The sequence below is a fragment of the Burkholderia sp. GbtcB21 genome, from assembly GCF_019091065.1.
Classification (GTDB): Bacteria; Pseudomonadota; Gammaproteobacteria; order Burkholderiales; family Burkholderiaceae; genus Burkholderia; species Burkholderia pyrrocinia_C.
Window position 1 is genome coordinate 1 of record NZ_JAGXKA010000023.1, and the last position, 56,902, is coordinate 56,902.

Genomic DNA, 56,902 nt, shown 5'->3' on the forward strand with positions numbered 1-56,902 from the left:
GAACGACGGGTCATACTTCGTCATGAAAAAACCCCCCAAGGGTTGGAGTGATGTCCAACTCTTGGGGGTCAATTCAGTTCGACATGCGGCCCGTTTTGCATCCGGCGGCCGGATGGTTCGACCGCTACGCGCGCTGCGTAGCGCCGGCGGTCACTTCTTGTAGTCGTAGTCCACCGTCAGCGGCGCATGATCGCTGAACTTGATGTCCTTGAAGATCGACGTGCTCTTCGCGGTGCCGGCCACGCCCGGCGTCGCGATCTGGTAGTCGATCCGCCACCCGACGTTCTTCGCGTACGCCTGGCCGCGGTTGCTCCACCACGTGTACTGCTCGGCGCGCTGGTCGAGCGTGCGGAACACGTCGACATAACCGACGTCGTCGAACAGCTTCGTGAGCCACTCGCGCTCTTCCGGCAGGCAGCCCGAGTTCTTCTGGTTGCTCTTCCAGTTCTTGATGTCGATTTCCTTGTGGACGATGTTCACGTCGCCGCACAGGATCACTTCGCGCTTCTTCTTGAGCTGCGCGAGGTGCGGCATGAATTCGTCCATGAAGCGGTACTTCGCCTGCTGGCGCTCTTCGCCGCTCGAGCCGGACGGCACGTACACCGATACGACCGACAGCTTGCCGTAGCGCGCCTCGACGTAGCGCCCCTCGGAATCGAATTCGCTGCTGCCGAAGCCGATGATCACGTCGTCGGGCTCGTGGCGGCTGTACACGCCCGCGCCGCTGTAGCCCTTCTTCTCGGCGTGGTGGAAATAACTCCTGAAGCCGTGCGGCTCGACGAATTCGGCCGGCAGGTCGTCGGCCGATACCTTGATTTCCTGCACGCACACGCAATCGGCGTTCTGCTCGCCGAGCCAGTCGAAGAAGCCCTTCTTCGCGGCGGAGCGGATGCCGTTCAGGTTGGCGGTAATCACTCGCATCATGTCGGGTTCCGTTCAGTTCGATGTTTTACAGGGTGGCAGCTTAACGGATCTTCACGCCTTCGAGCTCGGGCTTCGGCGGCGGGAATTCCAGCTTCATGTCGGTCATCGTGCGCAGCAGCAGCTCGGCGATCATCACGTTGCGGTGCGTCTTCGAGTCCGCCGGGATCACGTACCACGGCGCATGCTCGGCCGACGTCGCGGCGAGCGCGTCGCGGTACGCTGACTGGTACGCGTCCCAGTGCTTGCGCGCGTCGAGATCGGAGATGTCGAACTTCCAGTGCTTGGTCGGATCGTCGATGCGCGCCTGCAGCCGCGCGCGCTGCTCGTCCTTCGAGATGTGCAGGAAGCACTTGACGATCGTCGTGCCGTTCTCGACCAGCATCGTCTCGAAATCGCGGATCTGCCGGTAGCGGCGCTCGCATTCCTTGCTGTCGATCGTATCGAGCACGCGCGGCACCAGCACGTCTTCATAGTGGCTGCGATTGAAGATCGCGAGCTCGCCCGCGGCCGGCACCTGCGCGTGTACGCGCCACAGGAAATCGTGCACGGCTTCGATCGGCGTCGGCGCCTTGAACGACACGACGCGCAGGCCGAGCGGATCGACCTCGCGGAACACCGCGCGCACGGTGCCGTCCTTGCCGCTGGTATCCATCCCCTGCAGCACGAGCAGCACGCGCTTCTTCTGCTGCGTGTGCAGGCGCTCCTGCTGCGTGTCGAGTTCGATCGACACGGCCGACAGCCGTTCGCGGTCGGCATCCTTCGAACCGGACGAGAACGGCTTCGCGGCCGGGTCGAACGCATCGAGCTTGAATGCGGCGGCTTCCTTCTCGCGCGTGCTGTACGGCACGCGGAAATCGTCGAGCGACGGTTGTTTCGCCATGCGTTCCTCCGTTGGGCGGTGTGGTGCATACGATAACGCACCCACCAAACGCGACGGGCCGCCCGGAACAAGTTCGGGGCGGCCCGTCGTCAAGCGCGGTTCAGGCGCGCGATCATGTTCAGCCGAGCTTTTTCTTCAGCAGTTCGTTGACCTGCTGCGGATTGGCCTTGCCCTTCGTCGCCTTCATCGCCTGGCCGATCAGCGCGTTGAACGCCTTTTCCTTGCCCGCGCGGAATTCCTCGACCGACTTCGCATTCGCCGCGAGCACCTCGTCGATGATCGCTTCCAGCGCGCCGGTGTCGGAGATCTGCTTCAGCCCCTTCGCGTCGATGATGCGGTCGGCCGCGCCTTCGTCGTCCGCCTTCTCGTCCCAGATCGTCGAGAAGATTTCCTTCGCGATCTTGTTCGAGATCGTGCCGTCGGCGATACGCTGCAGCACGAGTGCAAGCTGGGCCGCCGACACCGGAATCGCGTCGATCTCGATGCCGTCGCGGTTCAGCTGCGACGACACGTCGCCCATCAGCCAGTTCGCGGCGATCTTCGCGTTCGCGGCGCCGGCCTTCGCGACCACGGCCTCGAAATACGCGGCCATCGCCTTGCTCGACGTCAGCACGCCCGCGTCGTACGCGGACACGCCGTACTGCTCGACGAAGCGCTGCTGTATCGCGGCCGGCAACTCGGGCATCCCGGACTGCACGCGCTCGATCCAGTCCTGGCCGATCACGAGCGGCATCAGGTCGGGATCGGGGAAGTAGCGGTAATCGTGCGCGTCTTCCTTGCTGCGCATCGACGCCGTTTTGCGCTTGTCCGGATCGTAGAGGCGCGTTTCCTGCACGACTTCGCCGCCATCCTCGATCAGTTCGATCTGACGCTGCACTTCGTAGTTGATCGCCTCTTCGAGGAAGCGGAACGAGTTCAGGTTCTTGATCTCGGCGCGCGTGCCGAATTCCTTCTGGCCGACCGGCCGCACCGACACGTTCGCATCGCAGCGGAACGACCCTTCCTGCATGTTGCCGTCGCAGATGCCGAGCCACACGACCAGCGCGTGCAGCGACTTCGCATAGGCCACGGCCTCGGCCGCGCTACGCATTTCCGGCTCGGTGACGATCTCGAGGAGCGGCGTGCCCGCGCGATTCAGGTCAATCCCCGTCATCCCCGCGTAGTCCTCGTGCAGCGACTTGCCCGCATCTTCCTCGAGGTGTGCGCGGGTGAGGTTGATCGTCTTCTCGTACGCGGCCTTGCCAGCCTTGTCGTTGGCCGGCACCTGGATCGTGATCTGGCCGCCCTGCACGACCGGAATCTCGTACTGGCTGATCTGATAACCCTTCGGCAGATCGGGGTAGAAATAATTCTTGCGCGCGAAGATGCTGCGCGGCGCGATGGTCGAGCCGATCGCGAGGCCGAAGCGGATCGCGCGTTCGACCGCGCCGCGGTTCAGTACCGGCAGCACGCCCGGCAGCGCCAGGTCGACCGGGCATGCCTGCGTGTTCGGCTCGGCGCCGAACTGCGTCGGCGCGCCCGAGAAAATCTTCGAGACGGTCGACAGTTGCGCGTGCGTCTCGAGGCCGATAACGACTTCCCATTGGGTCATGCTTGCACTCCTGCCGGAACTTGCTTGTGCCAGTCGGTCGCGCGCTGGAACGCGTCGGCAACCTGCAGCATCCGGGCTTCGTTGAAATAGTTGCCGATGATCTGCAGGCCGACCGGGCGCTTCGCATTCGCGCCCGCGCCGAAGCCGCACGGCACGCTCATGCCGGGCAGGCCGGCGAGGCTCACCGACAGCGTATAGATATCCGCGAGATACATCTGCACCGGATCGTCGCCCTTCGCGCCGAGATCCCATGCGACCGTCGGCGATGCCGGGCCCATGATCACGTCGCAGGACTTGAACGCTTCCTGGAAATCCTGCGCGATGATGCGGCGGATCTTCTGCGCCTGCAGGTAGTACGCGTCGTAGTAGCCGTGCGACAGCACGTACGCGCCGACCAGAATCCGGCGCTTCACCTCGGGGCCGAAGCCTTCGGCGCGCGACTTCTTGTACATGTCGAGCAGGTCGCCGTACTGCGCGGCGCGATGGCCGAAGCGCACGCCGTCGAAACGCGACAGGTTCGACGACGCCTCGGCCGGCGCGATCACGTAGTACACGGGGATCGACAGTTCCGTCTTCGGCAGCGACACCGGCACGAGCGTCGCGCCGAGCGCTTCGTAAGCTTTAAGCGCCGCGTCGATCGTCGCGCGCACGTCGTCGGCGAGGCCGTCGCCGAAATACTCGTTCGGCAAGCCGATGCGCAGGCCCGCGAGCGGCTTGCCCGCATCGTTGCCGGCCGCCCACGGCTGGCCGAGGTGGCGCGTGAAATCCTCGTCGTCGCGCTCGAGGCTCGTCGAGTCGCGCTCGTCGAAACCGGCCATCGCATTGAGCAGCAGCGCGCAGTCGGACGCGCTCTGCGCCATCGGGCCGCCCTGGTCGAGCGACGACGCGAACGCGATCATCCCGTAGCGCGACACGCGGCCGTAGGTCGGCTTGATGCCCGTCACGCCCGCGAACGACGCGGGCTGGCGGATCGAGCCGCCGGTGTCGGTGCCGGTAGCGGCCGGCGCGAGGCGCGCGGCGACGGCGGCCGAGCTGCCGCCCGAGCTGCCGCCCGGCACCGCGTTGGTGTCCCACGGGTTCTTCACCGCGCCGAACGCGGAGTTCTCGTTCGACGAGCCCATCGCGAACTCGTCCATGTTGGTCTTGCCGAGCGTGACCATGCCGGCCGCCTGCAGGCGGGCGACGACGGTCGCGTCGAACGGGCTCTCGTAGTTCGCGAGCATCTTCGAGCCGGCGGTCGAGCGCCAGCCGCGCGTGACGAAGACATCCTTGTGCGCGATCGGCAGGCCGGTCAGCGCGCCGCCCGCGCCGCGCGCGAGCTCGGCGTCGGCGGCTTTCGCCTGCGCGAGGGTCAGATCGGCGTCGACGTGGACGAACGCGTTCAGGTCGCGCGCGGCGTCGATCCGTTTCAGGTAGAGCTGCGCGAGCTCGACGGCCGAGCATTCCTTGGCGGCGAGCGCGGCGCGCAGTTCGGTCAGGCTTTTTGCGTGCATTGAGTGGTTTTCCTGGGAATTCTGGGTGGCGCGCGGTGCTGGCCGGCGCGCTTGTCGTCGAATGCTTACTCGATCACCTTCGGCACGAGATAGAGGCCGTCCTGGACGGCCGGCGCCGGACGCTGGTTGTCGTCGCGATTGACGACTTCCGTCACGGCGTCGTCGCGCAGGCGCTGCGCGACTTCCTGGATCTGTTCGATCGGGTGGGCGAGCGGCGCGATGCCGGCGGTGTCGACCGCCTGCATCTGCTCGACGAGGCCGAAGAATTCATTGAGCTGGCCGAGCATGTGCTCGGCGTCGGCGTCGGCCATTTCGAGTCGCGCCAGGTGCGCGATGCGTTTCACATCGGTCAGGGTCAGGGCCATGCGATCACCGGAAAAACAAGGCTGCGCAGCGCATCGAAAGCAGCGCCGCGGCGGGGGGTTGGAGGGTGCGATCCCACCCTCAAAAATCGGGACCGAAGCGGCAAAAATACCGCCCGTTTCGATTCAAATACCGTGAAATTATAAGGTATCATTACGCGTTCGACCCAAACCCGGCAGCCTTTTCCCGCACCGTTTCGCCCCGCTTCGGCAAGCCGTGCGTGCTTCGTGCGATCCCCGGTAGACATCACTCGCAGCTTCGTGCGCCGCGGCGGCCGCTTCCGCCACGCTTCCCGAGGCTGTTATTTTTTCCGCTGCCGCCCCCCAGCGCTCGCTATACAGGGCCGGCCCAGAGCGAAACAGGATTCTGAATGTTCGGTTTTTTGCGCAGCTACTTCTCCAACGATCTCGCGATCGATCTCGGCACCGCAAACACCCTGATCTACATGCGCGGCAAGGGCATCGTGCTCGATGAACCGTCCGTCGTGTCGATTCGCCAGGAAGGCGGCCCCAACGGCAAGAAGACGATCCAGGCGGTCGGCAAGGAAGCCAAGCAGATGCTCGGCAAGGTGCCGGGCAACATCGAGGCGATCCGCCCGATGAAGGACGGCGTGATCGCCGACTTCACCGTCACCGAGCAGATGATCAAGCAGTTCATCAAGACGGCGCACGAGTCGCGCATGTTCTCGCCGTCGCCGCGCATCATCATCTGCGTGCCGTGCGGCTCGACCCAGGTCGAGCGCCGCGCGATCAAGGAAGCCGCGCACGGCGCCGGCGCATCGCAGGTCTACCTGATCGAGGAGCCGATGGCGGCCGCGATCGGCGCGGGCCTGCCGGTGTCGGAAGCCACCGGCTCGATGGTCGTCGACATCGGCGGCGGCACGACGGAAGTCGGCGTGATCTCGCTCGGCGGCATCGTGTACAAGGGCTCGGTGCGCGTCGGCGGCGACAAGTTCGACGAGGCGATCGTCAACTACATCCGCCGCAACTACGGGATGCTGATCGGCGAACAAACGGCCGAGGCGATCAAGAAGGAAATCGGCTCCGCGTTCCCGGGCTCCGAAGTCAAGGAAATGGAAGTGAAGGGCCGCAACCTGTCGGAAGGCATTCCGCGCAGCTTCACGATCTCCAGCAACGAAATCCTCGAAGCGCTGACCGATCCGCTGAACCAGATCGTGTCGTCGGTGAAGATCGCGCTCGAACAGACGCCGCCGGAACTCGGCGCCGACATCGCCGAACGCGGGATGATGCTGACGGGCGGCGGCGCGCTGCTGCGCGACCTCGACCGCCTGCTCGCGGAAGAAACCGGCCTGCCGGTGCTCGTCGCCGAAGATCCGCTCACCTGCGTCGTGCGCGGTTCGGGCATGGCGCTCGAGCGCATGGACAAGCTGGGCAGCATCTTCTCGTACGAGTGATCGTCTAGGGGGCTGTTTTCCCATGAAACGTACGTGCGAATGCCCGAAATCGGTCGTCCCCCAAGGGGACTTCCTTGCGGGGCGCAAGCAAGAAGTGAGGAGCGCCGTTTGGCCGCGCCAAACAAGCGACGAACGACGCCGCCATGCGGCCGATTTCGGGCATTCCCGTGGAATGAATTTTAAATTTGGGGTTGCCCCGAAACGGGCCGCTCGCTGCGTCATGCTCCTTGCGAATACGTTCAGTATTCGCGGCGTCGCGATCCTTGCGAGCGGCCCGTTTCGGGGCAACGCACGCACGTTTCATGGAAAAACAGCCCCCCAGTTTCGTTGATATGACGCACCTGCGGCGTGGCCGGATCGCTCGTTTAGAACGAACCGCCGCGCCGTTTGCGCGTCTGAGCATCATTTAACCGATCACACGCGCCCGGCGCCGACCATGGAATACAGTCCGCCGCCCCTCTTCAAGCAAGGTCCGCCCGCGCTCGCGCGGCTCATCTTCTTCGTTGCCCTCGCCATCGCGCTCCTCGTGTCGGACGCGCGCTTCAGCACGCTCGAAATCCTGCGCGGCGTGCTCGGCACCGTGCTCTATCCGCTGCAGCGCGCGGCGCTCGTGCCCCGCGACCTGTTCATGGGCGCGGCCGACATCGCCGTCACCGGCGCATCGCTGCGCCACGAGAACGACGACCTCCGCAAGCGCAACCTGCAACTGTCGACGCAGGCCAACCAGGCCGCCGTGCTCGCGCAGGAAAACATGCACCTGCGCGCGGTGCTCGAACTGCGCCAGCACATCGCGACGCAATCGACGCCGGTCGAGATCCAGTACGACACGAGCGATCCGTTCACGCAGAAGATCGTGGTCGGGCAAGGTTCGCAGCAGGGCATCCAGAACGGCGCGCCCGTGGTCAGCGAGGACGGCGTGGTCGGCCAGATTACGCGCGTGTTCCCGCTGCAGTCCGAAGTCACGCTGGTCACCGACCGCGATCTCGCGATTCCGGTGCAGGTGCTGCGCACCGGCCTGCGCAGCGTGATCTACGGCACGCCGAAGGGCGATTCGCTCGACCTGCGCTTCGTGCCGACGAGCGCGGATCTCGTGGTCGGCGACGAACTCGTCACGAGCGGCCTCGACGGCGTCTATCCGCCCGGCCTGCCGGTCGCGAAGGTCGCGCGCGTCGACAAGCTCGCCGACACCGCATTCGCGCGCGTGACCTGCGCGCCGGTCGCGGCCGTGCGCGGCGCGCGCCAGATGCTCGTGCTGCATTACCAGAACGACATCCCGCCGCGCCCGGTCGAGCTCGAACCGGCCGCCGACAAGAACGCGAAGGGCGGCAAGAAGGGCGCGAAAGCCGCCGCGAAGGGCGAGAAAACCGACAAGGCCGACGCGAACGCAAAGCCGGCCGCCGCCGCCCAGCCCGGCGCGAAGCCCGCGCCGGCCGCGCCCGCCGCTCCGGCCAAGCCCGCCGCCGCACCCGCGAAGCCCGCGGCCGGGCAACCAGGAGCCCAGCGATGAACCGCCCGCAATACATCCTGCAGCCGGTCAATCCGTACTTCATCGTCTTCAGCCTCGCCGCCGCGTTCCTGCTGAACCTGATGCCGTGGGGCCGCCTGCCCGGCGTGCCCGACTTCGTCGCGCTCGTGCTGCTGTTCTGGAACATCCACCAGCCGCGCAAGGTCGGGATGGGCGTCGCGTTCGCGCTCGGCATCCTGATGGACGTGCATGACGCGGGGCTGCTCGGCGAGCACGCGCTCGCCTATACGCTGCTGTCGTACGGCGCGATCACGATCCACCGCCGCGTACTGTGGATGCCGATCGGCGTGCAGGTGCTGTATGTCACGCCGCTGCTCGTCGTCGCGCAGCTCGTGCCGTTCGTGATCCGTCTCTTGATGGGCGCCGCGTTCCCCGGCTGGCGCTACCTGGTCGACGGCTTCGTCGAGGCCGCGCTGTGGCCGATCGCGAGCCACCTGCTGCTGATGCCGCAACGCCGTCCGGTCGATCCGGACGATACGCGCCCCATCTGAGCCGGACGACCTTTGAATACCCGCCGCCCCCAATCCCGCCGCGCGCCGCGCTCCGGGGCGGCACCTCGCCCGCCCGCGCGCGGGTCGGATAGACGCTCAACCGCATGACCGAATTCAACGACACCCAACAGCAGCTCTCGAAGTTCCGCCTGCGCGTCGCGGCGGCGGGCGTGTTCGTGTTCGTCTGCTTCGGGCTGCTCGCGAGCCGCTTCTTCTACCTGCAACTGATGCAGCACGGCAAATACGCGCTGCAGGCCGAGGAAAACCGCATCTCGGTCGCGCCGATCGTGCCGAACCGCGGGATCATCACCGACCGCAACGGCGTGATCCTCGCGAAGAACTATTCGGCGTACACGCTCGAGATCACGCCATCGAAGCTCGACGACACGCTCGACAACACGATCGACAAGCTGTCCGAGATCATCCCGATCGACGCACGCGACCGCCGCCGCTTCAAGAAGCTGCAGGAAGACTCGAAGAACTTCGAGAGCCTGCCGATCCGCACGCGGCTCACCGACGCGGAAGTCGCGCGCTTCACCGCGCAGCGCTTCCGCTTCCCCGGCGTCGACGTGCGCGCGCGGCTGTTCCGCCAATATCCGCTCGGCACGACGGCCGCACACGTGATCGGCTACATCGGCCGAATCTCGAAGCGCGACCAGGATCGGATCGACGCGATCAGCGACGACAACGACAGCGACCAGGAAAACTACGATCCGCGACGCGACGCGAACAACTACAAGGGCACCGACTACATCGGCAAGATTGGCGTCGAGCAGAGCTACGAGACCGAGCTGCACGGGTTGACCGGCTTCGAGGAAGTCGAGGTGACGGCCGGCGGCCGGCCCGTGCGCACGCTGTCGCGCACGCAGGCGACGCCCGGCAACAACCTCGTGCTGTCGCTCGACATCGGGTTGCAGCAGGTTGCCGAGCAGGCGTTCGCCGGCAAGCGCGGCGCGCTCGTCGCGATCGAGCCGAAGACGGGCGACGTGCTCGCGTTCGTGTCGTCGCCGAGCTTCGACCCGAATTCGTTCGTCGACGGCATCGACCAGCAGACCTGGGACGAGCTGAACAACTCGACCGACAAGCCGCTGCTGAACCGTCCGCTGCACGGCACCTATCCGCCCGGCTCGACGTACAAGCCGTTCATGGCGCTCGCGGGCCTGACGCTCGGCAAGCGCTCGCCGGGCTGGGGGTTCCAGGATCCCGGCTACTTCACGTTCGGCGGCCACACGTTCCGCAACGACGTGCGCTCGGGCCAGGGCTGGGTCGACATGAACAAGGCGATCATGGTGTCGAACGACACCTACTTCTACATGCTCGCGCGCGACCTCGGCGTGAACGCGATCGCGAACTTCATGAAGCCGTTCGGCTTCGGCCAGATCACCGGGATCGACATCCAGGGCGAAGCGCGCGGGATCCTGCCGTCGACCGACTGGAAGAAGAAGGCGTTCAAGAAGGCCGCGCAGCAGAAGTGGTTCGACGGCGAGACGATCAGCCTCGGGATCGGCCAGGGCTACAACTCGTTCACGATCCTGCAGCTCGCGCACGCAACCGCGACGCTCGCGAACAACGGCATCGTGATGAAGCCCCACCTCGTGAAGGAAGTCGAGGATCCGATCTCGCGCGGGCGCCGCCTGACCGTGCCGAAGGAAAGTGAAACGATCCCGCTCAAGCAGGCCGACATCGACGTCGTGAAGCGCGGGATGGAGAACGTGATCGAGAACCCGTCCGGCACCGCGTACAAGGTGTTCCGCGGCGCGCCGTATCTCGCCGCCGGCAAGACCGGTACCGCTCAGGTGTTCTCGCTGCAGGGCTCCAACTACAAGGGCCACCTGCTCGCCGAGCATCTGCGCGACCACGCGCTGTTCATCGCGTACGCGCCGGTCGACCATCCGCAGATCGCGTTGGCGCTGGTCGTCGAGAACGGCGGCTGGGGCGCGCAGGCCGCGGGCCCGATCGCGCGCCGCGTGCTCGACTTCTTCCTCGTCGAGCGCCAGAACCCGCAGAACGAAGCCGCGGCCGTGGCTGCCGCGGCGTCGGCGACCGAACCCGTGAATGCACCGGTGATCGGCGACGCGAACAAGCCCGCCGCCGTCGCCGCCGGCTTCAAGGCGCTGCCGCAGCCCGTCGTGCCGACCGCGGCCAGCGCGGCGGATGCGGCATCGGCCGCATCGGCGCCCGATGCGTCGGGTGCGGCCGGTGCAAACGCTGCGCAGCCGGCGAGCGCCGCGGCGCCGATGGCCGCGAGCCTGCCGCCGATCCGGCGCCCGCACCGGCCGCGCCGGCCCGCCAGCGACGCGCAGCCGCTCGTCGCCGCGCCGCGGGACGACAACCACCGTGCGACGGCCCCCGCGAAAGCGGCGGACGCCGGCACCGCTCATTAACGGAGAAAGGCATGCAATTCGACAAGCGCGCCTGGCTCGACAAGATCAAGCAGATGTTCGCGGGCTTCGACCGCCCGCTCGCCCTCATCGTGTTCCTGCTGCTGTGCGTCGGCATCGTCACGCTGTACAGCGCGGCGATCGACATGCCGGGCCGCGTCGAGGACCAGTTGCGCAACATCCTGCTGACGTTCGTGCTGATGTGGGTGATCGCCAACATCCCGCCGACCACGCTGATGCGCTTCGCGGTCCCGCTCTATACGTTCGGGGTCGCGCTGCTGATCGCGGTCGCGCTGTTCGGGATGACGAAGAAGGGCGCGAAGCGCTGGCTGAACGTCGGCGTCGTGATCCAGCCGTCGGAGATCCTCAAGATCGCGACGCCGCTGATGCTCGCGTGGTACTACCAGCGCCGCGAAGGCGGGCTGCGCTGGTACGACTTCCTCGCCGCGTTCGGGATCCTGATGGTGCCGGTCGGACTGATCGCGAAGCAGCCCGACCTCGGCACGGGCCTGCTCGTGTTCGCGGCCGGCTTCTTCGTGATCTACCTCGCCGGCCTGTCGTTCAAGCTGATTGTGCCGGTGCTCGTCGCGGGCGTGATCGCGGTCGGGTCGATCGCCGTGTTCGAGGACCGCATCTGCCAGCCCGAAGTGCAGTGGCCGCTGATGCACGACTACCAGAAGCACCGCGTGTGCACGCTGCTCGACCCGACCTCCGACCCGCTCGGCAAGGGCTTCCACACGATCCAGGCCGTGATCGCGATCGGCTCGGGCGGCGTGCTCGGCAAGGGCTACCTGAAAGGCACGCAGGCGCACCTCGAATTCATTCCGGAGAAGCACACCGACTTCATCTTCGCGGTGTTCTCGGAGGAATGGGGGCTGGTCGGCGGGATCGTGCTGCTGACGCTGTACATGACGCTGATCGCGCGCGGGCTCTATATCGCCGCGCAGGGCGCGACGCTGTTCGGCCGCCTGCTCGCGGGCTCGCTCACGCTCGCGTTCTTCGTCTATGCGTTCGTCAACATCGGGATGGTGAGCGGCGTGCTGCCGGTCGTCGGCGTGCCGTTGCCGTTCATGAGCTACGGCGGCACCGCGCTCGCGACGCTCGGCATCGCGATCGGGATGATCATGAGCGTCGGGCGACAGCGGCGGCTGATGAAGAGCTGACCGCGCGGCACGGCCGCGGCCAAGAAAAACGGCGCCCCGGCGCCGTTTTTTATCGTGCGTGTCGAACGCGGCAACGCGGCGCGGCGCCCGCTCACTGCGGTGCCGCGCGCGGGCTCCCCGGCTCGGCACCGACGCCCGACGCCGGCCCCTGCGCCTTCAGCCGCGCGCTCAACTCCTTGAATTTCAATCCGGCCGTCTCGTCGCCCTGCGCGGCCGCCGCCGCGTAATAGGCCCGCGCGATGTTCAGGTTCTGCGCAACGCCGTCGCCGCCGCGCTCGTAGAACGACGCGGTCACGTACTGCGCGGTCGGCTCGCCCGCATCGGCGGCCTGCTTGTACCACGCGAACGCCTGCCGGTTGTCGCGTGGTGTGCCGCGCCCGTCGAGGAACTGGTTCGCGAGCGACAGCTCGGCCTGCACGTGCCCCTGCTTCGCCGCCCGCAGGAACCAGCGATGCGCTTCGGCCGGATTGCGCGCGACGAACTCGCCGTCGTCGAACATCCGGCCGTACACGTACTGCGCATGCGACATGTTCGCGTCGGCCGCGCGCTTCAGCCAGCGCAGCCCTTCGTCGACGTTCGCCGTCACGCCTTCGCCCGTCAGCAGCATCATCGCGTAGTTGAATTGCGCGAGACGGTCGCCGCGCTCGGCTGCGTCGTGGAACTGCACCAGCGCCGCGCGATAGTCGCCGGCGTTGTAGTCGGCGACCGCCGATTGCGTCTCGCGCGACGGATCGGGCTTCGCTTGCGGCGCGCCCTGCGCGGCCGCCGCGACACACACGGCCCACAGGCCGAGCATCGCGCCGAACCGCCCGCGCGCACCGGCCGCACCCTGCGCGCGCCCGCAAGACGCGCCGTCGCCGCCGTTCATGACCGTACCTCCTGCAGCGCTTGCCGCGTCGCACGCAGCAGCCAGCTCACGTCGGCCGACAGCGTGATCATCCGGTAGCCGGCCTCGCGGTACTGCCGCGCGCCCGCCGTGTCGCCCGCGAAGATGCCGACCGCGACGCCGGCCTGCTTGCCGGCCGCGAGCACGCGCGCCATCGCGGTTTCGACGTCCGGGTGGCGGATGTCGCCGAGATGCCCGAGGCTCGCCGCGAGATCGGCCGGGCCGATGAACAGGCAGTCAACGCCGGGCGTCGCCGCGATCCGCTCGACTTCGTCGACGCCGCGCGCCGATTCGATCTGCACGATCACCGCGACCTGCGCATTCGCCGTCAGCACGTAATCGCGGCGCATGCCGAACGCCGCCGCGCGCACCATGCCCGCGACGCCGCGCAGCCCGTCAGGCGATTCCGGCGACGGGAAGCGCGTGAGCCGCACCGCGTGCGCAGCGTCGTCTGGCGTCTCGATGCACGGAAACATCAGCGTGCGTGCGCCGGCGTCAAGCGCGCGCTTCACGAGCCACGGCTCGCGCGCCGGCACGCGCACGACAGGCTCGCTCGGCAGGTGCGCGGCGGCGATCGCGCGCAACTGCGACACGACGTCGCGACTATCGTTCGGCGCGTGCTCCATGTCGATGCAGAGCCAGTCGTAGCCGGCGTGCGCGAGCGCTTCCGCGGCCGAGTCGCTGCCGAGCGACAGCCACAGGCCATACAACGGCTCGTCGCCGTCGCGCAGGCGTTGTTTGAGGGAATTGGTGAGCGTGCTCATCGATACGGCCTCCTGGACGGAACGGCAATCGAACGGGACAAGCATCAGGCGAAGCGGGGCGCAACACGCCGGGCGGCGCAGCGCGGCGGCGGCGCCAGACCGCGCCCTTCAACGTCAGTCGGCCGTGGGCGGCCGATCTGACAGCGCGGGCCGCGCGACCGCGCACGGGTGCGTTTTACGGTGCCACGCAACGATCATAGCGCGGCGTTACGCGGAATGTGGGAACGGACGGGGAGCAGCGCCGGCGCGGGACGAGGCCGCGGGGCGCGGTGACGGGCAGCCCGCGCCGGCCGGCGGGGCTGCCGGGAAGGCAGGATCAGCGGCCGGGCTGGCGCTCGACGTCGGCCCAGCAGTTCGGCGTTTCGTACAGACGCACGCGCTCGAGGCGCAGGTTCACGCCGTAGTGCGCGTCGTACACGTTCGCGAGCAGGTCGAACGCGATCGCCGCGAGGTTCTCGACGGTCGGGATCCGGTCGATCACGACGGTCTTGTGGTCGGCCATCTGTTCGAGGAACGAGCGCACGACGTCGTCGCGCGCATAGACCAGGAATGCGTGGTCCCACTTGCTGACGAGGTGCTCCATCGCGAGCGCCTTCACGTCGGCGAAATCCATCACCATGCCACGGTCGGGAGCGCCCTCGGTATCGACGAGATCGCCGCGCAACGTGATTTCGAGCACGTAGCGATGGCCGTGCAGGTTCCTGCACTGGCTGCGGTGATCGGGAATGCGGTGGCCCGCGTCGAATTCGAGTTTTCGGGTAATCAGCACGATGTCAAAGGCCGTGGCTCAGGGAATGTTCAGATATTTGTGGGTCTGCATCGACAGGCGCCACTGCGGATGACGCTTGCACCAGTCGATCGCGAGCTTCGTATTGAGGTCGCGCGACGGGCCGTCCATCGGCTGGACGAGGAAATACTCGAAGTCGAGCTTCGCATAGTCGGCCAGCCGCTGGTTGTCCTGCGGGATCACGACCTTCAGTTCGTTGCCCTTCGTGACCACGAGCGGCGCGTCGGCCTTCGGGCTCACACAGATCCAGTCGATCGATTCGAGCACCGGCAGCGAGCCGTTGGTCTCGATCGCGATCTCGAAGCCGGCCGCGTGCAGCGCGTCGACGAGCGGCTGGTCGATCTGCAGCATCGGCTCGCCGCCCGTGCAGACGACGAAGCGGTGCGCTTCGCCGTCCGGCCACAGGCCGGCGATCGTCGCGACGAGCGCTTCGGCGTCCTTGAACTTGCCGCCGTTCTCGCCGTCGGTGCCGACGAAGTCCGTATCGCAGAAGCGGCACACGGCCTCCTCGCGATCCTCTTCGCGGCCCGACCACAGGTTGCAGCCGGCGAACCGGCAGAACACGGCCGGCCGGCCCGCGTTCGCGCCCTCGCCCTGCAACGTGTAGAAAATTTCCTTGACCGCGTAAGTCATCGTCCGTCGTCCGGCTCGCGCCGCTCGTTGTCGATCAGAATCCGTTATTCATCAAGCGCTGCCGGCGCAGCCGCGTCACAGCGGCGCTTCGGTCACCCGCTCGCCCTTCAGGTAGGCCTCGTAGCCGCGCTTGCGCAGCTTGCAGGCCGGGCACTCGCCGCAGCCGAAGCCCCAGTCGTGCAGTTCCGCGCGCTCGCCCACGTAGCACGTGTGCGTCTCGACGCGGATCAGTTCGACGAGCGCTTCGCCGCCGAGCTGCTCGGCGAGCTGCCACGTCTGCGCCTTGTCGAGCCACATCAGCGGCGTCTCGAGCACGATGCGCGTGTCCATCCCGAGATTCAGCGCGACCTGCAGCGCCTTCATCGTGTCGTCGCGGCAGTCGGGGTAGCCCGAAAAATCGGTCTCGCACATCCCGCCGACCAGCACGCGCAGCCCGCGGCGATACGCGATCGCCGCGGCGATCGTCATGAACAGCAGGTTGCGGCCCGGCACGAACGTGTTCGGCAGGCCGCTCGCCGTCGTCTCGATCTCGATCGTGCGCGTCATCGCGGTATCGCTGATCGCGCCGAGCACCGACAGGTCGATCATGTGATCGTCGCCGAGCCGGTCCGTCCACGCGGAAAAGTCGCGCTTCAGCGCTTCGCGTACGCCTTCGCGGCATTCGAGCTCGACACGATGACGCTGGCCGTAATCGAAGCCGAGGGTCTCGACCGTCTGGTAGCGTTCGAGGGCCCACGCCACGCACGTGGCCGAGTCCTGCCCGCCGGAAAACAACACGAGCGCGCCGTCTTTAGCGTCTGTCCGAATCACCGTGATACTCCGTGAATGTATAGGCTCGCGTCGCGCTGCGCCGCGGGGCCGGCTGCCGCCGGGCGGCCCGACGCGTACCGGCCTGCGCCGGCTCGACCAGTATAGGCAGCGCGGTCGGCCGCGAACGCGGCGGAGCGCTTATACCGCCCATCGCGCGACATCGTTGCCGCGCATCACGGCGGCGCGTTGCTGGCGGCCTGCCGTGCGCATGAAGCGATGCGCTAAGTCATTGAGCGGGCACGGATTTTATCATGCCCCCGCGAATGCTGCCGCACACGCCGCCTATGACACGCAATACCCACCACAAACGAAAAACCCCAAGAACCTTCCGATTCTTGGGGTTGGAACTGCTGGTGGCCTGGGACGGAATCGAACCATCGACACGCGGATTTTCAATCCGCTGCTCTACCAACTGAGCTACCGGGCCAACGAAGAATGAAAGTATATCGAGCTTTTCCCACCTGCTCAAGCGTTTTCGCAAAAAAATTTTATACCGCGCCTTCGGACGGCTTCTTGCCGAGCTCGACGCCCAGCTGCTTGAGCTTGCGATACAGGTGCGTGCGCTCGAGGCCCGTCTTCTCCGCGACGCGCGTCATGCTGCCGTTCTCGCGCGCGAGGTGATATTCGAAGTACGCACGCTCGAACGCATCGCGCGCTTCGCGCAACGGGATGTCGAACGGGATCGCGGCCGTCTGCCCCGCGAGGCCGAGTGCCGCCGCCATGTCGTCGCCGAGCGTCGGCAGCGCAGCCGCGGACGCAACCGCCGCGGGCCCCGCTGCCTGTCCGGCGCCGCCTTTCGCCGCCGCGTTCGCGGACACCGGCGCCGCGCCGCGTGCGAGACCGTGCTCGACGGACTTCAGCAGCTTCTGCAGCGCGATCGGCTTCTCGAGGAAATCGAGCGCGCCGATCTTCGTCGCCTCGACGGCCGTGTCGATCGTCGCGTGCCCGGACATCATGATCACGGGCATCGTCAGCAGCCCCTGCGCCGCCCATTCCTTGAGCAACGTGACGCCGTCGGTATCGGGCATCCAGATATCGAGCAGCACGAGATCGGGCGCCTGATTCAGCCGGTATTCCCGCGCTGCCTGCGCGTTCTCCGCTGCCTCGACGACATGTCCTTCATCGCTGAGGATCTCCGAGAGCAATTCCCGGATGCCCATTTCATCATCTACCACCAGGATGGTTGCCATTTACGCTGCCCTTGTCTGCTCACTTGCTTTTGTCTTAGCGGGGGTCGTCCCGTCCTGCGCGCCCGGTTCGGCGCCTGGCGCATCGCTCGCCATCTGCAGGAACAGGATCGACACCTGCGCACCCTCGACGGTCTCGCCGTGCATGCGATTGCGCAGATCGATCCGCGCACCGTGCTCGTCGACGATCTTCTTGACCGTGGCCAGCCCGAGCCCCGTGCCCTTCGCCTTCGTCGTCACGTAAGGCTCGAACGCGCGGGTCAGGATGCGTGCCGGAAAACCGGGCCCGTTGTCGGACACGGTAAGACGTACCGCGACGCGCGTTTTACCCTCTGCGTCGGGATCGCCATATTCTACTGTCTTGGTTTCGATCAACACACGCGGATGCGCGGCTTCCGCGACCGAATCCTGCGCATTCTGCAGCAGGTTGTGGATCACCTGGCGCAATTGCGTCGCGTCGCCGCGAATCACCGGCAGCGACGGCGCGAGCTCGGCGACGATCGGGCTCTTGCCTTCGCCGACGCCGTACAGCCCGAGCACCTCGCTCGCCAGTTCGTTCAACTGCAGGTTCGCAAGCACCGCCGGCGGCGTGCGCGCGTATTCGCGGAAATCGTCGACCATCCGCTTCATCGCGGCCACCTGGTTGACGATCATCGTCGCGCCGCGCTTGAGCACATCCGCGTCGGACGGCGCGAGCTTGTCGGACAGCTTCATCTGCAGCCGCTCGGCCGACAGCTGGATCGGCGTCAGCGGATTCTTGATCTCATGCGCGAGCCGCCGCGCGACCTCGCCCCACGCAACCGAGCGCTGCGCGGAAATCACGTCGGAAATGTCGTCGAATACCACGACGTAACCGGACGTCTGCGGATCTTCGGCCTGCCCCTCGACCGTCGACACGAGGCGCGCGCCGCGCACGAGCAGTGTCAGCGGTTCGGTTTCGCCCGGCATCTCGATCGCGAACTGCTGCTGCCAGTGGCCGCGATCGCCGCTGCCGCCGTCGGATGCCGCCTCGCGATCGGCGAACGCCTTGCGCACCATCGCGCCGAATCCCGCCGCAACGCCGATCCGGTCGAGCGTCGTGCCGATCAGCGCGTTGAACGGCTGCCGGAAGATCCGCTCGGCGCCGCGGTTGGCCGTCGTCAGCCGGAACTGGCGGTCGAGCACGAACACGCCGGCCGTCAGGTTCGCGAGGATGCTCTCGAGATAGGTCTTCGAATGCTCGAGCGCGATGCGGTTCTTCTCGACCGCGAGACGCGCCTCGGACAACTGGCGCGTCATCGCGTTGAACGACTGCGTGAGGAAGCCGAGCTCGTCGCGCGTCTTGATCTCGCGCTTCGGCGTGTAGTCGCCTTCCGTGATCTCCTTGGTGCCCTGCGCGAGCAGGAACAGCGGCCGCGCGAGCTGCTGGCCGAGCGCGAGCGCGAGCATCATCGCGATGAAGGTCGCGAGGAACAGCGCGAGCGTCAGCGTGCCGATGTACATCTTGCGCAGGCCCGTGCGGCCGAGCGCCTTTTCCTGATACTCGCGATACGCGCGCTGCACGGCGTCCGCGTTGTGCGCGAGCGTCGGCGGCACCGGCTGTGTGAGCTGCAGGAAGCGTTCGGCCGGCTGCAGCAGCGACGTCGTCGCATCGGGAATCGGCCGCACGACGCGCAGCCGCAGCGCGCCCTTCGCGCCATGCGCGCGCGGGTCGCCGTCGACTTCGCCTTCGATCGCCGCGTACGCGCCGTGTTCGCGCGCCTGGCTCAGCATCAGCGGCGTCGGCAGGTCGTCCGGAATCAGCGCCGCGAAATTGCCCGATGCCTGCGCGACGATGTGCAGGTCGGGCGCCGCGCCCGAACCGCCGCGGCTCGGCTCGACGATCGTCGCGTCCTGCACGCCGAACTGGTCGCGCAACCGCAGCAGCGTGAGCGTCGTGCCGTTCGTGTTCGCGTCGACGCTCGCGAGCTGGTCGGACATCAGCCGCGCCTTCGTCTGCAGATCGGACAGCGACGCATCGAGCATCCCGCGGCCGAGGTTCAGGCCGGCCGTCAGCGCCGTCTCGACGTTCACGTCGAACCACGACTCGATGCTGCGCGACACGAACTGGTACGACACGATGTAGATGATCCCGCCCGGCACCACGCCAACGAGCGCGAAGAACACCGCGAGCTTCGCGAGCAGCCGCGTGCCGAACTTGCCCTTCCTCAGGCGCACGACGATCATCCCGATCAGCCCGAGCACCACGAGCAGGAACACCAGCGCGACGACGATGTTGGTCGCGTACAGCCACGAATAGTAGCGATCGAAGAATTCGGTATTCGCGCTCGCGGCCGCGAGCAGCACGAGCAGCAGCAGCGCGGTGAACGCGACGGTCGAGACGATCACGCGAACGAGGAGGCTCTTCCCGCTGGCCGCGCGGCGCACTTTATTTAGCACGTTCGGTCACCGTGAAGTTGAAGCGCTTCCAGTCCGACCCGAGCGTCCAGTCGCGATTGTTCACGGCGTCGACCTGGAACGGCTTCGGCATCAGCGCCGTATCGAGCTGCATCCGCACCGACGCCATGTAGGTTTCCCCCAGGCGCACCTGGTTGCGGTCGATCACGTGCCACGACGTGATGTGCCTGACCACCGCGAGCGCGTCCTTCAACGACGGGAAGCCGAGCTGCAGGCCGCCCGTCGACACGCGGTATTCGCGCGTGAGCGGCTGGAACGACAGGCGGATCGTCTGCGTCACCGACACCGGCTGCTCGTCGAACCAGTACCAGCGCGCGCGGCTCAGCTCGAAGTCGGTCGTGAAGTAAAGCGGGATGCCCTTGTTGACGGCATCCTCGAGGTTCGGATTCAGCTCGAAATCGAAGCGGGCATCGAGGCTCCAGCCGCTTCCGTCGGCCTGGAGCGACGCGCGCTGCACGGCGATCGACTGCGCATGCGCCGGCCGGACGACGGCCAGGCACAGCGTCAACGCGACCATCAGGACGGCCGCGAGCCGAAGTGGAAAAAGGTGTTTGATCGTCACCGTTTCTGAAACCGCGCGTAGAAAAATCCGTCGTGATCGGTGTTCTGGTCGAGTGCGCCGGCGGCAGCCCCTCCCTGCACTCCGCCCGGCAGCAGCTGGCCGGGGGCGTCCAATCGTACCGCATCTTCACAGACCGCTTCAAACCAGCGGGCCTGCAACTCGCCTTCCTCGGGGAAGATCGAGCAGGTCACGTAAAGCAGTTCGCCGCCCGGCTTCACGAGCGGCCACAGCGCCGACAGGATGCGGCGCTGTTCCGCGACGAGCGCCGGGATGTCGGCCTCGCGGCGCAGCCAGCGGATGTCGGGATGCCGCCGCACGATGCCCGATGCCGAGCACGGCACGTCGGCCAGGATGCGGTCGAACGGGCGCCCGTCGTACCACGCGCCGGGCGCACCCGCATCGCCGACGCGCACGTCCGCTGCGAGCGACAGGCGCACGAGGTTCTCGCCGATGCGCGCCGCGCGCGTCGCGTCGCTTTCGAGCGCGACGACTTCCGCGTTGGCCAGCTCGAGAATATGGCCGGTCTTGCCGCCGGGTGCCGCGCATGCATCGAGTACGCGCATGCCGTCGCGCGCGCCGAGCCATTCGGCCGCGAGCTGCGCGCCGGCATCCTGCACCGATACCACGCCGTCGGCGAATCCCGGAATGCGCTCGACCGGCAGCGCCGATGCGAGCCGCACCGCATGCCGGCCGATCGCGGTCGCGTCGATCCCGCTCGCGCGCAGCGTGTCGAGATACGCGTCGACGCTCGCGCGACGCGCATTCACGCGCAGCGTCAGCGGCCCCTGGCGCTCGCCGGCCGCGAGGATCGCCTGCCATGCGTCGGGCCATGCGCGCTTCACTGCATCGACCCACCATGCGCGGTAATTCCAGCGCGCAACGGCGTCGTCCTGCATCGCCGCGACGAGCACGTCGCGCTCGCGCAGGAAGCGACGCAGCACCGCGTTGACCAACCCCTTCGCGAATGCGTATTCGCGGCGTGCGCCGATCACGGTCACGGCCTGGTCAACCACCGTGAACGCCGAATATGCGGCATCGTCCGCCGGATCGAGCAGCAGCGCGAGCGCGCCGGCGAGCACCGCGTTCACGTGCGCGGGCGGCGCCTTGCTGACGAGCCGGCCGATCAGCCAGTCCACGCTGCCGAGGCGACGCATCGTCCGGTACGCGACGTCCTGCGTCGCGCCGCGCGCGAGCGCCTGTGCACCGGACGCCATCTGCGCGAATACCGCCGACAGCGCTGCCGGCAGCGCTGTGCCGCGCCGTACCGCATCGACCGCCTGCGCGGCCGCGTCGAGTGCGAAGCCGAGCGAATCGGGCGCAAGATGCGGCGCGGACAGGCGCGCCGGGCGGCCGGAAGAAGACGGGGCGGAAGAACGGGTTCGTGTCATCGGAGCGGAATCGGCAAACAAACGCAGCAAACAAATGCGGCAAACGGCGGGATTGCTGCGGCCGCGCGGCCCTGCGATCCCAAACCGCGCATTGTAGCGTGCGACCATGCGGCCCCTTTGGCCCCTTTACGGCGCGCACAAATGAAACACCCCGCAGCGCGAAGCGTGCGGGGTGGCGGGGCGGACGCCGCGCGGCAACGGCCGCGCGATGCGCTGCGGTTTAATCGAAGCGGCCGGTACGCGCCATCTCCATCAGGCGCGCGATGCGTTCCTCGGTGGCCGGGTGCGTCGAGAACAGGTTCTGCAGGCCGCCGGCGCGGAGCGGGTTCATGATCATCATCTGCGCGGTGGCCGGATGCGCTTCGGCCGCCTGGAACGGGATGCCGGCCGCATAGCGATGGATCTTGTCGAGCGCGGTCGCGAGCGACTGCGGATCGCCGGAAATCTGCGCGCCGCCGCGGTCGGCCTCGAACTCGCGTGCCCGCGAAATCGCCATCTGGATCAGCGCGCCGGCGATCGGCGCGAGCAGCGCGACCGCAATGCCCGCGATCGGGTTGGCCGGCCGGCCGTTCTCGTCGCGCCCGCCGAAGAACATCGCGAAGTTCGCAAGCGCCGAGATCGCGCCCGCCATCGTCGCAGTGATCGTCGAGATCAGGATGTCGCGGTGCTTCACGTGCGCGAGCTCGTGCGCCATCACGCCGCGCATCTCGCGCTCCGACAGCACGCGCAGGATGCCCGTCGTCGCGGCGACCGCCGCATGCTCGGGGTTGCGGCCCGTCGCGAACGCGTTCGGCGCATCCTCGTTGATCAGGTAGACGCGCGGCATCGGCAGGTTCGCGCGCGTGGCCAGCTCGCGCACCATCCGGTAGAACTGCGGCGCCGTGCTCTCGTCGACTTCCTGCGCGTTGTACATGCGCAGCACCATCTTGTCGGAGAACCAGTACGAGAAGAAATTCATGCCGAGCGCGAACAGCAGCGCGATCGTCATGCCACGCGAGCCGCCGATCATTCCGCCGATCACGATGAACAGGGCCGTGATCGCGGCCATCAGCATCGCCGTTTTGACCCAATTGAACATACCCACTCCTTATCCGTCAGGGGACCCGCCGCGCATCACAGGGCGCGACGGAAAATTGTAAGCGATTTGTTAGATAAGGTCTTGCCGGAAAAATTCAATCTCAGCGTTGCGACGCTGCAAGACGCAGGCCGAGGCCGACGAAAGCGCTTCCGACCGTGCGGTCGAGCCACTTCCTGACGCCCGGCTTGCCGGAAAAGCGCTGCGTGACGCTGCCCGCGACCCATGCGACCAGGCTGGTCCAGACCGTGCTCATCGCGACGAACACCGCGCCGAGGGTCAGGAACGCCAATGCCTTGTGCGGGCTGTCGGCCGACACGAACTGCGGGAAGAACGACACGAAGAACAGCACGACCTTCGGGTTCAGCACGTTGGTCCAGAAGCCCTGCATGAACAGCTGGCGCAGCGGCTTTGCTGCCGTGGCGGCCTCGGCGCCCGACGGCGCGGCGGCCTGCTTCGCGACGATCATGCGCACGCCGAGGTAGATCAGGTACGCGGCGCCGACCAGCTTGATCACCGTGAACGCGGCAGCCGACGCCGCGAGCAGCGCCGTGAGGCCGAATGCGCACGCGAGCGCGTGAACGCAGCAGCCGGCCGAAATGCCGAGCGCCGACATCAGCCCCGCGCCGCGGCCCTGCGCGACGCTGCGGCCGACGATGTAGGCCGTGTCGGGACCGGGCGTGACGTTCAGCAGGAAAACTGCCAGCACGAAGAAGCCGAAATGGGTGATGCCGAACATGAAAACCTCGAAACCGGAGAGCGCAGGGAAATTCTACGCGCGCCTGCCGCGCTGCGCGACTCGACCGTTCGGCCGATTGCGCAGGGCCGGCAGGTCGTGTCGAATGGCGGTCAGGTCACGTTACGCAAGGTCGGTCAGCGCGAAACGCTGGCCCGCGGCGAGCGGCGAGCCGGCGAGGAATTCGCGCGCGGGCAGCCGCTTGCCGCCCGGCTTCTGCAACTGCGTGACGCGCAGCGCGCCACTGCCGCACGCGACGACCACGCCTTCCGGCGCGGCCTCGACGATCGTGCCGGGCGCTGCGTCGCCACGCGCCGCCACCGGCTCGGCCGCCCACAGCTTGATTGCCGCGCCGTCGAGCGTCGCGACGCCGCCGGGAAACGGATCGAACGCACGCACCTGGCGCGCGAGCACGTCGGCAGGCTTGCGCCAGTCGAGCGCCGCTTCGTGCTTGCCGATCTTTTCCGCATAGGTCACGCCGTCGGCCGGCTGCGGGGTCGCCGGCAGCGTACCGTCGCGCTCGAGCCGCACGAGCGCGTCGACGATCAGCCGCGCGCCGTCGGCGGCCAGCCGGTCGTGCAGCGTCGCGGTCGTGTCGTCGGGCGCGATCGCGATGCGCGCCTCTTCGATCATCGCGCCGGTGTCGAGGCCGACGTCCATCTGCATCAGCGTGACGCCCGTCTCGGCGTCGCCGGCCTCGATCGCGCGGTGAATCGGCGCGGCGCCGCGCCAGCGCGGCAGCAGCGACGCATGGATGTTGATGCAGCCGCTGCGCGGAATGTCGAGCACCTCCTGCGGCAGCAGCAGGCCGTACGCGGCGACCACCATCACGTCGTGCGGCGTCGTGCGCAGCAGCTCGATCGCGTCGGCCGCCTCCGCGGGGTACTTGCCCGCACGGCGCAGCGACGGCGGCTGCGCGACGGGCATGCCATGCTCGACGGCGTAGCGCTTCACGGCGCTCGCCTGCAGTTTCATCCCGCGGCCGGCCGGGCGATCGGGCTGGGTGAGCACGAGCGGCACCGGAAAACCTGCCTCGTGGATCGCGGCGAGCGCAGCCGCGGCAAATTCCGGCGTACCGGCAAAAATCACGCGCAACGTATGGGTCATGACAGCGTTCGGGGTCGGGCAGGATGAACGCGCGTCACATCGCGCGTTCGAGTTTCTTCATCTTCGTCTTGATGCGCGTCTGCTTGAGCGGCGACAGGTATTCGACGAACACGCGCCCCATCAGGTGATCCATCTCGTGCTGGACGCACACGGCGAGCAGGCCCTCGCAGTCGAGCTCGAAGGCCTCGCCCTGCTCGTTGAGCGCGCGCACGCGCACGTGGTCGGGACGCTCGACTTCGTCGTAGATGCCGGGCACCGACAGGCAGCCCTCTTCATAGATCTGCTTCACGTCGCTCGACCAGACGATCTCGGGGTTGATGAACGCGCGCAACTCGTTCTTTTCCTCGGAAACGTCGATCACGATCACGCGCTCGTGCACGTCGACCTGCGTGGCTGCAAGGCCGATGCCGGGCGCCGCGTACATGGTCTCGGCCATGTCGGCGACGAGCTTGCGGATCCGGTCGTCGACCTTGTCGACGGGCTTGGCGACCTTGTGCAGCCGCTTGTCGGGGTAATGAAGAATGTTGAGCAAAGCCATGGTGTTCGGTATTCGGTGGCGCGGCGTGCCGCATCGGCCATCCGGCCGGCTGGCGCCGCCGCCGCGATGCAATGAAGATGAGGCGGATGCGCGGCGTATCAATGCCGCGGATCGCGCCTCCTGCAATTGGCCGGGCGCCTGCGCGCACGGCCCTGTCGAGTATTTCGGATGATGAAAATTTTATCATGGCGCCACGCGGTCCGCTGGCCGTCGCGTTCGAGGGCAGCCTCATGTCGCCTCAAGCGCTGACCACCTCCGCGTTGCGCGCGTGGCTGCAGCTCGGGCACGCGCCCGGCCTCGCACCCGCCGTACTGCAGGCGCTGCTCGACGCGTTCGGCTCGCCGGCGGCGCTGCTGCGCGCGTCCGACCAGGCCATTGCCGCCGTGAGCAGCCCCGCCGCCGCGCAGGCCGTGCGCGCAAGTGAACGCGACGATCTCGATGCGCGCACCGACGCCGCGCTGGCTTGGCTCGATGCGCCGGGCAACGCGCTCGTCACGCTCAACGATCCGGCCTACCCGCCGCGGCTGCGCGACCTGCACGACCCGCCGCCGCTGCTATATGTAAAGGGCCGGCTCGACCTGCTGCACGCACGCAGCGTCGCCGTGGTCGGCAGCCGCCACGCGACGCCGCAGGGGCTCGCCGACGCGACGCGCTTCGCACGCGAGTTGTCCGACGCGGGGCTCCCGATCGTGTCGGGCCTCGCGCTCGGGATCGACGGCGCCGCGCATCGCGGCGGGCTCGACGGCCGGTCGGGCACGGTCGCGGTGATCGCGACGGGCGCCGATCTCGTCTATCCGGCGCGGCACCGCGCACTCGCCCACGAGATCGCCGCGCACGGTGCGATCCTGTCGGAATGGCCGCTCGGCACACCGGCACGCGCAGCGCATTTCCCGCAGCGCAACCGGCTGATCGCGGCGCTCGCGATCGGCGCGCTCGTCGTCGAAGCCGCCCCGCGCTCCGGCTCGCTGATCACCGCGCGGCTCGCGAACGAACTGGGGCGCGATGTGTTCGCGATGCCGGGCTCGATCCACGCCCCGCTCGCGCAGGGCTGCCACGCGCTGATCCGCGACGGCGCGAAGCTCACGGCGGCGCCGCTCGACATTCTCGAGGAATACGGGCTGGGCGAACCGACGACCGATGCGGCGTGCCCCGGAATTCGGCACGCGAATCCCGACGAGGTTCGCGAAACCGAAGCCTCCGGCCAGCGCGCCTGCGCCGGCATCATGGAAGCGCCCCGTTCCGTTCCGGCCGCCGCGCCAGCCCGAATCGAAGCATCACCGCCTCCGTCGCCCTGCACCCCGTCCGAGCAGGCCGTGCTCGCCGCACTGGGATACGGCCCCGTCACATACGAATGGCTCGCCGAGCACAGCGGCCTGTCCGACGACGCGCTGCACCGCGCGCTGCTCGCGCTCGAACTGGCCGGTCGCGTCGCGAGCCTCCCCGGCGGACGCTTCGCGCGGCTTGACGCGGCCCCCACCCCGCCTGCGCGCGGCGTGCTACATTTCCCCGAATAGGGGCGGCCGCGCCGCCGACGATATTCAAGGAAATCCATGCCCGCGCTGAATCTCGACACCGATGCGGATCGGATCGCCGAGCGCCTCGCCGATCCCGGCACGTTGCTCGTCGCCTGCCTGTGCGCCCAGTGGTGCGGCACGTGCCGCGACTACCGGACGGCCTTCGACCAGCTCGCCGACGCGCATCCCGACGCCTGCTTCGCCTGGATCGACATCGAAACGCATGCCGACCGCCTCGACGATCTCGACGTCGAGAACTTCCCGACGATCCTGATCGAGGATGCCAACACCGCACGCTTCTTCGGCACGGTGCTGCCGCACGCGGCGATCGTCGAACGAATGCTGTCCGACCTGAGCGCGGTACCCGGTGCGCCGCACGCACCGAAATTGCGCAACGTCCTGAACGTCGAAGCCTGAATTCGCGCGCCCGCCCGGCGGTTTTTCGCGCGTTTGCGCGCCCCGCCGCGCCGGGCGCTTGCCGCCGTTGCAGCCCCCCTCTATGATGGGCCGCTTTTTACACGCCGAGCCGCCGTCGCTTCGGCGTGTGCTATAAAGCGGTCGTTAAAGGGACCCACAACCGGCGACCCCGGTCTACCATCACACACCTGTCATGTCCAAAGCACTGATCATTGCGGAAAAGCCTTCTGTCGCGAACGACATCGCACGCGCTTTGGGCGGCTTTACCAAGCATGACGAATACTACGAGAGCGACGAATTCGTCCTTTCGTCCGCTGTCGGCCACTTGCTCGAAATCGCCGCTCCGGAAGAGTACGAGGTCAAGCGCGGGAAATGGAGCTTCGCGCATCTGCCCGTCATCCCCCCGCATTTCGACCTGAACCCGATCGCAAAAAGCGAGTCGCGCCTCAAGGTGCTCACCAAACTGATGAAGCGCAAGGACGTCGACCGCCTGATCAACGCATGTGACGCGGGGCGCGAGGGCGAACTGATTTTTCGCCTGATCGCGCAGCACGCGAAGGCGAAGCAGCCGGTCCAGCGCCTGTGGCTGCAATCGATGACGCCGCAGGCGATCCGCGACGGTTTCGCGAACCTGCGCAGCGACACGGACATGCAGCCGCTCGCCGACGCCGCACGCTGCCGCTCGGAAGCCGACTGGCTCGTCGGGATCAACGGCACCCGCGCGATGACCGCGTTCAACAGCAAGGGCGGCGGCTTCTTCCTGACGACAGTCGGCCGCGTTCAGACGCCAACGCTGTCGATCGTCGTCGAACGCGAAGAGAAAATCCGCCGCTTCATCCCGCGCGACTACTGGGAAGTGAAGGCCGCATTCGCGTGCGCGGGCGGTTTCTACGAAGGCAAGTGGTACGACCCGAAATTCAAGCGCGACGAATTCGACCCGGAAAAGCGCGACTCCCGCCTGTGGAGCCTGCCGGCTGCCGAAACGATCGTCGCCGCATGTCGCGACAAGGTCGGCACGGTCTCCGAGGAATCGAAGCCGTCGACACAGCTGTCGCCGCTGCTGTTCGACCTGACGAGCCTGCAGCGCGAGGCGAACGGCCGCTTCGGCTTCTCCGCGAAGAACACGCTCGGCCTCGCGCAGGCACTGTATGAAAAGCACAAGGTGCTGACCTACCCGCGTACCGACGCGCGCGCGCTGCCGGAAGACTACCTTTCGACGGTCGAGTCCACGCTCGAGATGCTCAAGGAGAGCAACAACTACCTGCCGCATGCGAAGCAGGTGCTCGACAAGGGCTGGGTGAAGCCGAACAAGCGGATCTTCGACAATTCGAAGATCAGCGACCACTTTGCAATCATCCCGACGCTGCAGGCGCCGAAGTCGCTGTCCGAGCCGGAGCAGAAGCTGTACGACCTGGTCGTGAAGCGCTTCCTCGCCGTGTTCTTCCCGGCGGCCGAATTCCGCGTCACGACGCGGATCACCGAAGTCGCCGGCCATCACTTCAAGACCGAGGGCAAGGTGCTCGTCGAGCCGGGCTGGCTGCAGGTGTACGGCCGCGACGCCGAAGGCGCGGACGCGAACCTCGTGCCGGTGCAGAAGGACGAGAAGGTGAAGACGGACGAAATCGCCGCCGTCGCGCTCGTGACGAAGCCGCCCGCACGCTACTCGGAAGCGACGCTGCTGTCGGCGATGGAAGGCGCGGGCAAGCTCGTCGAGGACGACGAGCTGCGCGAGGCGATGGCCGCGAAGGGCCTCGGCACGCCGGCCACGCGCGCGGCGATCATCGAAGGCCTGCTCGGCGAGAAATACCTGTTGCGCGAAGGCCGCGAGCTGATCCCGACCGCGAAGGCATTCCAGCTGATGACGCTGTTGCGCGGGCTCGGCGTGAAAGAACTGACCGCGCCGGAACTCACCGGCGAATGGGAATACAAGCTGTCGCAGATGGAGCGCGGCAACCTCGGGCGCGACGCGTTCATGCAGGAAATCGCCCGCATGACGCAGCAGATCGTCAAGCGCGCGAAGGAATACGATTCCGACACGATTCCCGGCGACTACGCGACGCTCGAGACGCCGTGCCCGAACTGCGGCGGCCAGGTGAAGGAAAACTACCGCCGCTTCGCGTGCACGAAGTGCGAGTTCTCGATCTCGAAGATCCCGGGCAGCCGGCAGTTCGAGATTCCCGAAGTCGAGGAGCTGCTGCAGAAGAAGGAAATCGGCCCGCTGTCCGGGTTCCGCAGCAAGATGGGCCGCCCGTTCTCGGCGATCCTCAAGCTGTCCTTCGACGACGAGACGAAGAACTACAAGCTCGAGTTCGATTTCGGCCAGGACCAGGGCGGCGAGGAAGGCGAAGCGCCCGACTTCTCCGCGCAGGAGCCGGTCGGCGCGTGCCCGAAGTGCAAGGGCCGCGTGTTCGAGCACGGGATGAGCTACGTGTGCGAGCACTCGGTTGCGAACCCGAAGACCTGCGACTTCCGCTCGGGCAAGGTGATCCTGCAGCAGGAAATCACGCGCGAGCAGATGGGCAAGCTGCTCGCCGACGGCCGCACGGATCTGCTGCCGAACTTCAAGTCGTCGCGCACGGGCCGCAACTTCAAGGCGTTCCTCGTGAAGCAACCGGACGGCAAGATCGGCTTCGAGTTCGAGAAGAAGGAACCGAAGGCCGCTGCCGCGAAGAAGACGGCGAAATCGGCGACGAAGGATGCCGAAACCGTAACGGAAGGCGCCGAAGAGAAACCGGCACCGGCCCGCAAGACCGCTGCCAAGACCGCAGCGACCAAGACTGCCGCCCGCAAGACGACGGCGCGCAAGACCGGCTCGTAACAGCCGGGCCGCCGGGGCTTCCCCCCGGCGTACCGGGCGCCGGCAGGCAGCCGAAAAAAAACGCGGATCGATCGCTCGATCCGCGTTTTTTCTTTGTGCCGGCGGCAACCGCCGCCCGGCCGTCGCGCCGTTACAGCGGCGACGGCACCGCGACGCGCGTGCGTGTCGAACGCGGCAGGCGCGGCGACAGGTTCGGGTCGGCCGATTCGGGCTGCTCGGCACGCGTCTCGACGCCGATCGGCGCGAGCGTCGCACCCTGCGCGGCCCACTGCTCGCCGATCGTCGCATCGGTCGAGTGGCTGAAATACTCGACGAGGTGGTCGATGAACGTGCGCACCTTCGCGGGCAAATGGCGCCGGCTCGGGTAGGCGATGTTGATTTCGACCTGCGGCAGCCGGAAATCCGGCAGCAGCCGCACCAGCGCGCCGCGCGCGATGTCGCTGCCGATCAGGTAGCTCGGCAGGATCGCGACGCCCATCCCGAGCAGCGCGAACTGGCGCAGCATCGCGGTGTTGTTCGCGACGATCACGTTGGTCGGGCGCACGCGCACTTCGCCGTCCGGCCCCGTGAACACGCGCTCGTCGCCCCAGTATTCGGCCGGCAGGCTCAGGCTCGGGTGCGCGACGAGCTGCTCCGGGTGAGTCGGCACGCCGTGCTTCTCCAGATAGCTCGGCGTCGCGCACACGGTCATGCAGCCCGTGGTCAGCCGCCGTGTGACGATGCTCGCGCTGCGCATCTGGCGCGTGACGACGATGCCGACGTCGAAGCCTTCCTCGACGAGATCGACCTGCCGGTCGACCAGCGTGAGATCCGGCACCACTTTCGGGAAATTCTCCGTGTACGTCTGCAACACGGGCGCGAGGTTATGCAGGCCGAACACGACCGGCGCGACGATGCGCAGCGTGCCGACCGGCTCGTGATTGCGCGCGACGACCATCTGCTCGACGTCCTCGAGCTCATCGAGGATCTGGCGAGCACGCTCCAGATAGACCTGGCCCGACTCCGTCAGGGAAAGGCTGCGTGTGGTGCGGTTCAGCAAACGCGTGCCGAGCCGGCCTTCCAGATCGGCGACGTGACGCGTCGCAACCGCGTTGGAAATATCCATTGCACTCGCGGCCCGCGCAAAACTGCCGAGATCTGCAACCTTGACGAACACGCGCATCGACTGCAAATGATCCATAAACGACTCCTGCCGCTGTTACAACTTCAAAAAGATGAAGCAAATGCGTAATTCTCCTACGACAGCGGAAATGATGCAGAGTTGCTCAACAAGGCACCGGTTGACGATAAAAATAGTCAAAAATCCTCGCCATTTGCGGATGGTTGATCCAATTATTCTGATTGGAACAACAATTGGGTGAACCTCGTCGAGTAAACGGCCGAATCAGGAAAGACGTATTTGATGCGGCACAGCAGCGCACCCTTGCGCACCGCACGCGAGCGGCGCCGGATGCGGCTGCCGCCAATTGCGGCGGAGCGTAACAACCTGTTAAAAAGACACCACGAACGCGGCCGACGTAGCATCATGTCGGCCCCGGCCGGGCGGGCGAGTGCGCGACGTGCGCCGCCGCCACTGCCGCTTTCAACGCGCGACACCCGTTCACCATGAAAATTGCCATCCTCGACGACTACCAGGACGCCGTCCGCAAGCTGAACTGCTTCGAGATGCTTGCCGGCCACGACGTGAAGGTCTTCAACAATACGGTGCGCGGCCTGGGACAGCTCGCAAGCCGTCTGGCGGAAGTCGAGGCGCTCGTGCTGATTCGTGAACGGACCCCGATTTCGTCGCAACTGCTCGCCAAGCTGCCGAACCTGCGCATGATCAGCCAGACCGGTCGCGTCTCGAGCCATATCGATCTCGAAGCGTGTACCGACCGCGGCATCGCGGTGCTCGAAGGCACGGGTTCGCCGGTCGCGCCCGCCGAGCTGACCTGGGCGCTCGTGATGGCCGCCCAGCGCCGCATTCCGCAGTACGTCGCGAACCTGAAGCAGGGCGCATGGCAGCAGTCGGGCCTGAAGACGTCGGCGCTGCCGCCTAACTTCGGCCTCGGCCAGGTGCTGCGCGGCCAGACCCTCGGCATCTGGGGCTACGGCAAGATCGGCCGGCTCGTCGCCGGCTACGGCAAGGCGTTCGGGATGAACGTGCTGATCTGGGGCCGCGAGCATTCGCTCGAAGCCGCGCGCGCCGACGGCTACACGGCCGCCGAGAGCCGCGAGGCGCTGTTCGAGCAGAGCGACGTGCTGTCGCTGCACCTGCGCATGCACGACGACACGCGCGGCATCGTCAAGCAGGAAGACCTGATGCGGATGAAGCCGACGTCGCTGCTCGTCAACACGAGCCGCGCGGAGCTGCTCGAGGAAAACGCACTCGTCAACGCACTGTCGCACAACCGTCCGGGGATGGTCGCAATCGACGTGTTCGAGAGCGAGCCGATCCTGCAGGGCTACAGCCTGCTGCGGATGGAGAACGTGATCTGCACGCCGCACATCGGCTATGTCGAGCGCGAGAGCTACGAGCTCTATTTCAGCGCGGCGTTCAGGAACATCCTCGCATTCGACGACGGCGACATGTCGAGCGTCGCCAATCCGGAAGCGCTGACGCCGATCCGCAAGCGCTGATCGCGCGGGCTGCGCACGCCGCGCGGCCCCGCTGCTCCATTCCCCGCCATCAGGCGGCCACGCGGCCGCCCGTCATCGCACCGACGCGCGTGAGGAAATGCTCGCCGTCGCGCCGCCCGAGGTCGTACGCATGCCGCATCTGCGACGGGCTCGTGTAATCCCAGCTCGAAATCGGCACCTTGCTCGACGGCTGTACGTACAGCCGCCGCTGCTCGCCGTGTGCGACCGTGAACATCTGCGGGCGCGGATACAGCCGCGTGACGAGCACCAGCACGTCGCCCGGCGACGGGTCGAGCGCGTCGACCGGCACGTTGTCGACCATCCCGCCGTCGAGCACGGGCCGGCCGCTGCGGCGCAGCACCGGCGTGAACGGCGGCGTGCAGGACGACTGCAGGATCAGGTCGGCAAGTTCGTCGACTTGCGTGCAGGCCTGCGCGCGCACGAACTCGGGCCGAAAGCCGAGCGTGCGCCCGAGTGTCGGGTGCAGCGTCTTGCGCACATATTTCTCGATGTTGTACGCGACGAGGCCGGCAGCGACCGCACTGCGCGCACCGAGCCAGCGCGGCACGTGCGATACGCCGATGCGGATCTCCGGCGCCTCGGCAAGCTTCGCGAACGGCTCGCCGTAGATGTCGAGCAATGCCTGACGGTAGATGCGGTAATGCGGAAACACGGGCTCGCGCCCGAACAGGTTGCCCCAGTACGCGTTCTTCCGGTTGTGGCGCAGCGCCTCTTCGTAATAGCGCATCACCCACGCGGCGTCGCGCGTATACAGCATGCACGCGGTCGCCGCACCGGCCGAGATGCCGGTGATCACGCGCGGGCGCAGCCCGAGGGCCGGCTGCACGACGTCCCAGAAGCCGGCCTGCCACCAGCAGCGATTGCCGCCACCCGCAAAGACGATCTGGTCGAACATCGCGCCGCTCAGCTGACGAGTGCGTAGGTCGACGTCGCGTGGACGGCCATCTTGCCGTCCTCGTCGAACAGCTCGACTTCGCCGAACACGAGGTTGCGGCCCATCCGCAACACGCGCGCGGTGACGTGCACGTCGCCCTTGCGCACGGGGCGCATGAAGTTCGTGTTCAGCGACACGGTGGTCATCGGCCGGAACTCGCCGAGCGCGGCCGAGATCGCGACGACCATCGCGGTGTCGGCGGCCGCCGTGAACACCTGGCCGCAGATCACGCCACCCGAATGGCGGAATTCGCCGGAAAACGGCAGGCGCATCGTGACGCTGTCGTCGCCGATCGACACGGGGACCAGACCGAGCGAGCGGACCCACGGGGCCAGCAGGCGATCCAGCAATTCGCGGACTGCGTTTTCGTCCATCTTCGAATGTCCAGAAAACGTTGCGCGACCGCCGCGCAACACGTGTGGCGTCATCATACCGGGAGCGCGCAAACTGCGACCGCTCGTCACCGCGTCGGCAGCCGCCGTTGGCGTGACGAAATATTTTCGAGAAATTTGCACAAAGGGCTTGCCATGCCCATGAAACACGTGCATAATCTTTTTTCTGTTGGGGGCGTTAGCTCAGTTGGTAGAGCAGCGGACTCTTAATCCGTAGGTCGAGTGTTCGAGTCACTCACGCCCCACCAGGATTTCAAAAGGCCGGTCAGCGAAAGCTGACCGGCCTTTTTCATTTCCGCACGCCACGTTCGTGGCGCGCTCCCTCCAGCGGCACACATCCGCACGCCCCTTCCGCACCGTTTCCGCTAGAATCGTCCGACAAATATCACACGACCGGCGCAGGTACCGTCGTTTGCCCGCCGGCACAGAGAGAACATGGGACGTCATACATGGAAGCATGTGAACGAGACGCGACCATTCAGAGGGCCTGGTTGCGCCGATATCGGCCTGTCCGTCGGGACACGCCATTCACCCGATCGCACCCGAATCCGCCGCGCGACACACCAGCCGGATTCGGTCATGCCCGGTAAGGACGCACTCGCCGCGCTGGCGCTCGGCGTCGTGCTGCTCGTGCTCGCAGCCGTACTCGCGGCCACGAGCGGCCGCGCGACCGCTCATCTGGTCCGCGCGCCAGGCACGGTCGTGCGCATCGTGCAGGACAGCGACGCGATGCGCGCATACCGGCCGATCGTCGCCTACCTCGCGAACGACGGCCAGCGCCGCGAAATCGCCGGCAATACCGCGTCGACCGTCCCCGCGTACGACATCGGCGAGAGCGTCGACATCTTGCTCGATCCGGCCCATCCCGACCGCCCCGCACTGATCGACGATTTCGCGCAACGCTGGTTTCCGGTTGCGGTGCCGGCGCTGCTCGCCATCGCGTCGTTCGCGATCGGCGGCCTGCTGATCGCCGCCGAGCGCCGCCGCCACCGGCCATCCGACCCGCCGCCGGCCCCCGCCGCACGCAAGCAGGCGCGGCGCCGCTGGGATATCGCGATCGTGCTGATTCCGATCGCGATCGGCACGGGCTTCCTCGCCGGCGCCGGCGCTGCCGGCCTGCGTCAGTGGCAGATCGTCCGCGACTATGCGCACTCGACCGGCCATGTCGTCGAGATCGCGAAAAACGCGCGGTCGCCCCGGCCGCGCACGTCGCTGTATTCGGCAATCGTCGCGTTCACGACCGACAGCGGGCGCCAGATCACGTTCGCCCTGGGCGCGGCGTCGTCGCATCCGGGCCTGCGCGAAGGCGAAGCGGTCAACGTGCTGTACGACCCCGTCACCCCCGAGCGCGCGGTCGTCGACCTCTTCTGGGATCGCTGGGGCCTCACGGCCATCCTGTTCGCGATCGGCGCGCCGTTCCTCGCGGCCGGGCTGTTCGTCGCCGCGACGCTATGGCCGGACCATCGGCCGCACGAAGCCGCTCAATGACGCTCGCGCGCCGGCCGCGCGCGGCGCGGCAACCGTAACGGCGCGCGCTTCATCGTTCCCTGAACGCCTCCACCTTCGCGCGATTCCCGCACGTGCGCATGTCGCACCAGCGCCGCCCGACGCCGCGGCCGCGATCGACGAAGAACCACGTACAACGGCCGCACTGCCGCACGCGCGCGAAATCGTCGCTGCGCAGCAGATGCTCGAAACCGAGCGCGGCCGCATCGACCCAGCGCGACGCGGCGCGCGCGTCGGGCCGCCACGCGAACCGGCCGTCGACCGCATCGAACGCACTGCGCCCGATCGCTTCGCGGATCGCCACGGCGAGCCGGTCCGTCGCACGCGCACCGGCGCTGCCGCCGCCTCCGGCCGTCAGGTGCACGATCGCGGCGTAGGCATCCTCGCGAAAACGATGCAGCGCCACCAGCTCGTCCGGGCCGTCCTGCCGCACATGACGCAGAAGCCGCGCCAGATCGGCCGGCGCCAGCAATCCCGCTTGCTCGGCCCACGCGCGCACGGCCGGCCAGTCGACGAGCTTGTCCTCGTCGCGCGTCTTGCCCGTATCGGCCACCGTGTTCAGGAAGTCGAGCGCCGGATGGCCGCCGACGAAATCGGCCGCGCCCCATTCGTGCGCGTGTCGCGCAGACTCGTATCGAGTAACCATTTATTTGCACCTATCGGTTTCATGTCCGGGCAATCCGGAGTAACCTGTTTACAGCAAAAACAGGTTATCACGGAGATGCCGATGCTCGAACTCGCCAACCGCTTCATGTTCGAAGGCCACCGGATTGCATGGGGAGCGTTCGGCGAAGGCCCGCCGCTCGTGCTCGTTCATGGCACGCCGTTTTCATCGCAGGTGTGGCGCCGGATCGCGCCGTGGCTCGCGCGGCGTCATCGCGTGTACTTCTACGACCTGCTCGGCTATGGCCAGTCCGACATGCCGGATGCGGATGTGTCGCTCGGCCGCCAGAACGTACTGTTCGGCGCGATGCTGGATGAATGGAAAATTGCGCGCCCGCGTGTGCTCGCGCATGACTACGGCGGTGCGACCGTACTGCGCGCGCACTTCCTCGACGGCATCGCGTATGCGGACCTCACGCTCGTGAACCCGGTCGCGATCGCGCCGCAGGGCTCGCCGTTCGTGCGCCACGTCGCGCAGCACGAAGCCGCGTTCACCGAGTTGCCGGCGTATGCGCATCACGCGCTCGTATCGGCCTACATCGGCAATGCCGTGGCACGGCCACTGAGCGACGATGCGCTGTCGATCTACCGTTCGCCGTGGCTCACGCCGGCCGGACAATCCGCGTTCTATCGCCAGATCGCGCAGATGCGCCAGCGCTACATCGAGGAAGCGGAGGCTCGCTATGCACCACCGGACTTTCCGGTGCGCATCGTGTGGGGCGAGGACGATGCGTGGATTCCGCTCGAACAGGGACAGGCGCTCGCCGATCGCATCGCGAACGGCGAATTGATCCGGGTGCCGTGCGCGGGCCATCTCGTGCAGGAAGATGCGCCGGAGGCGATCGTCGCAGCGGTGCTCGACGGGCAAGCGCCGGGCTGAGCACCGCAGGAATCGCGTATCGCGTCAGAATGCCGGCACGCCTTGCGCGAGCGTCGCGATGAACTTCGCGGTGCGCGGATCGCGCGGCTGGCTAAACAGGTCGCGCGATGCACCGGCTTCGACGATGCGGCCATCTGCGAGAAACACCGCATCGTGCGCAATCGACGCGGCCAGGCGCAGGTCGTGCGTGGCCATCAGCATCGTCGTGCCTTCGCGAGCGAGCTGGCGCAGCACCTCGACCACCTCGATGGACAGCTCGGGATCGAGCGCCGACGTCGGCTCGTCGCACAGCAGCACCTGCGGCGACGGCGCGAGTGCGCGTGCGATGGCGACGCGCTGCTGCTGGCCGCCCGACAGCGTCGCGGGCCACGCGTCGGCCTTGTCCGCGATGCCGACCTTGTCGAGCAGCGCGAGCGCCCGTTCGCGCGCACGCTCGCGCGGCCAGCGCTGCACGGTCACGAGCCCTTCCATCACGTTCTGCACGACGCTCAGGTGCGGAAACAACTGGAAGTTCTGGAATACCATGCCGGTCTGCCGGCGCACCGCGAACACGGCGTCGCGCGACGGCCGGCGCGCCGGTGCAAAGTCGACGCGCGCGTCGCCCACCGTGAGCGTGCCCGCCTCGGGCACTTCGAGCAGGTTCACGCAGCGCAGCAGCGTGCTCTTGCCGCTGCCGGACGGCCCGATCAGCGCGGTCACGCTGCCCGGCTGCAATGCGAGGTCGATCGCGCTCAGCACGCGGTGCGCGCCGAACGACTTGTCGATGCGTTCGAGACGAATCATCGCAACTCCGCCTGGAACAACGCGTGACGGCCGAAACGAATTTCGAGGCGACGTTGCAGCGTGGAGAGCACCGAACTGAACAGCAGGTAGATCAGCGCGGCTTCGGTATAGAGGATCAGCGGCTCGTAGGTCACGGCCGCGATGCGCTGCGCGGCCTGGAAGATCTCGGGCACCGTCAGCACGGCCGCGAGCGACGTGTCCTTCACGAGCGAGATGAACGAATTCGACAGCGCGGGCAGCGCGACGCGCGCGGCCTGCGGCAGAATCGCGCGGCGCAGCGCCTGCGCGCGCGTCATCGCCATCGAGTACGCGGCCTCCCACTGCCCCTTCGGGATCGATTCGATCACGCCGCGGATCACCTCGGCGTTGTACGCGCCGACATTCAGCGAGAAGCCGATCACGGCGGCGGTCAGCGGATCGAGCACGATGCCGACGCTCGGCAGCCCGTAGAAGATCACGAACAGTTGCACGAGCAACGGCGAGCCGCGAAACAGCCAGATATAAAAGCGCACGACGGCCTGTGCCCAGCGCGGCCCGAACAGCCGCGCGAGCGCCGCGCCGAACGCGAGCAACAGGCCAATCGCGAACGACGCGAGCGTGAGCGGAACCGTGAACACGAGCCCCGCGTAAAGCAGGGGCCGCAGCGATTCCGCCATCAGGTGCAGCCAGGGCGGCATCGTTCAGCCTCGCGTCACGGCTGCGACACGTCGCGGCCGAAGTACTTCTGCGAGATCTTCGCGTAGGTGCCGTCCGACTTGATGTCCGCGAGCGCCTTGTCGATCGCGGCCACCAGGTCGGGGCTGCCCTTGCGCAGCAGCACGCCCGACGCGTCGCCGGCGCCGGTCGTGTCGGTCGCGGCAATCTTCAGTTTCGCGTCGGGCTTGTGCTTGCGGAAATCGAGGTACGACAGCGAATCGTTGATCGTCGCGTCGACGCGCCCGGACGTCAGCAGGTCGATCGATTCGTTGAAGCCCTGCACGGGCACCACGTCCGCGCCGTGAGACGCCGCGAGCTTGCCGAAATTGCTCGTCAGCGTGTTCGCGGATTTCTTGCCCTTCAGGTCGTCGAACGAGCGGATCGTCGTGTTGTCCGTGCGCACGATCAGCACCGCGTGCGACGTGATGTACGGCGACGAGAAAGCGTATTTCGCCTTGCGCGCGTCGGTGATCGACACTTCGTTGACGACCGCGTCGTAGCGGTTCACGTCGAGGCCCGCGATCAGCCCGTCCCACTTTCCTTCGACGAATTGCGGCTTCACGCCGAGGCGCTGCGCGATCGCGGTGGCGATGTCGACATCGAAGCCCGTCAGCTTGCCCGTTTCGTCGTGGTACGTGAACGGCGCGTACGTGCCTTCGGTGCCGACCCGGAACACGCCGGACGACTTGATCTGCGCGAGATCGTCGGCGGCGAATGCGCTCGTGGCCGCGACGGCCTGCAGCAGCGCGACGAGCAGAATGGAGCGGATGAATTTCATGGTGCGGACCCCGAACGATGGAAGGGAGTAACCCGCCGGCCCGAGCGGCCGCGCGAGAGGTCCGCGAATTCTACCGACGCGCCGATGCCCGGCAAAAACGCAAATCCGCTAACGATATGAGCGCGTCGAATAACGCGCCGGCCAGCCACGCATTCCGCAGACGAAATCCGTCGCGATACGGCGCGGCAATCGTCGGACGATTCGTTACCGGTGGTTACAGAAACGACAACGCGGTATCACCCATTCGGCACGCACTACATACCATGAAGACAGGTGAACCGATTGCTCGCGGGCCTTGCCGCCCGCGAACGGAGGGAACGGCAAATGAAACGCATCCTGTTGTCCAGCGCCCTCGGTATCGCGGCCGCCTGCCTGTCGGCAAGCGCATTCGCGCGTGCCGACATCGGCGTGTATTTCGGCGTGCCGGGGCCCGTGATCGAAGCGCCGCCTGTCTACTACGCGCCGCCGCCGCCCGTCGTGTACGAGCCGGCACCCGTCTATTACGGCCCGTACTACGGCGACTACCGTTACCGCTACTACCGGCATGACAACGGCTGGCATCGCGGCTGGCGTCATCACCACCACGACGAGGGCGATTGAACGTCGCCTGACGGCCGTCGCGGCCGCATCCCGTCGAGGGAAATTTCGCGCGCCGGCCTTCGAGCCGGCGCGTCCGCATCACGCGCCGCTCACCACGGCAGCGAATACGTCTTCGTATTCGTGAAGCTCTTCATCGCTTCCTGCACGCCTTCCTTGTAGCCGAGCCCCGAATCCTTCACGCCGCCGAACGGCGTCAGCTCGAGCCGGTAGCCCGGCACCTCGCGCACGTTCACGCTGCCGACTTCCAGCTCGGTGATGAAGCGCGTGATGTTGTCGAAGCGGTTCGTGCAGACCGACGACGACAGCGCATAGTCGGTGCTGTTCGACATCCGGATCGCTTCGTCGATGTCGCGAAAGCGCATGATCGGCGACACGGGGCCGAAGGTTTCATGCTTCACCAGCGGCATGTCGGGCGTCACGCGATCGATCACCGTCGGCGAATACAGCGCGCCGTCGCGCACGTTGCCGACCAGCAGCCGCCCACCGCGCGCGATCGCGTCGTTCACCTGCTGCTCGCAGAACTTCGCGGCCGCTTCGTCGATCACGGTGCCCATGTCGACCGACGGATCCGACGGATTCCCGTACGACCACGCGCGCGTCTTCTCGACAACGAGCTCCGTGAATCGATCGGCCACCGTTTCGTGCACGAGCATCCGCTTGATCGCCGTGCAGCGCTGCCCCGAGTTCTTGTACGAGCCCGACACCGCGAGCGTGCTCGCTTCGTCGAGATCGGCGTCTTCCATCACGATGATCGGATCGTTGCCGCCGAGTTCGAGCACCGCGCGCCGGTAACCCATCCGCGCGGCGATCGACTTGCCGATCGATACGCCGCCGGTGAACGTGATCAGATCGATCGCCGGGTTCGTGATCAGTTCGTCCGCGATCTCCGTCGGGTCGCCGGTGAGCACCTGCAGCATCTGCGGCGGCAGGCCGGCTTCGTACAGGATGTCGGCGAACAGGTAGCACGACAGCGGCACCTTCTCCGACGGCTTCACGACGATCCGGTTGTTGGTCGCGACCGACGGCACGATCTTGTGCGCGACCTGGTTCATCGGGTGGTTGAACGGCGTGATCGCGGAAATCACGCCGAGCAGCGGATCGCGCTGCGTGTACACGCGGCGCTTCTTGCCGTGCGGCGTCAGATCGCACGAGAAGATCTGCCCGTCGTCCTTCAGCACTTCACCGGCGCCGAACGTCAGCACGTCGGCCACGCGGCCCGCTTCGTACGTCGAATCCTTGATGCACAACCCGGCCTCGGCCGTGATCAGCGCCGCGATCCCGGCGGTGCGCGAGCGCACGATGTCGGCCGCGCGGCGCAGGATCGCCGCACGCTCGTGGCGCGTGAGCGTCGGCCGGTACGCGCGCGCGACCGCGAATGCGCGCCGCACGTCTTCCAGCGTCGCCTTCGGCACGGTGCCGACCAGCGAGCCGTCGTACGGGTTGCGCACGTCGATCACCGCGTCCCGATGAATCCGTTCGCCGTCGATTCGCAGTGCTTCGCGACGAATCTCGCGGACGGCCGTCGAGGCTGCAATGACGTTCATGAGTGTGTTCCCTTGCGGATGCGTGCGCATCACTGCAGATGGTTGAGCGCGATGTCGATGATGTCGAAGTTGCGCAGCCGCGCGCGGCCCGTGACGTCGGCGGCGACCGGCCTGCTGAAGATCAGCGGCACGATCTGCTCGGAGATCCCGCCGTGCGAGCGCAGCGGCACGTCGAGCCCCGACAGGTCGTGCCTGATGCGGCGCGTGCCGAGCACAACGTCCTGCTTCGAGATCACGATCAGGTCGCCCATCCGCTCGGGCGGCAGTTCGAAGCGCGCGCAGCCCTCGGCGCCCGTCAGCACGATCTCGATGCCATCCACCGCCGCAAGACGCGCGCACAGCGCATCGACATCGGCCGACGCCGGCACGTAGACGGTCGCGAACGAGCCGAGCGCGCCGTGGTGCACGACGTACGGATCGGTGATCGGCAGGATCACGCGCGCCGCGTCGTGGCCGAGCCATTCGTCGAACAGCTCCTGCAGGTAGATCACGTTCGGCTCGCCGGTGGTGGCGTCGTGCTTCGCATTCATCCCGTGGTCGGCCGTGATCGCGACGATCGCGCCGAGCGCGTCGAGGCGCCGCAGGTACTTGTCCATCATTGCGTAGAACGCGTTCGCGCCGGGCGTGCCGGGTGCGCACTTGTGCTGCACGTAGTCGGTCGTCGACAGGTACATCAGGTCGATCGGCCGCGTCTCGAGCAGGCGTACGCCGGCCGCGAACACGAACTCCGACAGATCCGCGCTGTACACGCTCGGCACCGGCTTGCCGACGAGCTCCAGCACGTTGTCGATGCCGTTTTCCTCGAGGCTCGCTTCGTCGGCCTTTTCCGACGAGAAGCAGATGCCCTTCAGCCCCTTGCCGAGCAGGCGGCGCAGCTTGTCCTTCGCGGTGACGACCGCGACGCGCGCGCCCTGTTCGGCGAAGGTTGCCAGCACGGTGGGCGCGATCAGGTACTTCGGATCGTTCATCAGCACCTCGGCGCCGGTGTCGCGATCGTAGAAGTAGTTGCCGCTGATCCCGTGGATCGCGGGCGGCACGCCGGTAACGATCGACAGGTTGTTCGGGTTCGTGAAGCTCGGCACCACGCATTCGCCCTTGAGCGCCGTGCCGGGTTTCAGCAGCGTGCGCAGGAACGGCGCGACGCCGGCCTCGGCCGCTTCTTCCAGATATTCGGATGCGCAGCCATCGACGCAGACCACCACCACGGGCCGGCTCATCCAGTTGTAGCGGCGGCCGTTCACTTCCACGGAATCAGGCGTTCCAGTCATGACGTTCATTCCTTTCAGTTCGACGGGGTTGAGCCGTCGGCGCCCGCGCCGCGCCGAAGGGAGGTGTTTTCGATGCTTGACATTAAAGTTGATGATTTGTAGATTGTCAACAACATGCAGAGAACAGAAAGCAAAGCAGCGCAGTGAAAAAGAGGCTGATCTCAACTCATCCGCCGCGTGCCGCGGCGTCTCAGTCAAGGGGGCTGAAGATGAACCGAACTACGACTTCACACGGTTTTATCAGGAGGTCAAAAAGCATGGCTACATTCCGTATGCGGGCAAGCTGACCGAAGTCGAGACGTTCCGCGTCGGCTGCATCGGCGACGTTGACGAGGCCGGCATTCCGGGCGCCGTCATCGCGATCGCCGACACGCTGCGGGCGATGGGCGTGAGCCGTGTGTCGGCCGAGACGGTGGCCTGACGTGACGCGATACAACCGACCGCGCGCCGCCACGCGGCGGCGATGTTTTCCTTCCATGCACGAAGAACCACTCGATGCGACCCTTCTGGATCGAACAAGCATTGTTCAACGACGGCGATCTCGCCCCCATGCTGCAGGGCGCAACGCAGGCCGACGTCTGCATCGTCGGCGGCGGCTTCACCGGGCTCTGGACCGCGATCCAGGCGAAGCAGCAGAACCCGGCGCTCGACATCGCGATCCTCGAAGCCGACCTGTGTGGCGCCGGCGCGAGCGGCCGCAACGGCGGCTGCCTGCTCACGTGGTCCGCGAAATTCCTGACGCTGCGGCGGCTGTTCGGCGAAGCCGAGGCGATCCGGCTCGTGAAGGCGTCGGAAGCGGCCGTCCGGCACATCGCCGATTTCTGCCGCGCGCACGACATCGACGCCGAATTGCGGCTCGACGGCACGCTGTACACCGCGACGTCGCGCGCGCAGGTCGGCACGCTCGCGCCGGTGCTCGCCGCGCTCGCCGCATGCGGCATCCACAGCTACGAGCCGCTGCCGCCCGCCGAAGTCGCGCGCCGCTCGGGCTCCGCGCGCAATCTCGACGGCGTCTACTCGCCGATCGCCGCGACCGTGCATCCCGGCAAGCTCGTGCGCGGGCTGCGCCGCGTCGCGCTCGCGATGGGCATCCGGATCCATGAACGCACGCCGATGCTCGACTTCACGCTCGGGCAGCCGGCCGTCGTGCGCACGCCGTCCGGCAGCGTCACGGCGGGCAAGCTCGTGTTCGCGATCAACGCGTGGATGGCGAGCCGTTTCCCGCAGTTCGAGCGCACGATCGCGGTCGTGTCGAGCGATATGGTCATCACCGAGAAATGCCCGGAGCTGCTCGAGAAGACCGGGCTCGTGGACGGCGTGTCGGTGCTCGATTCGCGGATCTTCGTCTACTACTACCGCACGACGGCCGACGGGCGGCTGATGCTCGGCAAGGGCGGCAACACGTTCTCGTGGCGCAGCCGCATCGCGCCGGTGTTCGACCGGCGCTCGCCGTACGAGGCGCAGCTCACGCAAGGCCTGCGCGAATTCTTCCCGTCGCTCGCGGGCGTGCCGATCACCGCGAGCTGGAACGGCCCGTCGGACCGCTCGGTGACGGGCTTCCCGTTCTTCGGCCGCTTCGACGGCGCGCCGAACGTGTTCTACGGTTTCGGCTATTCGGGCAACGGCGTCGGGCCGACCTACATGGGCGGGCAGATCCTGTCGTCGCTCGTGCTCGGCCTCGACAACGCGTGGACGCGCAGCCCGATCGTGCGCGGCCCGCTCGGCCATTTCCCGCCGGAGCCGATCCGCTATGTCGGCGCGCACGTCGTGCGCAACGCGATCCGCCGCAAGGAGCGCGCGGAGGACGAGAACCGGCAGCCGTCGGCCGTCGATACGTGGCTCGCGAAGTTCGCGAGCGCGGCCGGGAAGGCCGACAAGGCGTGACGATGCGTTCGACGCGACGACGGTAACGTCGCAATGAAAAAGGGACGCTGCGAGGCGTCCCTTTGCTTCTTATGCGGCGACTCTTGCGGCTGCGTCAAGCGCGCGCGGTTTTCTCCCGCGCCGCCTTGCCCGCTACCGGCAGCCCCTGCTCGTGCGTGCGGCGCATCCGCGCGAGGCCATGCGCGACGTGCTCGCGCACCAGCGCGACGGCCTTCTCCTCGTCGCCGCTCGCGAGCGCCTGCACGATCTTGTCGTGCTCGGCCGCCGACACCGCGATCGCATCTTCCTCGGCCTCGATCGCGGCCTGGCGCAGCAGCCCGAGCTGACGCACGAGCCGGCGGTAGGTGTCGGTCAGGTGCGTATTGCCGACGCCGACGACCATCGCGTCGTGGAACTGCACGTTCAGCTCGGTATAGCGCGTGACGTCGTGCGACTTCGCGGCGCCCTTCATCGACTGGATAATGCCCTTCAGCACTTTCAGCGTGTCGGGCGAGATGCGCTTCGCGAGCGCGCGCGCGACCGACTCGTCGAGCATCGCGCGCACTTCGTAGATCTCCTCGGCCTCGCGCAGCGGCACGACGCGCACGGTCACGCCGCGGTTCTTCTCGTTGCGCAGCAGTCCGGCCTGCTCCAGCGCGCGGAACGCTTCGCGCACGGGGCCGCGCGACACGTTCAGCTTCGTCGCGATCTCGACTTCGTTGAGCTTCTCGCCGGGTACGTATTCGCCGGAGACGATCGCGCGCTCGAGCATGTCCTGGACGATCATCGCGAGCGACTGGCTTTGCAGGAGTTCGATGGCACTGAGCGTGTTCGGGGCAGTCATGGTCGGACAGGCAGCGGGGCTGCGGGTGAAAACGAGGGCGCCATATCGGCGAATGACCTTCTATACCCTCGGCCCGACACATTGTCAACAGTCTTCAGTTTCCAAAAACCAGTTCCACCTGCCGGGGTTCATCCGGCAGGCGGCCGTCGCACGGCGGGCGAAGCTTGCCCGAACCGCGCGACGTGTGCCGGCCGTCAGGCCGTGTGCTTCACCGGCCCCGGATCGCTGTGGCTCGGCCGGCCCGTTTCGACGTGGCCCGCGAAGCGGCGCACGACCTTGTCGTCGCCACCGCGCAGCGTCGTCGCGGTGATCGTCAGATCGTACCAGCCGTGGCTCGACGACAGCTCGAAGTGATCCTCGACGCGCTCGCCCGGCTCCAGCGTGTAGGTACGCGCATGCGCATGGCTGTACGCGTTGTCGACCGTCACGCGGCACGTCGCGCGCCCGCTGTTGCGCAGTTGCAGGTACACGTGGCGGTTGCGCACGTCGTAGCCGATCTTCGCTTCGGGGTTCGCGTGGCGGCCGTCCGCGGCCAGCCGCGTGTTGCCCTGGAACTCGCACAGATAGCCGTTCGGGCCGTATGCGGCGAGATGGTACTCGCCGTGCGCGGCCGACGTGCTCCACGTATCGACGAAGCGGTCGTGCGCGGACACCGCATAACGACGCGGCGGTGTCGCCGGGTTGCGGCGGTCGTACACGTAGAACGCCGCGCCCGCGTCGCCGGAGTTCGCGAAGTCGAGCGACACGCTGTCGTCGTGCCCGCTCACGCGGCTGTGCACGAACAGCTCGTACGGCAGCGCACGCGCGGGACGCGTGCCGGGCTCCTGCACCGGCATCGACTGCTGCGCGGGCACCTGGTACGCGTGGCCGGCCGTCGCGATGTGCTGCGGCACCGTGAAGCTCACGGTGCGCGTGTCGGGGCGCGCGGAGAAATCGAATGCCGACGTGAGGTCGCCGCAGATCGACCGGCGCCATGCGCTGATGTTCGGCTCCTTCACGCCGAAGCGCGCTTCGAGAAAACGCAGCACCGATGTATGGTCGAACGTCTCCGAGCAGACCCAGCCGCCCTTCGTCCACGGCGAGATGATGATCAGCGGTACGCGCGGCCCGAGGCCGATCGGCTGGATGCCGCCCGGGTCGGCACCCGGCACGAGCGGGCTCATCTCGCCCGGGTACTTGTTCAGGTCGAGCAGCTCGTCGCCGAGGTTCGACAGCAGGTTCGACGACACGATGCCCTGCCCGCCCACGCCGCTCGTCACCGGCGGCACCGGCGGCACGACGTGGTCGAACAGCCCGTCGTTCTCGTCGTAGTTGAGGATGAACACCGTCTTCGCCCACACTTCGGGATTCGACGTCAGCGCCTCGAGCACCATGTTGATGTAGAACGCGCCGTCGGTCGGCGACGCCTGCGGGTGCTCGCTGTACTTGTACGGCGACACGATCCACGACACCTGCGGCAGCCGGTTCGCCTGCACGTCGGCCTTCAGCTCGGCGAGCGTGTGGTCCGACGCACCCTTGTCGACCAGCGGGCCGCTCGCGCCTTCCTTCACCTGGAAGCGCTTGAAGAACATCAGCGAGTTGTCGGTGTAGTTGTCGGTCGGGTCGCCCGGGATGCCCGTGCCGCCCTGGTACACCTTCCAGCTGATCTTCGCGTTCTCGAGGCGCTCGGCGTAGGTCGTCCACGTGTAGCCGTTCACGTCGTCGCGCTCGCCGATGCCCGGGCCGTTCGGCGGGTTGCCGTAGATGTTGCGCGGGTCGACCGTGCCGGTCCACAGGTAGATGCGGTTCGGCGCCGTGTCGGCATGCGCGGAGCAGAAATACGAATCGCAGATCGTGAACGCGTCGGCCAATGCGTAGTGGTACGTGAGATCCTGGCGCTTCAGGTAGCCCATCGTCAGCACGTCCTGCTTCTGGTTCACCCATTGGTCCCACTGGCCGTTGTTCCAGGCGAGGTGGCCGCTGCTCCAGCCGTGGTTGGTGCCCGGCTGGAATTCGGTCGTCTGCTTCGGGTCGAGGTAGAACGGCAGCACGTACGGCGCCGACGGATCGAGGCCGCGCGAATGGTAGTTCTTCGTGAATACCGACGCCGGCGGCTGCTGCCACACCGGTGCGCCGCTCGGCAGCAGGTGCGGTCGCGGGTCGTTGAAGCCGCGCACGCCGCGCAGGCCGCCGAAGTAATGGTCGAACGAGCGGTTTTCCTGCATGAAGATCACGACGTGTTCGACGTCGCGGATCGTGCCGGTGCGATAGGCGGCCGGCATCGCCAGCGCATTGCGGATCGCGGGCGGGAAGCCCGCGTAGGCGGCCATCGCGCCGGCCGACTGCGCGGCGAGGCGCAGGAAATCGCGTCGATTGTTCGAGGACATGAAGAAGACCCTGTTTTCGGTAGGAGTGGGGTCGCCGGTCGAGCGGGGCCGGCGGTCGGTGCGTTGCCGTTATTACCCCGCACCGGCATGTCCCGGCCGTGACCGGTTCCAGCAGGTTTCTTGCGGTTACCCCCAGCTTTTTTTCGAAGTGGCATACGACGCGCCTTTCATGCGGCCGACACACGCATGCGCTACGCTGACGCGCGATGAAGAGGGGGGAGAAGCCGAGTCGTGTTCGATCAGCTGAAGGCGTTCCACGCGACCGTCCGGCAGGGCAGCATCACGCGCGCCGCGCGCCACCTGGGCGTGAGCCAGCCGACGATTGCCGCGCAGATCCGGCAGGTCGAGCAGGTGTACGGCGTCGAGCTGTTCTACCGCAGCGGCCGCAAGCTCGAAGTCACCGAGACGGGCATCGAGCTGCTGCCGCTCGTCGAGAAGATGATCGCGCTCGAGGCGCAGGCCGACATCATGCTGCGCAACGTCGGCGGCCTGTTCGAAGGCCACCTGCGGATCGGCGCGACGGGCCCGTACTACATCATGGATGCGGTCGGCCGCTTCTCGAACGCGCATCCGTCGATCGCGCTCACGTGCCGGATCGGCAACTCCGAGGAAATCCTGCAGGCGCTGCAGGAATTCCGCATCGATCTCGCCGTCTCGTCGCAGCCCAACGACGCCGACGGCCTCGAACGCAAGGTGATCTCGACCGATCCGCTCGTGCTCGTCGTGCATCGCAACCATCCGCTCGCGCGTTTCGACGCGATCGACCCGGCGCAGCTCGCCGACGTGCGGCTGCTGATGCGCGAGGAAGGCTCGGTCACGCGCCGCTGCACGGAGACGATCCTCGCGACGGCCGGCGTCGCGGCTGCGTCGGTCGCCGAGATCGGCAGCCGCGAAGCGATCCGCGAGGCGATCCTGCATGGCGTGGGCGGCAGCCTGTTTCCGCTCGGCGAGGCCGAGCGCCATCCGGACCTGCGCGTGATCGCGCTGCGCGGCATCGACACGACGATCGACGAATACGTGTACTACCTGAAGGCGCGCCGCCAGAGCCCGGCGATCGACGCGTTCCTCGCCTGCATCCTGCCGGCGGAGCACGCACCGCGCGACACGACGCGGCGGGCGAACGCGCGCTGAGTCGCCGCGCGTTCGCCGCTTTCGCGCATTTTCTGGCGCCTTTCGTCGCGCCTTCCCTCGTTATTTCCTCGTGCCTTCCTTCTCGCGTCCGGCCACGCGTCACTTCGGCAGCGCCGGAATCATCCACGTGAACACGTGCTGCTGCAGGAACACGAGCACGCCGAGCAGCAGCGTGAGGATCACGCTGTGCCAGAAGGTGCGCGCGAACACGACGCCTTCCTGCCCCTTCAGGTCCGTCGTCGACACGCCCGTCGCGATGTTCTGCGGCGAGATCATCTTGCCCATCACGCCGCCCGACGAGTTGGTCGCGGCCATCAGCACCGGATCGAGGCCGAGCTGCCTCGCGGCGACGACCTGCAGGTTGCCGAACAGCGCATTGCCCGACGTGTCGCTGCCGGACAGGAACACGGCGATCCAGCCGAGCGACGCTGACACCAGCGGGAACAGCGCGCCCGTCGACGCGACGCCGGTGCCGAGCGTGTAGCTGATCCCCGAGTAGTTCAGCAGGTACGCGAGCCCGACGATCATCATCACCGTGACGATCGCGATCCATGTCTGCCGCCAGGTCTTGACCACGCATTCGAGGAACGCACCGACGCCGGTGCGCGTCAGCGCGGCCGTGACGATCGCCGAGAGCAGGATCGCGGTGCCCGTGCCGAGCGGCTGGAAATCCCAGATCGCCGCATACGGCTTGTGGTACAGCGACACGAACACCGCGTTGTGCAGGCCCGGCCACTTGATCTTCACGTCGCCGATCGCCGCGACGTTCGCGTGCACCCACACGATCACGACCACCGACACGACGAGCCACGGCAGCCAGCCGCCGAAGCCCGCGCGCGCGGCGCCGGCTGCCGCGGGCACGCTGCGCGCGAGCGCGTATTGCGGATCGGGCTGCGGCTTCCACACCTGCAGGAAGCCGATCGTGACGATCAGCGACGTGAGCGACGACAGCACGTCGGTGAGCTGGTAGCCGAGGAAGTTCGACGTGACGAACTGCGCGAGCGCGAAGCTGGCGCCCGACACGAGCAGCGCGGGCCACAGCTGCCTGATCGAACGCAGCCCGCCATACGCGCCGACCACATAGAACGGCAGCAGCAGCGCGAAGAACGGCAGCTGGCGGCCGACCATCTGCGCGAGCGTCGCGGGCGGCAGCGACGTGACCGCGCCGAGCACGGTGATCGGCACGCCGAGCGCGCCGAACGCGACCGGTGCCGTGTTGAACAGCAGCGTATAGGTGAGCGCTTCGAGCGCGGGGAAGCCGAGTGCGATCAACAGCGCGCTCGTGATCGCGACCGGCGTGCCGAATCCGGAGATCCCTTCGAGCAGGCAGCCGAACGAGAACGCGACGACGAGCAGCACGAGGCGGCGGTCGTCGGGCAGGTTGTCGAGCATCCACTGCCGGAACTGGTCGAAGCGGCCCGATTTCACCGCGATGTTGTACAGCAGCAGCGCGTTGAAGACGATCCACATCACGGGCACGACCGCGAGCGCCATGCCCGCGCCGACCGCGTTGAACGCGAGCCCGGCCGGCATGCCCCACGCGCCGATCGCGACCGCGAGGCCGGTAACGAGCCCGGCGAGCGACGCCTGCCACGCGGGGCGGCGCAGCACGCCGAGCGCGATCAGCGCGACCGCGATCGGAATCACGGCGACGAGGAAGGACAGGAACAGCGAGTTGGCGACCGGCGTCAGCGGCTGCGCGAAGACGATGCCGGGCGGTAGGGCGTCGGTGGGATTCATCGTGTCTCCAAAGGCGACCCGGGTTGGCGCGTCAGCGCCCCCGGATTCGGTGCAAAGCGACGTTCTGCACTCGCGACAACGATCGGGCACTTGTGCACGCAACGACGTTGCACGGCCAACCGATCGGTCGCTTAAAAAAGGTTAGGAGGCGTACGGCGCTTGTACAAGGGGGACAAGCCCGAAAATGCAGCGACCCGATACGGACATCCGCCGCACGATGGCCGGCAGTTGGCGGGCCGCTGTCGCACCCGACAGGAAACCTGTCGCGAACGGCCCACCGGCGTGCGCGACGTCATCACCTGCGCAATGTTGCGCGCGCGACAAAGGAGACTACCGGCCGGCGGGATGTTTCGTTTGGCGTCCGAAGCCTAGACTGGCCGCATCGATTCCGCCCGCGCCGACGACGGCGCGGCACCGGAACCTCACGGAGTGAACACGATGAAGACGATGAAACACGCGGCATGCGCATTCCTGCTGATCGGCGCGGCCTTCGCCACCCACGCGCAGGCCGCATCGACGCTGACGCGCGCGGAGGTCCGCCAGGAACTCGCGGAACTGGAGGCCGCCGGCTACCGGACGAGCCTCGCGAGCAGTCCCGACTTTCCGGAGAACATGCAGGCGATCATGCGGCGCGCCGCGCAGGCACGCGGCGACGATGCGAGTTACGGCAACGGTGGCCGGGCGAACGTGGAATCGGGCAAGCCGGCGCTGCCGCATACGATCGATCGCGGCACGTACGCGCATCACTGATTGCCGACCGAACCGGATCGAACGGGTAACGGCGCGGCACGACCAGCACCGACCGACACGCACGCGGCCCGCACGCCAACGCGCGCGGCCGCGCTGCGCGATCCTCAGACGCTGAAGCGGTTCAGCGTATACGCGCGATAGGCCGCGACGAACGCGTCGAACGATCCGGCCTCCTTCGCTTCGAGCTCGGCCTGCTCGGCCAGCGACTTCGCGGCGAGCGCCTGCTCGGTGCGCAGCGTGTCCGCCGACGGCGGATGCGCGCGGAAATACGCGGCATGCGCTTCGCTCTGCGCCAGCGCGAACGCGAGGAACGACTGTCCATTCTCGCGCATCGTGCGCAGCACGCGCGCCGACGGCGTGCGCTCCGGATCGGCGAGCTTCTCGCGCTGCGCGGCGATCGCGCGCGCATGCTCGTCGCCGCCGCGGATTTCGTCGAGACGGCGGCCGACGGTTTCGATATCGGCCATCAGGTCGTCCGCCCACGCCTGCAGCGTGATCGGCTGCCCGTCGCGCGACAGCGTGAGCCCCGGCTTGCGGCCTTCCATCGTCACGCTGCCGAAGTTCGCGTTCGCTTCCTTGTACGCGTCGCAGTCGAGCGGCGCGCTGTCGTCGAGCGCGCATGCGAGCAGGAACGCGTCGATGAAGCGCGCGGTCTCCAGCGCGATGCCGGTCGGCTCGAACGGATCGATGTCGAGGCAGCGCACCTCGATGTACTGCACGCCGCGCGATGCGAGCGCATGCAGCGGGCGTTCGCCCGAATACGTGACGCGCTTCGGCCGGATCGTCGAGTAGAACTCGTTCTCGATCTGCAGCACGTTCGTGTTGATCTGGATCCACTCGCCGTCGCGATGCGTGCCGATCGCCTCGTATGCCGGATACGGCTCGCTGACGGCCTTCGACAGCGCGTCGAGATAGCCGGGCAGCGTGTTGTAGTCGACGTGCAGCGCGGCCTGGGCCGTCGTGTTCGAGTAGCCGAGATCGCTCATCCGCAGGCTGGTCGCATACGGCTGGTACAGCGTATCGGCGTCGAACGTGTCGAGCTTGTGCGGCTTGCCGCGCAGGAACTTCGTGTCGAGCGCGGGCGACGCGCCGAACAGGTACATCAGCAGCCAGCTGCGGCGGCGGAAGTTGCGAATCTGCGCGAGATAGCGCTCCGACTGGTAATCGACGAGCGTGGCCGTCGACCCTTCTTCCGCATGCAGGCGCCGCCACACTTCCTCGTGCAGCGAGTAGTTGTAGTGGATGCCGGCGATGCACTGCATCGTGCGGCCGTAGCGATACGCGAGGCCGCGCCGGTACACCGTCTTCAGGCGGCCGATGTTCGACGTGCCGTAGTTGGCGATCGGAATCTGGTCGTCGGCCGGCAGCAGGCCCGGCATCGAGTCGTTCCACAGCATCTCGTCGCCGAGCGATGCATAGACGTAGCGATGCAGCTCGTCGAGGCGTTCGAGCGTGATCGCGGCGTCGCGTTCCGCGGGCGTGATCAGCTCGATCAGCGCTTCGGAGTAGTCGGTCGTCAGCGCCGGGTGCGTGAGTGCCGAACCGAGCGCGCGCGGATGCGGCGTGAACGCGATCATCCCGTCGCGCGTCACGCGCAGGCTTTCCTTTTCGATGCCGCGCAGGCCGTCGGGCAGATGCTGCCGCGTCGGGCCCGAGCTCAGTGCTTCGAGGCGATTCAGCAGCAGTTCGGACTGGCGGTGAGTCATGGTGTTCGACATGGAGACGCAAGTGCGTGACGGCCGCGCGCAGAACGCCGCGCGCGGCCGGCTGGATTGTTGGTCGCTTCGTTGGTAGCGGGCACTTTAACATCTCGCCGGAACACGCGCTTGAGGTGGTCGCGGGCATGGCTCGCGGGCCGGAGCGGGCCGCCGGAGCGGGCCGCCGGACGGGCCGATCGCGGCTGTCGCGGCGTGTGTTACCGGTTTCATGCGGCGTCGATCGGCACGTCGGTCACGTGAATTCGTCCGATGGATCGTGAAGCGCGGACAGGCGGCGGCAGGTGCAACCGTGCTGCCGAACTGACAGAGGAAAGAGGCATACGCGCGCGTTGCGCGCCCGGCGTCCGGCAGGCGCCGGATTCGCCGAATCGTCGTGGCGGCCAGCAGCCGACGAACGGCGACACGGCTTGCGCAACGGGTTGCATCGCAGCCTCGTCCGGTCGCACCCGACTCGGGCCGCCGCCATCACCCGCCGCGCGCGCCGCCCGCCCGGTCGGCCACTTCGTTCCACAAATGCAGCGCCGCGTACGCGCGCCACGGCCGCCAGCCTTCGGTGCGGCGCTTCTGGCTCGCCAGCCGGTCGAGCGACGGATCGCGCGCGGCGATCGACTGCATCAGCACGAGATCGGATGCCGGCCACGCGTCCGGGTCGCGCCACGCGCGCATCGCGATGTATTCGACGGTCCACGGGCCGATGCCGGGCAGATCGAGCCACGCGCCGCGCAGCGTCGCGAGATCGGCATGCGCGCGATCGACCGGCACGTCGCCGGCCGCCACCGCGCGCGCCACGCCCGTCAGTGCCGCCACGCGCTTGCCGGGCATCCCGATCTTGTCGAGATCGCACGCGGCCAGCGCATCGGGCGTCGGGAAACGCCATGCGGGCGCGCCATCGTCGATATGCACCACGCGCTCGCCGGCCCGTTCGACGAGCCGGCCGACGATCGTCGTCGCAGCTTTCACGCTCACCTGCTGGCCGACGATCGCGCGCACGGCCAGCTCGAACCCCGACCACGCGCCCGGCACGCGCAGCCCCGGCGCGGCCTCGACGAGCGGCGCGAACCACGGATCGCGCGCGAGCCCGCCGCCGATCGCAGCCGGATCGGCGCCGAGGTCGAACATCGTCGCGACGCGCGCGGCGAATGCATCGTCGACATGACGCGCGACCGCCCCTTCAACGGTCGCGATCAGGCAATGCTTGCGCGGATGTTTCGTGACGGTGAGCCGGCCCGAGTCGCCATGCAGGTCGACGATGCGGCGATACACGCCGTCCGCGACCTGCTCGACACCCGGAATCGCGCGCCCGCTGAAGAAGCGCAGCACGCGCGCCCAGTCGTAGGGCGCGTTGAAGCGCAGTTCCATCTGCGCGGACGGCGGCACATGGCCGCCGTTCACGGTTGACGTGATCGTTGTTTTCGCGATGCTCAAACTGCACTTCCCTCCGTCACGGCTTCGTTTTCATCGTCGTGCGCATGACGCGCCTCGGCCGCGAGCAGCGTCGCCTTGCGGCGCACGCCCCAGCGATACCCGGCGAGCGCGCCGCCCTTCTGCACGACACGGTGGCACGGGATCGCGAGCGCGACCGGGTTCGACGCACACGCGGACGCCACGGCACGCACCGCGCGCGGCGAGCCGAGCGCCTCGGCGATCTCCGAGTAGCTGCGCGTTTCGCCGTACGGAATATGCGTCAGCGCTTCCCACACGCGCTGCTGGAACGCGGTCGGTGCGATGTCGAGCGGCAGGTCGAATGCGTGCCGTGTGCCGTCCAGGTACGCGCGGATCTGCGTGACGAACGGCGCGAGCCGCGCGGACGATTCGACCAGTTCGGCGCGCGCGAACGCGTCCTTCAGCTCGCCGACCAGCAACGCCGGTTCGTCGCCGAACGCGATCCGGCAGATGCCCTGTTCGGTCGCGGCGACGAGCACCGTGCCGAGCGACGTCGACGCGGTCGCATAGCCGATCCGCAGGCCGGCGCCCTGGCGACGGAACGCGGACGGCGCCATCCCGAGCTCGCGCGGCACCGACGCATAGAGCCGCGACGGCGAGTTGAAGCCCGCATCGACGGCCGCCCGCGTGACCGGCTGCCCGCTTTGCAGCGCCTGCCGCAGCGCGGCGCCGCGCTGCGCGGCCTGGTACTGCCGCGGCGACACGCCGACCACGCGCTTGAAGAGCCGCTGAAGGTGGAACGGGCTCACGTGCACGGCATCGCTCAGCTGCTGAAGCGTGAGCCGCTCGGCATGCGCATCGAGCACCGCGCACGCGCGGTTGACGATCTCGAGCTCGCGCGGCAGCCCTTCCGGCTGGCAGCGCTTGCAGGGCCGGAAGCCGGCCGCACGCGCGGCCGCAGGATCGGCGAAGAAGGACACATGCTCGCGGCGCGGCAGCCGCGACGCGCAGGTCGGGCGGCAGAACACGCCGGTCGTGCTCACGGCATAGAAGAACGCGCCGTCCGCATGCGGATCGCGCTCGGTCACGGCACCCCAGCGGGCATCGTCGGTCGGATAGGCGGTTTTCATCTGAACCTCGCACTCTCTAGTGTAGATGGTGCCTACTCTAGACATCGGCACGTGCCGTCGCGCCCTGAATCTTGCTCTGTGATTCGCGCCGGCGAACCGGGGGCGGATCACCCCGAAATAAATCGGACAACACGCCCGCTCCGGCTGATCCGGCGCGGTTTTCGTCATCGTCTCGTCATCGATTTGTTGCAGTGCGGATGCGACAAATCGCCGTCCTGACGTTTTTTTGCACTCTGAATATTGCGTCGCACCATCGCCGTGTGTATAGTTGGAACTGTCTCCTCCATGTCTCCTCCTGATATGGATTAAGCCCGTTCCGCTCTGCGTGAACGGGCTTTTTTTCGTCTGTCGATTGTGCCGCGTTCCGGCCGGCGGCGCAGGCGCGATACGTCTACACTCGATGCTCGTCGACTGCGAAGGAGTATCGGCTTATGAAACCCACCATCCGCGCGATCGATCACATCGTGCTGCGCGTGACCGACATGGCGGCGATGACGCGCTTTTACTGCGACGCCGTCGGCTGCCACGTGGAGAAGGAACAGCCCGATCTGGGCCTCGTGCAGTTGCGCGCCGGCGATGCGCTGATCGACCTGCTGTCGGTCGGCGGCCCGATCGACCGTCCCGACAGCGGCCCGCCCGGCACGGGACGCAACCTCGATCACCTGTGCCTGCGCGTCGAGCCGTTCGACCCCGATGCGCTGATCGCGCATTTCGCCGCGCATGGCGCGCGGCCGGGCGCTCCCGCGGAGCGCTACGGCGCCGGCGGCTACGGGCCGTCGATCTACCTGTTCGATCCCGAAGGCAACATGCTGGAATTCAAGGGGCCGCCGGCCGCGATCGGCTGAGCACGGCCGGTGCGCGGGCCGTCACGCGCCCGCGCGCGCCTTCAGCACCGTCCATTCGACCGCGACCGGATCGTGGTCCGCGCTCGAGATCCACGCCGCGCCGTCCTGCACCGTGCACTGCAGGCGCATCGTGCGCTCCGCGAGCTGCCCGAGCGCGGCCGCGACGCCGTCGGCGAGCGAAAGCACCTGCACGTTGCGCAGCCGCTCGACCTTGCTGCGCACGCCCTGCCACCAGATATCCGACGTCTTGCCGCCGTACGCGATCACCGTGACCTGCCCGGCGCGGCCGGCCGCTTTCGAGATGCGCCGTTCGTCGGGCTGGCCGGCCTCGATCCACACGTCGATCGCGCCCGTCAGGTCCTTCTGCCACAGATCGGGCTCGTCGACGTCCGACAGCCCCTTGCAGAATTCGAGCCGCTCGTGCGCGAACAGTGCGAACGCGACGATGCGCACCATCATCCGGTCGTCGGTTTCCGACGGATGGCGCGCCACCGTCAGCGCGTGATCGGCGTAGTAATGCCGATCCATGTCGGCAATTTGCAGTTCGGCTTTGTAGATCGTGGAT

50 protein-coding genes, 2 tRNA genes and 1 pseudogene (1 of these 53 cut by a window edge) are annotated in these 56,902 nt (G+C 67.4%); 18 read left to right on the top strand and 35 right to left on the bottom strand.

The window, feature by feature from the left end; genetic code table 11:
* Positions 1–150: 150 nt before the first annotated feature.
* From KVT39_RS32910 to gatC, 5 genes are all read right to left on the bottom strand, one after another.
* The gene (locus tag KVT39_RS32910; protein WP_105389504.1) at positions 151–924 is read right to left on the bottom strand and encodes an exodeoxyribonuclease III; all 774 of its coding nucleotides are present in this window, start codon (positions 922–924) and stop codon (positions 151–153) included.
* Positions 925–964: 40 nt separating this feature from the next.
* Complete coding sequence (locus KVT39_RS32915) at positions 965–1,804, bottom strand: polyphosphate kinase 2 family protein (protein ID WP_034179342.1); 840 nt, start codon at positions 1,802–1,804, stop codon at positions 965–967.
* Positions 1,805–1,922: 118 nt separating this feature from the next.
* Positions 1,923–3,395 carry an Asp-tRNA(Asn)/Glu-tRNA(Gln) amidotransferase subunit GatB gene (gatB, locus tag KVT39_RS32920; RefSeq protein ID WP_217591030.1) on the bottom strand — a complete coding sequence of 491 codons (1,473 nt, stop codon included), beginning with the start codon at positions 3,393–3,395 and terminating at the stop codon, positions 1,923–1,925.
* Entirely contained in the window at positions 3,392–4,888 is a 1,497-nt protein-coding gene (gene gatA, locus KVT39_RS32925; protein ID WP_034179344.1) for an Asp-tRNA(Asn)/Glu-tRNA(Gln) amidotransferase subunit GatA, read from the bottom strand. The genes gatB and gatA overlap by 4 nt, the downstream gene beginning before the upstream one ends.
* A gap of 65 nt (positions 4,889–4,953) precedes the next feature.
* Entirely contained in the window at positions 4,954–5,253 is a 300-nt protein-coding gene (gatC, locus tag KVT39_RS32930; protein WP_006477478.1) for an Asp-tRNA(Asn)/Glu-tRNA(Gln) amidotransferase subunit GatC, read from the bottom strand.
* A 368-nt stretch (positions 5,254–5,621) separates the two neighbouring features.
* Between gatC and KVT39_RS32935 the strand changes: the two genes are divergently transcribed.
* The 5 genes from KVT39_RS32935 to rodA all read left to right on the top strand — a co-directional run bounded on the left by KVT39_RS32935 (position 5,622) and on the right by rodA (position 12,225).
* Entirely contained in the window at positions 5,622–6,665 is a 1,044-nt protein-coding gene (locus KVT39_RS32935; protein WP_004189550.1) for a rod shape-determining protein, read from the top strand.
* Positions 6,666–7,101: 436 nt separating this feature from the next.
* Entirely contained in the window at positions 7,102–8,172 is a 1,071-nt protein-coding gene (gene mreC, locus KVT39_RS32940; RefSeq protein WP_217591031.1) for a rod shape-determining protein MreC, read from the top strand.
* Positions 8,169–8,681 carry a rod shape-determining protein MreD gene (gene mreD / locus KVT39_RS32945; RefSeq protein WP_006482567.1) on the top strand — a complete coding sequence of 171 codons (513 nt, stop codon included), beginning with the start codon at positions 8,169–8,171 and terminating at the stop codon, positions 8,679–8,681. Before mreC ends, mreD begins: the two co-directional genes overlap by 4 nt.
* A gap of 104 nt (positions 8,682–8,785) precedes the next feature.
* Positions 8,786–11,065 carry a penicillin-binding protein 2 gene (mrdA, locus tag KVT39_RS32950; RefSeq protein WP_034179346.1) on the top strand — a complete coding sequence of 760 codons (2,280 nt, stop codon included), beginning with the start codon at positions 8,786–8,788 and terminating at the stop codon, positions 11,063–11,065.
* Between the two features lie 11 nt (positions 11,066–11,076).
* Positions 11,077–12,225, top strand: coding sequence for a rod shape-determining protein RodA (gene rodA / locus KVT39_RS32955; protein WP_217591032.1), 1,149 nt, complete (start codon positions 11,077–11,079; stop codon positions 12,223–12,225).
* Positions 12,226–12,316: 91 nt separating this feature from the next.
* On the opposite strand, the gene KVT39_RS32960 is transcribed toward rodA, so the two are convergent.
* The 14 genes from KVT39_RS32960 to def form a co-directional block, all read right to left on the bottom strand.
* Positions 12,317–13,093: a tetratricopeptide repeat protein gene (locus KVT39_RS32960; protein ID WP_105389501.1), complete on the bottom strand. Its 777-nt coding sequence runs from the start codon at positions 13,091–13,093 to the stop codon at positions 12,317–12,319.
* Entirely contained in the window at positions 13,090–13,875 is a 786-nt protein-coding gene (locus tag KVT39_RS32965) for an HpcH/HpaI aldolase/citrate lyase family protein (protein ID WP_034179349.1), read from the bottom strand. The genes KVT39_RS32960 and KVT39_RS32965 overlap by 4 nt, the downstream gene beginning before the upstream one ends.
* Positions 13,876–14,191: 316 nt before the next feature.
* The gene (queD, locus tag KVT39_RS32970; protein ID WP_006477472.1) at positions 14,192–14,644 is read right to left on the bottom strand and encodes a 6-carboxytetrahydropterin synthase QueD; all 453 of its coding nucleotides are present in this window, start codon (positions 14,642–14,644) and stop codon (positions 14,192–14,194) included.
* 18 nt (positions 14,645–14,662) lie between these two features.
* Positions 14,663–15,295, bottom strand: a complete 633-nt coding sequence (gene queE / locus KVT39_RS32975; protein WP_034179350.1) for a 7-carboxy-7-deazaguanine synthase — start codon at positions 15,293–15,295, stop codon at positions 14,663–14,665.
* Between the two features lie 75 nt (positions 15,296–15,370).
* Entirely contained in the window at positions 15,371–16,105 is a 735-nt protein-coding gene (queC, locus tag KVT39_RS32980) for a 7-cyano-7-deazaguanine synthase QueC (protein ID WP_034179351.1), read from the bottom strand.
* A gap of 351 nt (positions 16,106–16,456) precedes the next feature.
* A tRNA-Phe gene (locus KVT39_RS32985) sits at positions 16,457–16,532 on the bottom strand.
* Positions 16,533–16,593: 61 nt separating this feature from the next.
* Positions 16,594–17,295, bottom strand: coding sequence for a response regulator transcription factor EsaR (gene esaR / locus KVT39_RS32990; protein ID WP_034179352.1), 702 nt, complete (start codon positions 17,293–17,295; stop codon positions 16,594–16,596).
* Positions 17,296–19,710, bottom strand: a complete 2,415-nt coding sequence (gene esaS, locus KVT39_RS32995) for a sensor histidine kinase EsaS (protein ID WP_034179353.1) — start codon at positions 19,708–19,710, stop codon at positions 17,296–17,298. It lies immediately after the preceding gene.
* Positions 19,700–20,290 carry a DUF4390 domain-containing protein gene (locus tag KVT39_RS33000; RefSeq protein WP_034179354.1) on the bottom strand — a complete coding sequence of 197 codons (591 nt, stop codon included), beginning with the start codon at positions 20,288–20,290 and terminating at the stop codon, positions 19,700–19,702. Before KVT39_RS33000 ends, esaS begins: the two co-directional genes overlap by 11 nt.
* The gene (gene rsmB, locus KVT39_RS33005) at positions 20,287–21,678 is read right to left on the bottom strand and encodes a 16S rRNA (cytosine(967)-C(5))-methyltransferase RsmB (protein ID WP_105389500.1); all 1,392 of its coding nucleotides are present in this window, start codon (positions 21,676–21,678) and stop codon (positions 20,287–20,289) included. Before rsmB ends, KVT39_RS33000 begins: the two co-directional genes overlap by 4 nt.
* A gap of 220 nt (positions 21,679–21,898) precedes the next feature.
* Positions 21,899–22,756 carry a zinc metalloprotease HtpX gene (gene htpX / locus KVT39_RS33010; protein WP_034179355.1) on the bottom strand — a complete coding sequence of 286 codons (858 nt, stop codon included), beginning with the start codon at positions 22,754–22,756 and terminating at the stop codon, positions 21,899–21,901.
* A gap of 100 nt (positions 22,757–22,856) precedes the next feature.
* Positions 22,857–23,492, bottom strand: a complete 636-nt coding sequence (locus KVT39_RS33015; RefSeq protein ID WP_034179356.1) for a LysE family translocator — start codon at positions 23,490–23,492, stop codon at positions 22,857–22,859.
* Between the two features lie 120 nt (positions 23,493–23,612).
* Positions 23,613–24,596 (bottom strand): methionyl-tRNA formyltransferase, encoded by a 984-nt coding sequence (gene fmt, locus KVT39_RS33020; protein WP_105389499.1) that lies wholly within the window; start codon positions 24,594–24,596, stop codon positions 23,613–23,615.
* A 34-nt stretch (positions 24,597–24,630) separates the two neighbouring features.
* A complete protein-coding gene (def, locus tag KVT39_RS33025) occupies positions 24,631–25,134 on the bottom strand; it encodes a peptide deformylase (RefSeq protein WP_034179358.1) in 504 nt (167 codons plus the stop codon).
* A 185-nt stretch (positions 25,135–25,319) separates the two neighbouring features.
* Here def and dprA point away from each other — a divergent pair, with 185 nt between their 5' ends.
* The 3 genes from dprA (at position 25,320) to KVT39_RS33040 (ending at position 29,883) form a co-directional block, all read left to right on the top strand.
* Positions 25,320–26,648: a DNA-processing protein DprA gene (dprA, locus tag KVT39_RS33030; protein WP_254640719.1), complete on the top strand. Its 1,329-nt coding sequence runs from the start codon at positions 25,320–25,322 to the stop codon at positions 26,646–26,648.
* 36 nt (positions 26,649–26,684) lie between these two features.
* A complete protein-coding gene (locus tag KVT39_RS33035; RefSeq protein ID WP_034179360.1) occupies positions 26,685–27,065 on the top strand; it encodes a thioredoxin family protein in 381 nt (126 codons plus the stop codon).
* A 193-nt stretch (positions 27,066–27,258) separates the two neighbouring features.
* The gene (locus tag KVT39_RS33040; protein WP_217591033.1) at positions 27,259–29,883 is read left to right on the top strand and encodes a DNA topoisomerase III; all 2,625 of its coding nucleotides are present in this window, start codon (positions 27,259–27,261) and stop codon (positions 29,881–29,883) included.
* 130 nt (positions 29,884–30,013) lie between these two features.
* Here KVT39_RS33040 and KVT39_RS33045 read toward each other — a convergent pair whose 3' ends face one another.
* Positions 30,014–31,063 (bottom strand): LysR family transcriptional regulator, encoded by a 1,050-nt coding sequence (locus KVT39_RS33045; RefSeq protein ID WP_034179362.1) that lies wholly within the window; start codon positions 31,061–31,063, stop codon positions 30,014–30,016.
* A gap of 425 nt (positions 31,064–31,488) precedes the next feature.
* On the opposite strand from KVT39_RS33045, the gene KVT39_RS33050 reads away from it, so the two are divergent.
* Complete coding sequence (locus KVT39_RS33050; RefSeq protein WP_034179363.1) at positions 31,489–32,502, top strand: D-2-hydroxyacid dehydrogenase family protein; 1,014 nt, start codon at positions 31,489–31,491, stop codon at positions 32,500–32,502.
* 49 nt (positions 32,503–32,551) lie between these two features.
* Here KVT39_RS33050 and KVT39_RS33055 read toward each other — a convergent pair whose 3' ends face one another.
* Complete coding sequence (locus tag KVT39_RS33055) at positions 32,552–33,418, bottom strand: patatin-like phospholipase family protein (RefSeq protein WP_105389496.1); 867 nt, start codon at positions 33,416–33,418, stop codon at positions 32,552–32,554.
* 8 nt (positions 33,419–33,426) lie between these two features.
* Positions 33,427–33,831: a PaaI family thioesterase gene (locus KVT39_RS33060; protein WP_034179365.1), complete on the bottom strand. Its 405-nt coding sequence runs from the start codon at positions 33,829–33,831 to the stop codon at positions 33,427–33,429.
* A gap of 190 nt (positions 33,832–34,021) precedes the next feature.
* Here KVT39_RS33060 and KVT39_RS33065 point away from each other — a divergent pair.
* Together KVT39_RS33065 and KVT39_RS33070 are read left to right on the top strand one after the other, a co-directional pair.
* Positions 34,022–34,097, top strand: a tRNA-Lys gene (locus tag KVT39_RS33065).
* A gap of 187 nt (positions 34,098–34,284) precedes the next feature.
* Entirely contained in the window at positions 34,285–35,337 is a 1,053-nt protein-coding gene (locus KVT39_RS33070) for a DUF3592 domain-containing protein (protein ID WP_217591034.1), read from the top strand.
* A gap of 49 nt (positions 35,338–35,386) precedes the next feature.
* Here the strand turns inward: KVT39_RS33070 and KVT39_RS33075 are convergent, their stop codons facing one another.
* Positions 35,387–36,001 carry a CGNR zinc finger domain-containing protein gene (locus KVT39_RS33075; RefSeq protein WP_175749053.1) on the bottom strand — a complete coding sequence of 205 codons (615 nt, stop codon included), beginning with the start codon at positions 35,999–36,001 and terminating at the stop codon, positions 35,387–35,389.
* Positions 36,002–36,082: 81 nt separating this feature from the next.
* On the opposite strand from KVT39_RS33075, the gene KVT39_RS33080 reads away from it, so the two are divergent.
* Positions 36,083–36,898: an alpha/beta fold hydrolase gene (locus tag KVT39_RS33080; RefSeq protein ID WP_175749054.1), complete on the top strand. Its 816-nt coding sequence runs from the start codon at positions 36,083–36,085 to the stop codon at positions 36,896–36,898.
* 24 nt (positions 36,899–36,922) lie between these two features.
* Here the strand turns inward: KVT39_RS33080 and KVT39_RS33085 are convergent, their stop codons facing one another.
* The 3 genes from KVT39_RS33085 to KVT39_RS33095 are packed head-to-tail and all read right to left on the bottom strand — an operon-like array spanning position 36,923 to position 39,155.
* Positions 36,923–37,681, bottom strand: coding sequence for an amino acid ABC transporter ATP-binding protein (locus KVT39_RS33085; protein WP_034179380.1), 759 nt, complete (start codon positions 37,679–37,681; stop codon positions 36,923–36,925).
* A complete protein-coding gene (locus tag KVT39_RS33090; RefSeq protein WP_034179381.1) occupies positions 37,678–38,358 on the bottom strand; it encodes an amino acid ABC transporter permease in 681 nt (226 codons plus the stop codon). Before KVT39_RS33090 ends, KVT39_RS33085 begins: the two co-directional genes overlap by 4 nt.
* Before the next feature lie 14 nt (positions 38,359–38,372).
* The gene (locus KVT39_RS33095) at positions 38,373–39,155 is read right to left on the bottom strand and encodes an amino acid ABC transporter substrate-binding protein (RefSeq protein WP_105389493.1); all 783 of its coding nucleotides are present in this window, start codon (positions 39,153–39,155) and stop codon (positions 38,373–38,375) included.
* Between the two features lie 324 nt (positions 39,156–39,479).
* Here KVT39_RS33095 and KVT39_RS33100 point away from each other — a divergent pair, with 324 nt between their 5' ends.
* Positions 39,480–39,755: a hypothetical protein gene (locus tag KVT39_RS33100; protein WP_034179383.1), complete on the top strand. Its 276-nt coding sequence runs from the start codon at positions 39,480–39,482 to the stop codon at positions 39,753–39,755.
* An 89-nt stretch (positions 39,756–39,844) separates the two neighbouring features.
* On the opposite strand, the gene phnY is transcribed toward KVT39_RS33100, so the two are convergent.
* Together phnY and phnA are read right to left on the bottom strand one after the other, a co-directional pair.
* On the bottom strand, positions 39,845–41,299 hold the full coding sequence (gene phnY / locus KVT39_RS33105; RefSeq protein ID WP_217591035.1) for a phosphonoacetaldehyde dehydrogenase: 1,455 nt from the start codon (positions 41,297–41,299) through the stop codon (positions 39,845–39,847).
* 29 nt (positions 41,300–41,328) lie between these two features.
* The gene (phnA, locus tag KVT39_RS33110; RefSeq protein WP_217591036.1) at positions 41,329–42,567 is read right to left on the bottom strand and encodes a phosphonoacetate hydrolase; all 1,239 of its coding nucleotides are present in this window, start codon (positions 42,565–42,567) and stop codon (positions 41,329–41,331) included.
* Positions 42,568–42,769: 202 nt separating this feature from the next.
* On the opposite strand from phnA, the pseudogene KVT39_RS33115 reads away from it, so the two are divergent.
* Together KVT39_RS33115 and KVT39_RS33120 are read left to right on the top strand one after the other, a co-directional pair.
* Positions 42,770–42,988, top strand: a pseudogene (locus KVT39_RS33115) (2-aminoethylphosphonate--pyruvate transaminase); the annotation flags it as partial.
* 74 nt (positions 42,989–43,062) lie between these two features.
* Entirely contained in the window at positions 43,063–44,451 is a 1,389-nt protein-coding gene (locus tag KVT39_RS33120) for an FAD-dependent oxidoreductase (protein ID WP_217591037.1), read from the top strand.
* Between the two features lie 94 nt (positions 44,452–44,545).
* On the opposite strand, the gene KVT39_RS33125 is transcribed toward KVT39_RS33120, so the two are convergent.
* Positions 44,546–45,274, bottom strand: coding sequence for a phosphonate utilization associated transcriptional regulator (locus tag KVT39_RS33125; RefSeq protein ID WP_072437625.1), 729 nt, complete (start codon positions 45,272–45,274; stop codon positions 44,546–44,548).
* Positions 45,275–45,468: 194 nt separating this feature from the next.
* Positions 45,469–47,640, bottom strand: coding sequence for a phosphocholine-specific phospholipase C (locus KVT39_RS33130; RefSeq protein WP_217591038.1), 2,172 nt, complete (start codon positions 47,638–47,640; stop codon positions 45,469–45,471).
* A gap of 231 nt (positions 47,641–47,871) precedes the next feature.
* On the opposite strand from KVT39_RS33130, the gene KVT39_RS33135 reads away from it, so the two are divergent.
* The gene (locus tag KVT39_RS33135; RefSeq protein ID WP_217591039.1) at positions 47,872–48,771 is read left to right on the top strand and encodes a LysR family transcriptional regulator; all 900 of its coding nucleotides are present in this window, start codon (positions 47,872–47,874) and stop codon (positions 48,769–48,771) included.
* A gap of 99 nt (positions 48,772–48,870) precedes the next feature.
* On the opposite strand, the gene KVT39_RS33140 is transcribed toward KVT39_RS33135, so the two are convergent.
* Entirely contained in the window at positions 48,871–50,511 is a 1,641-nt protein-coding gene (locus KVT39_RS33140) for an L-lactate permease (protein WP_217591040.1), read from the bottom strand.
* A gap of 438 nt (positions 50,512–50,949) precedes the next feature.
* Here KVT39_RS33140 and KVT39_RS33145 point away from each other — a divergent pair, with 438 nt between their 5' ends.
* Positions 50,950–51,261: a DUF4148 domain-containing protein gene (locus KVT39_RS33145; RefSeq protein ID WP_175749061.1), complete on the top strand. Its 312-nt coding sequence runs from the start codon at positions 50,950–50,952 to the stop codon at positions 51,259–51,261.
* Between the two features lie 104 nt (positions 51,262–51,365).
* Here KVT39_RS33145 and gshA read toward each other — a convergent pair whose 3' ends face one another.
* The 3 genes from gshA to ada all read right to left on the bottom strand — a co-directional run bounded on the left by gshA (position 51,366) and on the right by ada (position 55,492).
* Entirely contained in the window at positions 51,366–52,979 is a 1,614-nt protein-coding gene (gene gshA / locus KVT39_RS33150) for a glutamate--cysteine ligase (protein WP_034179389.1), read from the bottom strand.
* A 465-nt stretch (positions 52,980–53,444) separates the two neighbouring features.
* Positions 53,445–54,404, bottom strand: coding sequence for an AlkA N-terminal domain-containing protein (locus tag KVT39_RS33155; protein WP_217591041.1), 960 nt, complete (start codon positions 54,402–54,404; stop codon positions 53,445–53,447).
* The gene (ada, locus tag KVT39_RS33160) at positions 54,401–55,492 is read right to left on the bottom strand and encodes a bifunctional DNA-binding transcriptional regulator/O6-methylguanine-DNA methyltransferase Ada (RefSeq protein WP_217591042.1); all 1,092 of its coding nucleotides are present in this window, start codon (positions 55,490–55,492) and stop codon (positions 54,401–54,403) included. The genes KVT39_RS33155 and ada overlap by 4 nt, the downstream gene beginning before the upstream one ends.
* A 431-nt stretch (positions 55,493–55,923) precedes the next feature.
* Here ada and KVT39_RS33165 point away from each other — a divergent pair, with 431 nt between their 5' ends.
* A complete protein-coding gene (locus KVT39_RS33165; protein ID WP_034179392.1) occupies positions 55,924–56,337 on the top strand; it encodes a VOC family protein in 414 nt (137 codons plus the stop codon).
* A 21-nt stretch (positions 56,338–56,358) separates the two neighbouring features.
* Here the strand turns inward: KVT39_RS33165 and KVT39_RS33170 are convergent, their stop codons facing one another.
* Positions 56,359–56,902 carry the 3' portion of a YaeQ family protein gene (locus tag KVT39_RS33170; protein ID WP_031401498.1) on the bottom strand. Its footprint extends 11 nt past the window's final position, so 544 of the gene's 555 nt are visible here — the last part of the coding sequence; its start codon lies off the right edge, out of view — the gene reads right to left on this strand; the stop codon is at positions 56,359–56,361.

Coding starts and splice junctions, on each gene's coding strand:
- KVT39_RS32910 (WP_105389504.1), bottom strand. CDS start 924: ATGATGCGAGTGATTACCGCCAACCTGAACGGCATCCGCTCCGCCGCG.
- KVT39_RS32915 (WP_034179342.1), bottom strand. CDS start 1,804: ATGGCGAAACAACCGTCGCTCGACGATTTCCGCGTGCCGTACAGCACG.
- gatB (WP_217591030.1), bottom strand. CDS start 3,395: ATGACCCAATGGGAAGTCGTTATCGGCCTCGAGACGCACGCGCAACTG.
- gatA (WP_034179344.1), bottom strand. CDS start 4,888: ATGCACGCAAAAAGCCTGACCGAACTGCGCGCCGCGCTCGCCGCCAAG.
- gatC (WP_006477478.1), bottom strand. CDS start 5,253: ATGGCCCTGACCCTGACCGATGTGAAACGCATCGCGCACCTGGCGCGA.
- KVT39_RS32935 (WP_004189550.1), top strand. CDS start 5,622: ATGTTCGGTTTTTTGCGCAGCTACTTCTCCAACGATCTCGCGATCGAT.
- mreC (WP_217591031.1), top strand. CDS start 7,102: ATGGAATACAGTCCGCCGCCCCTCTTCAAGCAAGGTCCGCCCGCGCTC.
- mreD (WP_006482567.1), top strand. CDS start 8,169: ATGAACCGCCCGCAATACATCCTGCAGCCGGTCAATCCGTACTTCATC.
- mrdA (WP_034179346.1), top strand. CDS start 8,786: ATGACCGAATTCAACGACACCCAACAGCAGCTCTCGAAGTTCCGCCTG.
- rodA (WP_217591032.1), top strand. CDS start 11,077: ATGCAATTCGACAAGCGCGCCTGGCTCGACAAGATCAAGCAGATGTTC.
- KVT39_RS32960 (WP_105389501.1), bottom strand. CDS start 13,093: ATGAACGGCGGCGACGGCGCGTCTTGCGGGCGCGCGCAGGGTGCGGCC.
- KVT39_RS32965 (WP_034179349.1), bottom strand. CDS start 13,875: ATGAGCACGCTCACCAATTCCCTCAAACAACGCCTGCGCGACGGCGAC.
- queE (WP_034179350.1), bottom strand. CDS start 15,295: ATGACTTACGCGGTCAAGGAAATTTTCTACACGTTGCAGGGCGAGGGC.
- esaR (WP_034179352.1), bottom strand. CDS start 17,295: ATGGCAACCATCCTGGTGGTAGATGATGAAATGGGCATCCGGGAATTG.
- rsmB (WP_105389500.1), bottom strand. CDS start 21,678: ATGACACGAACCCGTTCTTCCGCCCCGTCTTCTTCCGGCCGCCCGGCG.
- htpX (WP_034179355.1), bottom strand. CDS start 22,756: ATGTTCAATTGGGTCAAAACGGCGATGCTGATGGCCGCGATCACGGCC.
- KVT39_RS33015 (WP_034179356.1), bottom strand. CDS start 23,492: ATGTTCGGCATCACCCATTTCGGCTTCTTCGTGCTGGCAGTTTTCCTG.
- fmt (WP_105389499.1), bottom strand. CDS start 24,596: ATGACCCATACGTTGCGCGTGATTTTTGCCGGTACGCCGGAATTTGCC.
- def (WP_034179358.1), bottom strand. CDS start 25,134: ATGGCTTTGCTCAACATTCTTCATTACCCCGACAAGCGGCTGCACAAG.
- dprA (WP_254640719.1), top strand. CDS start 25,320: ATGGCGCCACGCGGTCCGCTGGCCGTCGCGTTCGAGGGCAGCCTCATG.
- KVT39_RS33035 (WP_034179360.1), top strand. CDS start 26,685: ATGCCCGCGCTGAATCTCGACACCGATGCGGATCGGATCGCCGAGCGC.
- KVT39_RS33040 (WP_217591033.1), top strand. CDS start 27,259: ATGTCCAAAGCACTGATCATTGCGGAAAAGCCTTCTGTCGCGAACGAC.
- KVT39_RS33045 (WP_034179362.1), bottom strand. CDS start 31,063: ATGGATCATTTGCAGTCGATGCGCGTGTTCGTCAAGGTTGCAGATCTC.
- KVT39_RS33050 (WP_034179363.1), top strand. CDS start 31,489: ATGAAAATTGCCATCCTCGACGACTACCAGGACGCCGTCCGCAAGCTG.
- KVT39_RS33055 (WP_105389496.1), bottom strand. CDS start 33,418: ATGTTCGACCAGATCGTCTTTGCGGGTGGCGGCAATCGCTGCTGGTGG.
- KVT39_RS33060 (WP_034179365.1), bottom strand. CDS start 33,831: ATGGACGAAAACGCAGTCCGCGAATTGCTGGATCGCCTGCTGGCCCCG.
- KVT39_RS33070 (WP_217591034.1), top strand. CDS start 34,285: ATGGGACGTCATACATGGAAGCATGTGAACGAGACGCGACCATTCAGA.
- KVT39_RS33075 (WP_175749053.1), bottom strand. CDS start 36,001: ATGGTTACTCGATACGAGTCTGCGCGACACGCGCACGAATGGGGCGCG.
- KVT39_RS33080 (WP_175749054.1), top strand. CDS start 36,083: ATGCTCGAACTCGCCAACCGCTTCATGTTCGAAGGCCACCGGATTGCA.
- KVT39_RS33085 (WP_034179380.1), bottom strand. CDS start 37,681: ATGATTCGTCTCGAACGCATCGACAAGTCGTTCGGCGCGCACCGCGTG.
- KVT39_RS33090 (WP_034179381.1), bottom strand. CDS start 38,358: ATGCCGCCCTGGCTGCACCTGATGGCGGAATCGCTGCGGCCCCTGCTT.
- KVT39_RS33095 (WP_105389493.1), bottom strand. CDS start 39,155: ATGAAATTCATCCGCTCCATTCTGCTCGTCGCGCTGCTGCAGGCCGTC.
- KVT39_RS33100 (WP_034179383.1), top strand. CDS start 39,480: ATGAAACGCATCCTGTTGTCCAGCGCCCTCGGTATCGCGGCCGCCTGC.
- phnY (WP_217591035.1), bottom strand. CDS start 41,299: ATGAACGTCATTGCAGCCTCGACGGCCGTCCGCGAGATTCGTCGCGAA.
- phnA (WP_217591036.1), bottom strand. CDS start 42,567: ATGACTGGAACGCCTGATTCCGTGGAAGTGAACGGCCGCCGCTACAAC.
- KVT39_RS33120 (WP_217591037.1), top strand. CDS start 43,063: ATGCGACCCTTCTGGATCGAACAAGCATTGTTCAACGACGGCGATCTC.
- KVT39_RS33125 (WP_072437625.1), bottom strand. CDS start 45,274: ATGACTGCCCCGAACACGCTCAGTGCCATCGAACTCCTGCAAAGCCAG.
- KVT39_RS33130 (WP_217591038.1), bottom strand. CDS start 47,640: ATGTCCTCGAACAATCGACGCGATTTCCTGCGCCTCGCCGCGCAGTCG.
- KVT39_RS33140 (WP_217591040.1), bottom strand. CDS start 50,511: ATGAATCCCACCGACGCCCTACCGCCCGGCATCGTCTTCGCGCAGCCG.
- KVT39_RS33145 (WP_175749061.1), top strand. CDS start 50,950: ATGAAGACGATGAAACACGCGGCATGCGCATTCCTGCTGATCGGCGCG.
- gshA (WP_034179389.1), bottom strand. CDS start 52,979: ATGTCGAACACCATGACTCACCGCCAGTCCGAACTGCTGCTGAATCGC.
- ada (WP_217591042.1), bottom strand. CDS start 55,492: ATGAAAACCGCCTATCCGACCGACGATGCCCGCTGGGGTGCCGTGACC.
- KVT39_RS33165 (WP_034179392.1), top strand. CDS start 55,924: ATGAAACCCACCATCCGCGCGATCGATCACATCGTGCTGCGCGTGACC.